This window comes from Luedemannella helvata, from assembly GCF_039528415.1.
GTDB lineage: Bacteria > Actinomycetota > Actinomycetes > Mycobacteriales > Micromonosporaceae > Luedemannella > Luedemannella helvata.
Map to the genome: position 1 here is coordinate 1 of NZ_BAAALS010000021.1, position 56,446 is coordinate 56,446.

General features: G+C 72.3%; 52 protein-coding genes, 1 tRNA gene and 1 pseudogene. 30 read left to right on the top strand and 24 right to left on the bottom strand.

The features are described 5' to 3' along the window. Nucleotides 1–262, top strand: a pseudogene (locus tag ABD191_RS20030) (IS110 family transposase); the annotation flags it as partial. 128 nt (nt 263–390) lie between these two features. Here the strand turns inward: ABD191_RS20030 and ABD191_RS20035 are convergent. Together ABD191_RS20035 and ABD191_RS20040 are read right to left on the bottom strand one after the other, a co-directional pair. Continuing rightward, the gene (locus ABD191_RS20035; protein ID WP_344084138.1) at nt 391–1,620 is read right to left on the bottom strand and encodes an APC family permease; all 1,230 of its coding nucleotides are present in this window, start codon (nt 1,618–1,620) and stop codon (nt 391–393) included. Continuing rightward, a complete protein-coding gene (locus ABD191_RS20040) occupies nt 1,617–3,998 on the bottom strand; it encodes a phosphoketolase family protein (RefSeq protein WP_344084141.1) in 2,382 nt (793 codons plus the stop codon). The genes ABD191_RS20035 and ABD191_RS20040 overlap by 4 nt, the downstream gene beginning before the upstream one ends. Before the next feature lie 187 nt (nt 3,999–4,185). Here ABD191_RS20040 and ABD191_RS20045 point away from each other — a divergent pair, with 187 nt between their 5' ends. Genes ABD191_RS20045 through ABD191_RS20055 form a run of 3 tightly spaced genes read left to right on the top strand, consistent with a single transcriptional unit; the run spans nt 4,186 to nt 5,356 of the window. Continuing rightward, nucleotides 4,186–4,632, top strand: a complete 447-nt coding sequence (locus ABD191_RS20045) for a phage holin family protein (protein ID WP_344084144.1) — start codon at nt 4,186–4,188, stop codon at nt 4,630–4,632. Beyond that, nucleotides 4,629–5,093 carry a DUF3618 domain-containing protein gene (locus tag ABD191_RS20050; RefSeq protein WP_344084147.1) on the top strand — a complete coding sequence of 155 codons (465 nt, stop codon included), beginning with the start codon at nt 4,629–4,631 and terminating at the stop codon, nt 5,091–5,093. Before ABD191_RS20045 ends, ABD191_RS20050 begins: the two co-directional genes overlap by 4 nt. After that, complete coding sequence (locus tag ABD191_RS20055; RefSeq protein ID WP_344084150.1) at nt 5,090–5,356, top strand: DUF4235 domain-containing protein; 267 nt, start codon at nt 5,090–5,092, stop codon at nt 5,354–5,356. Before ABD191_RS20050 ends, ABD191_RS20055 begins: the two co-directional genes overlap by 4 nt. A 50-nt stretch (nt 5,357–5,406) precedes the next feature. Here the strand turns inward: ABD191_RS20055 and ABD191_RS20060 are convergent, their stop codons facing one another. Both ABD191_RS20060 and ABD191_RS20065 read right to left on the bottom strand, forming a co-directional pair. Beyond that, entirely contained in the window at nt 5,407–6,051 is a 645-nt protein-coding gene (locus ABD191_RS20060) for a transcriptional regulator (protein WP_344084153.1), read from the bottom strand. Continuing rightward, a complete protein-coding gene (locus tag ABD191_RS20065) occupies nt 6,048–6,428 on the bottom strand; it encodes a DNA-binding protein (RefSeq protein WP_344084156.1) in 381 nt (126 codons plus the stop codon). The genes ABD191_RS20060 and ABD191_RS20065 overlap by 4 nt, the downstream gene beginning before the upstream one ends. A 46-nt stretch (nt 6,429–6,474) precedes the next feature. Between ABD191_RS20065 and ABD191_RS20070 the strand changes: the two genes are divergently transcribed. Together ABD191_RS20070 and ABD191_RS20075 are read left to right on the top strand one after the other, a co-directional pair. Further along, nucleotides 6,475–7,650 carry a PEP/pyruvate-binding domain-containing protein gene (locus ABD191_RS20070; protein WP_344084159.1) on the top strand — a complete coding sequence of 392 codons (1,176 nt, stop codon included), beginning with the start codon at nt 6,475–6,477 and terminating at the stop codon, nt 7,648–7,650. Between the two features lie 8 nt (nt 7,651–7,658). Further along, complete coding sequence (locus ABD191_RS20075; RefSeq protein ID WP_344084162.1) at nt 7,659–8,252, top strand: histidine phosphatase family protein; 594 nt, start codon at nt 7,659–7,661, stop codon at nt 8,250–8,252. Here ABD191_RS20075 and ABD191_RS20080 read toward each other — a convergent pair. The 4 genes from ABD191_RS20080 to ABD191_RS20095 form a co-directional block, all read right to left on the bottom strand. After that, nucleotides 8,249–9,517, bottom strand: coding sequence for a condensation domain-containing protein (locus ABD191_RS20080; protein ID WP_344084165.1), 1,269 nt, complete (start codon nt 9,515–9,517; stop codon nt 8,249–8,251). The two genes, ABD191_RS20075 and ABD191_RS20080, sit on opposite strands and share 4 nt — an antisense overlap. Before the next feature lie 187 nt (nt 9,518–9,704). Next, the gene (locus tag ABD191_RS20085; protein ID WP_344084388.1) at nt 9,705–10,676 is read right to left on the bottom strand and encodes a phosphotransferase; all 972 of its coding nucleotides are present in this window, start codon (nt 10,674–10,676) and stop codon (nt 9,705–9,707) included. A gap of 10 nt (nt 10,677–10,686) precedes the next feature. Continuing rightward, nucleotides 10,687–11,580 carry an SMP-30/gluconolactonase/LRE family protein gene (locus tag ABD191_RS20090; protein WP_344084168.1) on the bottom strand — a complete coding sequence of 298 codons (894 nt, stop codon included), beginning with the start codon at nt 11,578–11,580 and terminating at the stop codon, nt 10,687–10,689. Further along, nucleotides 11,580–13,310 (bottom strand): IlvD/Edd family dehydratase, encoded by a 1,731-nt coding sequence (locus ABD191_RS20095; protein WP_344084171.1) that lies wholly within the window; start codon nt 13,308–13,310, stop codon nt 11,580–11,582. Before ABD191_RS20095 ends, ABD191_RS20090 begins: the two co-directional genes overlap by 1 nt. A 105-nt stretch (nt 13,311–13,415) precedes the next feature. Between ABD191_RS20095 and ABD191_RS20100 the strand changes: the two genes are divergently transcribed. Next, nucleotides 13,416–14,273 (top strand): fumarylacetoacetate hydrolase family protein, encoded by an 858-nt coding sequence (locus tag ABD191_RS20100; RefSeq protein ID WP_344084174.1) that lies wholly within the window; start codon nt 13,416–13,418, stop codon nt 14,271–14,273. A gap of 29 nt (nt 14,274–14,302) precedes the next feature. Here the strand turns inward: ABD191_RS20100 and ABD191_RS20105 are convergent, their stop codons facing one another. Further along, nucleotides 14,303–14,608: a hypothetical protein gene (locus ABD191_RS20105; RefSeq protein WP_344084177.1), complete on the bottom strand. Its 306-nt coding sequence runs from the start codon at nt 14,606–14,608 to the stop codon at nt 14,303–14,305. A gap of 335 nt (nt 14,609–14,943) precedes the next feature. Here ABD191_RS20105 and ABD191_RS20110 point away from each other — a divergent pair, with 335 nt between their 5' ends. Then, nucleotides 14,944–15,702 carry a GntR family transcriptional regulator gene (locus tag ABD191_RS20110; RefSeq protein ID WP_344084180.1) on the top strand — a complete coding sequence of 253 codons (759 nt, stop codon included), beginning with the start codon at nt 14,944–14,946 and terminating at the stop codon, nt 15,700–15,702. 235 nt (nt 15,703–15,937) lie between these two features. Then, a complete protein-coding gene (locus ABD191_RS20115; RefSeq protein ID WP_344084183.1) occupies nt 15,938–16,402 on the top strand; it encodes a hypothetical protein in 465 nt (154 codons plus the stop codon). 24 nt (nt 16,403–16,426) lie between these two features. Here ABD191_RS20115 and ABD191_RS20120 read toward each other — a convergent pair whose 3' ends face one another. The 6 genes from ABD191_RS20120 to ABD191_RS20145 form a co-directional block, all read right to left on the bottom strand. Continuing rightward, nucleotides 16,427–18,955, bottom strand: coding sequence for a molybdopterin-dependent oxidoreductase (locus ABD191_RS20120; protein ID WP_344084186.1), 2,529 nt, complete (start codon nt 18,953–18,955; stop codon nt 16,427–16,429). Next, nucleotides 18,952–19,749 (bottom strand): FAD binding domain-containing protein, encoded by a 798-nt coding sequence (locus ABD191_RS20125; RefSeq protein WP_344084189.1) that lies wholly within the window; start codon nt 19,747–19,749, stop codon nt 18,952–18,954. The genes ABD191_RS20120 and ABD191_RS20125 overlap by 4 nt, the downstream gene beginning before the upstream one ends. A 125-nt stretch (nt 19,750–19,874) precedes the next feature. Next, nucleotides 19,875–20,303, bottom strand: coding sequence for an SRPBCC family protein (locus ABD191_RS20130; protein ID WP_344084192.1), 429 nt, complete (start codon nt 20,301–20,303; stop codon nt 19,875–19,877). Next, on the bottom strand, nt 20,300–20,635 hold the full coding sequence (locus ABD191_RS20135) for an ArsR/SmtB family transcription factor (protein WP_344084195.1): 336 nt from the start codon (nt 20,633–20,635) through the stop codon (nt 20,300–20,302). The genes ABD191_RS20130 and ABD191_RS20135 overlap by 4 nt, the downstream gene beginning before the upstream one ends. An 83-nt stretch (nt 20,636–20,718) precedes the next feature. Beyond that, nucleotides 20,719–21,390: a response regulator transcription factor gene (locus tag ABD191_RS20140; protein ID WP_344084197.1), complete on the bottom strand. Its 672-nt coding sequence runs from the start codon at nt 21,388–21,390 to the stop codon at nt 20,719–20,721. Further along, nucleotides 21,387–22,586 carry a sensor histidine kinase gene (locus ABD191_RS20145; RefSeq protein ID WP_344084200.1) on the bottom strand — a complete coding sequence of 400 codons (1,200 nt, stop codon included), beginning with the start codon at nt 22,584–22,586 and terminating at the stop codon, nt 21,387–21,389. Before ABD191_RS20145 ends, ABD191_RS20140 begins: the two co-directional genes overlap by 4 nt. A gap of 186 nt (nt 22,587–22,772) precedes the next feature. Here ABD191_RS20145 and ABD191_RS20150 point away from each other — a divergent pair, with 186 nt between their 5' ends. Then, nucleotides 22,773–23,150: a DUF6223 family protein gene (locus ABD191_RS20150; RefSeq protein WP_344084203.1), complete on the top strand. Its 378-nt coding sequence runs from the start codon at nt 22,773–22,775 to the stop codon at nt 23,148–23,150. A gap of 48 nt (nt 23,151–23,198) precedes the next feature. Here ABD191_RS20150 and ABD191_RS20155 read toward each other — a convergent pair whose 3' ends face one another. Genes ABD191_RS20155 through ABD191_RS20165 form a run of 3 tightly spaced genes read right to left on the bottom strand, consistent with a single transcriptional unit; the run spans nt 23,199 to nt 25,982 of the window. Then, entirely contained in the window at nt 23,199–24,035 is an 837-nt protein-coding gene (locus tag ABD191_RS20155) for a DUF1206 domain-containing protein (RefSeq protein WP_344084205.1), read from the bottom strand. A gap of 26 nt (nt 24,036–24,061) precedes the next feature. Beyond that, nucleotides 24,062–25,612, bottom strand: a complete 1,551-nt coding sequence (locus ABD191_RS20160) for a phospholipase D-like domain-containing protein (protein ID WP_344084207.1) — start codon at nt 25,610–25,612, stop codon at nt 24,062–24,064. A 28-nt stretch (nt 25,613–25,640) separates the two neighbouring features. Further along, nucleotides 25,641–25,982, bottom strand: a complete 342-nt coding sequence (locus ABD191_RS20165; RefSeq protein WP_344084210.1) for a DUF952 domain-containing protein — start codon at nt 25,980–25,982, stop codon at nt 25,641–25,643. A gap of 23 nt (nt 25,983–26,005) precedes the next feature. On the opposite strand from ABD191_RS20165, the gene ABD191_RS20170 reads away from it, so the two are divergent. Next, on the top strand, nt 26,006–26,407 hold the full coding sequence (locus tag ABD191_RS20170) for a DUF4240 domain-containing protein (protein ID WP_344084213.1): 402 nt from the start codon (nt 26,006–26,008) through the stop codon (nt 26,405–26,407). Here ABD191_RS20170 and ABD191_RS20175 read toward each other — a convergent pair. Together ABD191_RS20175 and ABD191_RS20180 are read right to left on the bottom strand one after the other, a co-directional pair. Next, on the bottom strand, nt 26,404–26,889 hold the full coding sequence (locus tag ABD191_RS20175; protein WP_344084215.1) for a GNAT family N-acetyltransferase: 486 nt from the start codon (nt 26,887–26,889) through the stop codon (nt 26,404–26,406). The genes ABD191_RS20170 and ABD191_RS20175 overlap by 4 nt on opposite strands. Before the next feature lie 9 nt (nt 26,890–26,898). Next, the gene (locus tag ABD191_RS20180) at nt 26,899–27,888 is read right to left on the bottom strand and encodes an NAD-dependent epimerase/dehydratase family protein (protein WP_344084219.1); all 990 of its coding nucleotides are present in this window, start codon (nt 27,886–27,888) and stop codon (nt 26,899–26,901) included. Nucleotides 27,889–28,013: 125 nt separating this feature from the next. On the opposite strand from ABD191_RS20180, the gene ABD191_RS20185 reads away from it, so the two are divergent. Together ABD191_RS20185 and ABD191_RS20190 are read left to right on the top strand one after the other, a co-directional pair. Further along, on the top strand, nt 28,014–30,044 hold the full coding sequence (locus ABD191_RS20185; protein WP_344084222.1) for a histidine kinase: 2,031 nt from the start codon (nt 28,014–28,016) through the stop codon (nt 30,042–30,044). Further along, a complete protein-coding gene (locus ABD191_RS20190; protein ID WP_344084224.1) occupies nt 30,044–30,679 on the top strand; it encodes a response regulator in 636 nt (211 codons plus the stop codon). Before ABD191_RS20185 ends, ABD191_RS20190 begins: the two co-directional genes overlap by 1 nt. Before the next feature lie 56 nt (nt 30,680–30,735). On the opposite strand, the gene ABD191_RS20195 is transcribed toward ABD191_RS20190, so the two are convergent. Continuing rightward, a complete protein-coding gene (locus ABD191_RS20195; RefSeq protein ID WP_344084227.1) occupies nt 30,736–31,428 on the bottom strand; it encodes a hypothetical protein in 693 nt (230 codons plus the stop codon). A 563-nt stretch (nt 31,429–31,991) separates the two neighbouring features. Between ABD191_RS20195 and ABD191_RS20200 the strand changes: the two genes are divergently transcribed. Further along, entirely contained in the window at nt 31,992–32,462 is a 471-nt protein-coding gene (locus ABD191_RS20200) for a DUF6174 domain-containing protein (protein ID WP_344084230.1), read from the top strand. A 200-nt stretch (nt 32,463–32,662) separates the two neighbouring features. After that, a complete protein-coding gene (locus ABD191_RS20205; protein ID WP_425560782.1) occupies nt 32,663–33,982 on the top strand; it encodes an MFS transporter in 1,320 nt (439 codons plus the stop codon). Here the strand turns inward: ABD191_RS20205 and ABD191_RS20210 are convergent. After that, nucleotides 33,955–34,947: a S1C family serine protease gene (locus ABD191_RS20210; RefSeq protein ID WP_344084236.1), complete on the bottom strand. Its 993-nt coding sequence runs from the start codon at nt 34,945–34,947 to the stop codon at nt 33,955–33,957. The two genes, ABD191_RS20205 and ABD191_RS20210, sit on opposite strands and share 28 nt — an antisense overlap. Nucleotides 34,948–34,950: 3 nt before the next feature. Continuing rightward, nucleotides 34,951–36,300 (bottom strand): FAD-binding oxidoreductase, encoded by a 1,350-nt coding sequence (locus ABD191_RS20215; protein WP_344084239.1) that lies wholly within the window; start codon nt 36,298–36,300, stop codon nt 34,951–34,953. A gap of 145 nt (nt 36,301–36,445) precedes the next feature. On the opposite strand from ABD191_RS20215, the gene pabB reads away from it, so the two are divergent. The 8 genes from pabB to ABD191_RS20255 all read left to right on the top strand — a co-directional run bounded on the left by pabB (nt 36,446) and on the right by ABD191_RS20255 (nt 47,048). Continuing rightward, entirely contained in the window at nt 36,446–38,494 is a 2,049-nt protein-coding gene (gene pabB / locus ABD191_RS20220) for an aminodeoxychorismate synthase component I (protein ID WP_344084242.1), read from the top strand. 25 nt (nt 38,495–38,519) lie between these two features. Continuing rightward, on the top strand, nt 38,520–38,939 hold the full coding sequence (locus ABD191_RS20225) for a PPOX class F420-dependent oxidoreductase (protein WP_344084245.1): 420 nt from the start codon (nt 38,520–38,522) through the stop codon (nt 38,937–38,939). Nucleotides 38,940–39,144: 205 nt separating this feature from the next. After that, the gene (kdpF, locus tag ABD191_RS20230; protein WP_344084248.1) at nt 39,145–39,234 is read left to right on the top strand and encodes a K(+)-transporting ATPase subunit F; all 90 of its coding nucleotides are present in this window, start codon (nt 39,145–39,147) and stop codon (nt 39,232–39,234) included. Beyond that, on the top strand, nt 39,234–40,865 hold the full coding sequence (gene kdpA, locus ABD191_RS20235) for a potassium-transporting ATPase subunit KdpA (RefSeq protein WP_344084251.1): 1,632 nt from the start codon (nt 39,234–39,236) through the stop codon (nt 40,863–40,865). Before kdpF ends, kdpA begins: the two co-directional genes overlap by 1 nt. 14 nt (nt 40,866–40,879) lie before the next feature. Then, nucleotides 40,880–42,952, top strand: a complete 2,073-nt coding sequence (gene kdpB, locus ABD191_RS20240; protein ID WP_344084254.1) for a potassium-transporting ATPase subunit KdpB — start codon at nt 40,880–40,882, stop codon at nt 42,950–42,952. After that, nucleotides 42,952–43,818: a potassium-transporting ATPase subunit C gene (locus tag ABD191_RS20245; RefSeq protein ID WP_344084257.1), complete on the top strand. Its 867-nt coding sequence runs from the start codon at nt 42,952–42,954 to the stop codon at nt 43,816–43,818. Before kdpB ends, ABD191_RS20245 begins: the two co-directional genes overlap by 1 nt. A 27-nt stretch (nt 43,819–43,845) precedes the next feature. Continuing rightward, nucleotides 43,846–46,377, top strand: a complete 2,532-nt coding sequence (locus ABD191_RS20250; protein WP_344084260.1) for a sensor histidine kinase — start codon at nt 43,846–43,848, stop codon at nt 46,375–46,377. Then, complete coding sequence (locus ABD191_RS20255; RefSeq protein WP_344084263.1) at nt 46,374–47,048, top strand: response regulator; 675 nt, start codon at nt 46,374–46,376, stop codon at nt 47,046–47,048. Before ABD191_RS20250 ends, ABD191_RS20255 begins: the two co-directional genes overlap by 4 nt. 26 nt (nt 47,049–47,074) lie before the next feature. On the opposite strand, the gene ABD191_RS20260 is transcribed toward ABD191_RS20255, so the two are convergent. Then, nucleotides 47,075–47,148: transfer RNA gene (locus ABD191_RS20260), tRNA-Leu, on the bottom strand. A gap of 87 nt (nt 47,149–47,235) precedes the next feature. Between ABD191_RS20260 and ABD191_RS20265 the strand changes: the two genes are divergently transcribed. The 7 genes from ABD191_RS20265 (at nt 47,236) to polA (ending at nt 56,305) form a co-directional block, all read left to right on the top strand. Beyond that, complete coding sequence (locus ABD191_RS20265; protein ID WP_344084266.1) at nt 47,236–47,841, top strand: ANTAR domain-containing response regulator; 606 nt, start codon at nt 47,236–47,238, stop codon at nt 47,839–47,841. A 399-nt stretch (nt 47,842–48,240) separates the two neighbouring features. Beyond that, a complete protein-coding gene (locus ABD191_RS20270; RefSeq protein ID WP_344084269.1) occupies nt 48,241–49,503 on the top strand; it encodes a branched-chain amino acid ABC transporter substrate-binding protein in 1,263 nt (420 codons plus the stop codon). A 103-nt stretch (nt 49,504–49,606) separates the two neighbouring features. Continuing rightward, on the top strand, nt 49,607–50,659 hold the full coding sequence (locus tag ABD191_RS20275; protein WP_344084272.1) for a branched-chain amino acid ABC transporter permease: 1,053 nt from the start codon (nt 49,607–49,609) through the stop codon (nt 50,657–50,659). 2 nt (nt 50,660–50,661) lie between these two features. Then, entirely contained in the window at nt 50,662–51,966 is a 1,305-nt protein-coding gene (locus ABD191_RS20280) for a branched-chain amino acid ABC transporter permease (RefSeq protein WP_344084275.1), read from the top strand. After that, nucleotides 51,963–52,790 carry an ABC transporter ATP-binding protein gene (locus ABD191_RS20285; RefSeq protein ID WP_344084278.1) on the top strand — a complete coding sequence of 276 codons (828 nt, stop codon included), beginning with the start codon at nt 51,963–51,965 and terminating at the stop codon, nt 52,788–52,790. Before ABD191_RS20280 ends, ABD191_RS20285 begins: the two co-directional genes overlap by 4 nt. Before the next feature lie 70 nt (nt 52,791–52,860). Continuing rightward, nucleotides 52,861–53,586 (top strand): ABC transporter ATP-binding protein, encoded by a 726-nt coding sequence (locus ABD191_RS20290; RefSeq protein ID WP_425560784.1) that lies wholly within the window; start codon nt 52,861–52,863, stop codon nt 53,584–53,586. A gap of 31 nt (nt 53,587–53,617) precedes the next feature. Beyond that, on the top strand, nt 53,618–56,305 hold the full coding sequence (gene polA, locus ABD191_RS20295) for a DNA polymerase I (RefSeq protein ID WP_344084281.1): 2,688 nt from the start codon (nt 53,618–53,620) through the stop codon (nt 56,303–56,305). The last annotated feature ends 141 nt before the right edge of the window (nt 56,306–56,446 follow it).

Below are 56,446 nucleotides of genomic sequence, written 5' to 3' on the forward strand. Positions count from 1 at the left end.
CGCGATCCGCACCAAAAACAGCTACCCCCACGCCCAGTACCGCCGCATCGCCGCCCGCCGCGGCCACGCCCGCGCCCGCACCGCCGTCGCCCACACCCTGCTCGTCACCACCTGGCATATCCTCACCACCAACACCCCCTACCACGACCCCGGCGGCGACTACTTCCTCAACCGCGACAACCCCGACCACCACCACCGCCGCGCCGTCGCCGCCCTCGAACGCCTCGGCTACCACGTCGACCTACAACCCCGAGCCGCCTGACCAGCACCACAGGTTCATTTTCGAGTCAACGTCGGCTAGGCCCGGCACGCGGTCCGGCGCGCGGTGCGGTCCGGCGCGTGGTGCGGTCCGGTGCGGCGCGCGGTGCGGCGGGCGGTGCGTCGGTCCGGCTAGCGGGGGCGGGCGAGCAGGCGGTAGGCGAGGCCGGCGGCAAGCACCGCGACGCCCGCGAGGACCGACGACAGGGGCAGGGTCGCGGCCAGGGCGACGCAGCCGACCGCGCCGATCACCTGGAGGAAGCGCGGGTACCGTCGGTCCGCGCCGCCCTGGGTGAATGCCGCCAGGTTGGCCACCAGGTAGTACAGGAGCACGCCGAACGACGAGAAGCCGATCGCCCCGCGCAGGTCGACCGCGATCACGAGGCCGGCCGCCGCGACCGCGACGGCCACCTCGGCCCGGTGCGGCACGTGGAAGCGCGGGTGCACGGCGCCGAGCCAGGCCGGCAGATCCCCGCCACGGGCCATGGCCAGCGAGGTTCGTCCGATGCCGGCGAGCAGCGCCAGCAGGGCGCCGAGCGCCGCGACGGCCGCCCCGACCCGGACCACCGGCGCGGCCCAGTCCCACCCGGCGGAGCGCACGGCGTCGGACAGCGGCGCGGTCGAGGCCGCCAGCCGCGCCGGACCGAGCGTCAGCAGCAGCGACACCCCGACGACCAGGTAGACGCCGAGCGCGATGCCCAACGCCAGCACGATGGCCCGGGGGATGGCACGTGCCGGGTCGCGTACCTCCTCGCCCATCGTGGCGATGCGCGCGTACCCGGCGAACGCGAAGAACAGCAGCCCGGCCGACTGGGCGACGCCGTACCAGCCGTGCGGGACATCGAAAGCCGTCGGCTGGGCGGCGCCGCCGGTGAGATTGGCGACCACGACGAGGGCGAGGACCGCCAGTACGATCGGGACCATGATCCGGGTCGCCCGCGCGGTCCGGGTCACACCCCGGTAGTTGACCGCCGCGAGCGCGAAGACCGCGACAACGGCCACCGGCGTACGCCACGCCGACGGCACCGCGTACGCCGCGAAGGTCAGCGCCATGGCGGCGCACGAGGCGGTCTTGCCGACCACGAACGCCCACCCGGCGAAGAAGCCCCACCACGGGCCGAGACGCTCCCGACCGTACACATAGGAGCCACCGGAGACCGGGTACGCGGCGGCGAGCTGGGCCGACGACGTGGCGTTGGCGTAGGCCACGATGCCGGCCAGGCACAGCCCGACCAGCAGGAGAGACCCGGCGGCCGAGGCGGCCGGCGCGAACGCGCCGAACACCCCGGCCCCGATCATCGAGCCGAGCCCGATGAGTACCGCGTCGGTTGTGCCCAGGCTTCGGGAAAGAGAACCCGTCACGCGGACACGATAGGCTGCCACACCCAGTTGGCCACCTCGGGCAGGTCCTCGCCGGTGCGGCGGGTGTACTCGCGGTGACGGGCCCGGATGTCGAGCATCTCCTGTCGTACGGTCGCCGCCTTACGGGCCAGGCCCGGCACCCGGTCGATCACGTCGATGACCAGGTGGTAGCGGTCCATGTCGTTCATCACCAGCATGTCGAACGGCGTGGTCGTGGTGCCCTCCTCCTTGTACCCACGCACGTGCCAGTGCGGGTGCCCGGTGCGGCGGTAGGTGAGCCGGTGGATCAGCATCGGGTACCCGTGGTAGGCGAAGATGACCGGCCGGTCGGTGGTGAACACCGCGTCGAACTCCGCGTTCGGCATCCCGTGCGGGTGCTCCTCGGTCGGCTGCAGCCGCATGAGGTCCACGACGTTGACGACCCGTACCTTCAGGTCCGGCAGGTACTGGCGCAGGAGCATCGTCGCGGCGAGCACCTCGATGGTCGGGATGTCGCCCGCGGCGGCCAGCACCACGTCCGGGTCGCCGTCGTCGTTGGACGCCCAGTCCCAGATGCCCAGGCCCCGGGTGCAGTGCAGCACGGCGGCCTCCATGTCCAGCCACGACGGGCCGGGCTGCTTGCCGGACACCACGACGTTGATGTAGTCGCGGCTGCGCAGGCAGTGGTCGGCCACGGACAGCAGCGTGTTCGCGTCCGGCGGCAGGTAGACCCGCACGACCTCGGGCTTCTTGTTCATCACGTGGTCGACGAAGCCGGGGTCCTGGTGTGAGAAGCCGTTGTGGTCCTGGCGCCACACGTGCGAGGTGAGCAGGTAGTTCAGCGACGGGATCGGCTTGCGCCACGACAGCTCCCGGGTCACCGCGAGCCACTTCGCGTGCTGGTTCACCATCGAGTCGACGATGTGGGTGAACGCCTCGTAGCAGGAGAACAGCCCGTGCCGGCCGGTCAGCAGATAGCCTTCCAACCAGCCCTGGCAGGTGTGCTCCGACAGGATCTCCATCACCCGCCCGCGCAGCCCGAGGTGCTGGTCGACGGGGTCGATGTCGGCCCGCCATACCTTGTCGGTGGCCTCCAGCACCGCCCCCAGCCGGTTGGACTCGGTCTCGTCCGGCCCGACGATCCGGAAGTTGCGGTACTCCTCGTTGGCGACCATCACGTCGCGCAGCCAGCCGCCGAGCACGCGGGTGGGCTCGGCCGTGCTCCCGCCGGGCACCGGCACCTTCACCGCGTAGTTGCGGAAGTCGGGCAGCTCTAGGTCGCGGGGGAACCGGCCGCCGTTGGCGTGCGGGTTGGCGCCCATCCTCAGGTCACCCTTGGGCAACCAGTCCACGACCTGCGGCGTGGGCACGCCGTCCGCGTCGAACAGTTCATCCGGCCGGTACGAGCGCATCCACTCCTCCAGGGCCGCGAGGTGGATGGCGTCGCCGCGAGCCGTGGACAGCGGCACCTGGTGCGCGCGCCACGTGCCCTCGACCGGCAGGCCGTCGACCTCCTTCGGGCCGGTCCAGCCCTTCGGGGTACGCAGGACGATCATGGGCCAGTGCGGGCGCTCCGTGACGCCCTCCTCGCGGGCCAGCCGCTGGATCTCGGCGATCTCGTCGAAGATGACGTCCAGGGTCGCGGCGAGCTGTTGGTGCACGATCTGCGGGTCGTCGCCCGCGACCAGGTACGGCTTGTACCCGTACCCGGTGAGCAGCGCGGACAGCTCGTCCTCGCTGATCCGCGCGAGCACCGTGGGATTTGCGATCTTGTACCCGTTGAGGTGGAGGATCGGCAGCACCGCCCCGTCCCCGACCGGGTCGAGGAACTTGTTCGAGTGCCAGGACGCGGCCAGCGGGCCGGTCTCCGCCTCGCCGTCGCCGATCACACACGCCACCACCAGGTCCGGGTTGTCCAGCGCCGCGCCGTAGGCGTGCGAGAGGGAGTACCCGAGTTCGCCGCCCTCGTGGATCGAGCCGGGCGTCTCCGGCGCCACGTGGCTCGGCACCCCGCCCGGGAACGAGAACTGCTTGAACAGGCGGGCCATGCCCACCTCGTCCTGGCTGATGTTCGGGTACACCTCGCTGTAGGTGCCCTCCAGCCACACGTTGGCGACCAGGCCCGGCCCGCCGTGGCCCGGACCCGTCACGTAGATCATGTCCTGGTCCCGCTGGGCGATGATCCGACTGAGGTGCGTGTAGAGCAGGTTGAGCCCCGGCGTGGTGCCCCAGTGGCCCAGCAGGCGGGGCTTCACGTCCTCCGGTTGGAGCGGCTCCCGCAGCAGCGGGTTGCCCATCAGGTAGATCTGACCGACCGACAGGTAGTTGGCCGCCCGCCAGTGCGCGTCGATGTGCTCAAGTTCCTCGGCGCCCAACGGCGTCCCTTCTACGACCTCCACCGAGGCCTCCCTTCCGCATCTCTGCGTTCATCCTGACGCTACGTCCGATTTTCGGGTCGAGTCGGAAGGCCCTTGAAATCCGGGTCATGCGCCCCCTACCCCCGCCAGCGACGTCCAACCCGGCGCTCCGGGCGCGTTTTGACCAATTCCTGCCGGGGCAAGAGCGGTGCGAGGGAGAGTGAGAGCCATGGCGATCGAGACACCCAGGCGGCCGAGCCCGCCGCCCGCCGCACCGCTGGACGCGGGGCGGTCGGAGCCGTCCGTGGCCGAGCTGATCAAGCGGGCCACCGAGGACCTTTCCCGGCTGATCCGTGACGAGCTGGCGCTGGCCAAGCTGGAACTGACGGCCAAGGGCAAGCAGGCCGGCATGGGCGCGGGCCTGCTCGGCGGAGGCGCGATGGTCGCGTTCTTCGGCGTGGGCGCCCTGGTGACGACGGCCATCCTGGGCCTGGCCACCGTGCTGGCGCCGTGGCTGTCGGCGCTGATCGTCGGCGTCGCGCTGCTGGTCGTCGCCGGCATCCTGGCCCTGGTCGGCAAGGCCCGGCTGCAACGGTCCGTGCCGCCGGTGCCGAAGGAGGCGATGGCCAGCGTGCAGGAGAGCATCGACCAGATCAAGGGGAGTGTGCGGCGATGACCACCGAGCAGCGCCCGCCCACCGCCGTGGCGGCGGCGGCCGAGCCCTTCCTGGCCGAGCGGGAGACCCCGGTCTCGCCGCCACCACCCGGCACGTCCATGTCGCCGGCGCCCACGCCGCCGCCCGCGGCCCCCGGCGAGCCGCCCGCCGCGCTGCGTCCCGCGCCCGGCGCGTCGCTGGGCCCGGCGCCCGTCGGTACCCCGGCACCGCCGGCCGACCCGGACGAGCTGCGCCGCGAGATCGCGGCGACCCGCTCGGACCTGGCGGACACGCTCGCGGCCCTGGTCGCCAAGGGTGACATGAAGGCCCGGGTGAGCGACGAGCTGACCCACCTGCGTGCGCGGGCCACCGACACGGTCAGGCGCAGTCGCACCCTCATCATCGCCGTGTCCGGCGCCCTGGCCGCCGCCGTGGCCGGAGTCGTGATCTGGCAACTGACCCGCGGAAAGGGCCGCCGATGAACGCTAAGAAGCTCGCCTACAAGCCCGTGGGCATGGTGCTCGGCATGGTCGCCGGCGCCGCCGCGGGCCTCATCTTCAAGCAGGTCTGGAAGGCTGTCGAGGGCGAGCAGGACGCCCCGAACGCGACCGACGAGGACCGCCGGTGGGGCGAGATCCTGCTGGCCGCCGCGTTGCAGGGCGCCATCTTCGCGGTGGTCAAGGCCGCCGTCGACCGGGCGGGTGCGACCAGCGTCCGCAAGGTCACCGGCGAGTGGCCCGCCTGACGTCGCAGGGCTGGTGAACCGGGCTGGTACCCCACGGGTGCCAGCCCGGTTCAGTGCGTCCGGTCTGGCGCCCGCCGGTCGAGGCCGAGGGTGGCGATGAGGTCCTCGTGCAGCTCGAACCACACACGGTGGCAGGAGTCGACGTCCGTACGGTCGACCCAACCGCGGTCGCCCGCGAGGACGCGTCGGCGCGCCGCGCTGAAGCGCGGGTGATATCCCCGCAGCCGCGCGAGAACGTCGCCCAGCCGCCGAGCGAGCGGGGCGAGGGCGACGTCGATGGCCGCCAGCTCGTCGAGGACCGCGCCGTCCCAGGCGGGATCGGCGTGGTCGTTGACGGCGAGGCGATCGGTGGCGGTCGGCCGCAGTTGCCAGTCGGTGCAGGCCCGCTGCAGGCGGGCGTTCAGCGGGAGGAACGCCGCGTAGACCTCGCGCACGCAATCGCGCGCGCCGGCCCGGATCAGTTCGGCGGCCAACTCGCGCTCGTTCTCCGCGCGGCCCGACCCGGTCAGTGACCAGCCCTGGATGTCCGCGAAGCCGCTGCGGGTCACCCAGCCGCGCGCCTCGGCGTCGAGCAGCGCCTCCGCCGTCTCGCCGGCGTCCAGCCCGAACCGCCGGGCGAGCGCCGGGGTGTCGGCGAACCCCGTGATGCGGACCGCGTGCAGCACCAGCAGGCCGAACTCGGACTCGTGGGTCATGAGCCGTCGCCCTGCCGCGCGGTCAGCCGGTTGTAGTGCTGCTGGCAGGCCTGCGGCGAGTTGAACCCCATGGCCTCGGCGATCTGCGGCCAGGTCAGCCCCGCGCTGCGGGCCGCGAACAGCAGGCCCGCCTCCAGGCCGTCGACCTCCGCGCGGGCGGCGGGCAGCAGGGTGAGCGCGCTCAGGAGGTCCGCGTCGGTCAGGTCGGCTGAGCGCCAGACCGCGAAGTGCGTCAGATCCACCGCCGACGGCGGGACGGGGGCGGGTCGCCAGGGCGGGCGGGCCTTGAACGCGCCTGCGTCGAGGGCGACCAGGCGCTCGGTGGCTTCCTGCTCGCGCCGCGCCTGGGCGCGGTCGGCATCGTCATTGCGGACCATGCCGCTGATCCTGGAGAATCAACAAAATGTTGTCAACATTCTGTTGGTGTCCGTGCGTCTCGTAGCCGCCAGCGCCGACACCTGCGGGGGCAAGGCGGGCTCCCTCGGCGCGCTGCTGCGCGCCGGCCTGCCCGTACCCGACGGGTTCGTCCTCCCGTTCTCCGCCTACCGCGCCGCCGTCGCCGACCTGGCGACGGACCGCCCGGACGCGGTCCGGCGCGCGCTCGAGACCCGGCCGCTGCCCCCCGGCGTCCTCGACGCGATCGGGCGCGGGCTGGAGACCCTCGGCGACGGGCCGGTCGCCGTACGGTCCTCGGCGGCGAACGAGGACACCGCCGCGACCTCCGCGGCCGGGCAGCACGACAGCGTCCTGGCCGTGCGCGGCCTCGCCGACGTCGCGCGGGCCGTCCGTACCTGCTGGGTGTCCCTGCATTCGTGGCGGGCCACCGGTTACCGCGACGACCATCCGCCGGCCATGGCCGTCCTGGTCCAGCGCCACGTCGACGCCGAGGTCTCCGGGGTCATGTTCACGCCGACCGGCCCGGCCGGCGTGACCGGGATCGAGGCCAGTTGGGGCCTCGGGCCCAGCGTCGTCGGCGGCACGGTCACCCCGGACGCCTACCGCGTCGCCGCCGACGGGTCGGTCACCCGCCGCATCGCGGACAAGCGGACGCGCCTGGACCGGCACGGCGGGCGGCTCGTCACCCGCGACGTGCCGCCCGGAGTCAGGTACCGGGCGTCCATCGACGACGCGACGGCCGCGCGGCTGGCGCGGCTCGGGCAGCGGGTCGTCGCCACCCTCGGCGGCGCGCAGGACATCGAGTGGGCGATCACGGGCGACCGTCTCTGGCTGCTCCAGGCGCGGCCGATCACCGCGCCGCTACCGGCACCGCGTGGCGCCTCGGCGGCCCCGCTCGCCGGGACGCCGGCCAGCAGCGGCACGGCGACCGGCCCCGCGCGCGTCGTGCGGGGTCCCGGCGACTTCGGCCGGGTCCGGCCGGGCGACATCCTCGTCTGCCCATACACCGATCCCGCCTGGACGCCCCTGCTGCGCGTCGTCGCGGGCGTCATCACCGAGGTCGGCGGCGTCCTCTCCCACGCGGCCATCGTCGCCCGCGAACGTGGCATCCCCGCCGTCCTCGGCGTCCCCGACGCGACCACCCGGCTCGACGACGGCGCCACCATCACCATCGACGGCGCCACCGGCGCCATCACGACCTGAGGGAACGCATGGGAACCCGGTACCTCTACATCGCCCGTCACGGCGCCGCGGACGCGTTCGGTCAACTCACCCCCGCCGGCCGGAGCCAGGCGGGCCTGCTCGGCGAACGACTTGCCGCCATGCCGCTGGACGCCATCTGGCACTCCCCGCTGCCCCGGGCCGCCGCCACCGCGGCCGAACTCGCCCGGCGCCTGCCCGCCGTGCCCGTGGCCGCGGCCCACGAGCTCATCGACCACGTTCCGTACGTGCCCGACGCGGCCGAACGACCGCCGGTGTGGGCAGGCTTCTTCGACGGCTTCGACGAGGCCGAAGCGGCCGAGGGCCACCAGCTGGCCCGCGCCCTGGTCGCCCGGTTCGCGAAGCCCGCCGACGCCACCACCCACGAAGTGCTGATCACCCACGCGTACCAGGTCGCCTGGCTGGTGTGCCACGCGCTCGACGCCCCGCCGGCCCGGTGGCTCGGCCTCAACAGCGCCAACACGGGCCTCACGGTCATCGAGTACCGCCACGGCCAGCCGGCCGCGATCGTCATGTTCAACGACCTGAGCCACCTGCCGGCCGACCTGCGCTGGACCGGGTTCCCCGACGGCGCCAGGCCCTAGACGGTCGCCGGCACCGCGGGGACATCACCCTCCTGTAGGTCCACGGCCGCCCCGACGAGGATCTCCTCGATTCCCTCCACTATCGCCCGCATGATCGCCGGGTCCACGTAGTCGGTGTCGGCGCGGACCGTCAGGCTCACCGCGTCGGGGGCGTCGTCGATGTGCAGGAAGAGGCGCCCGAACGGCTTGTCCTGCTTCGTGGTCCAGCGGAACTCCCCGCGCGGCGCCAGCCGGAGCCGCTCCGCCGTCGGGGCCGCCCCGTCCGGGAAGGTCGCCACCCGGCGGTCGTTCATGAAGCAGTCGATGTCGAGTTGCTCCCCCCGGTCCCTCGCGATGGTGGCGAACAGCTCGTCCATCGGCTCCGGGTGGTAGTAGGCCGCCTTGAAGGCGCGCATCGCGATGCGACTGGCGCGCATGGCCATCTCCTCGAAGCCCGCCCCCTCGACCGGGATGACGCACAGCCCGGCCTCATTGACGGGGCTGACGATGTCCGCGAGTCCGGGCCAGAACCGGTTGCTGACGACCGGCCGGATCACGATCGGATCCACTCCGCGCAGCCTGACCAGCATCATGGCGTACGCGGCCAGGGTCAGGTTGGACGCGGAGACGCCGAGGCGCTTCGCCAGCGCCTCCGTGGCCAGCAGCAGGGCGGGGGAGACGAGCTGTCCCTCCCAGTGCCGCGGGCTGTGCTTCTGCGCGGGTTCCGCGAAGCGGTACGACGGGACGCCGCGCAGCTGCTCCTCCCAGTACCGCAGCGAACTGGCGTGCCGCCGCTGTCCCGCCGGCGTCTGCTGCCACCGGGCGAGGTCCAACGGCTGGGTCGCCGTCACGGGCACGGTGGCCTCGCCGGTGACCGGGTCCATGTTGGCCAGGTCCGCCACCATGGCCAGGCCGCCGGCCGCGTCCGTGACCAGGTGGCACAGGATGCACACCACGTGCGTGGCCACCCCGTCGCGCCGGACCACCGCCATCCGGATCGGCCACTCGTTGGCGTAGTCGAAGGGGGCGTCCATGTAGCGCTGCGTGACCTCTTCGGCCACCGCCGCCGGGTCGGCGGCACCGGCGTCGTACACCTCCAGCGTGATCTCGCCGGTGGCGGACACCGACTGTCGTGGCCGGCCGTCCTCGCCGTGTACCAGGCGCATGCGCATGGACTGGTGCCGGGTCATGTGGAAACGCAGCTCGTTTACCATGTGTTGCACAGTCGTGCCCTCGGGCAGGGGAAGCCAGCCGCCGATGGGCAGCGACGTGTCCTGCTCCGTCATAGCGTTCCAAATGGCACGCTGTCCCCAGGTAAGCTCTTCAACCCCGGCACCCTCACCGGAGAACGCGACCACGATCTGTTCCGCGGGTTCCATCATGCGGACACGTTCGGTGATCATCACCGGCGTGTCAATCCACTGAGGACCTTCTAATTCGGCGTTCTTCGATGTGGCGCTGCCCTCCGGTGGCTCAGGTTCGGGTCAGTTGGCTCAGCGCGGACGGTCCCCACCCGGTCGGGTCGTCTCCCGGTGGCACCATCGCCATGGCCTGCCAGAGCAGCACGATGTCCAACCAGGTCACCTCGACCGGGGTCAGCGGGCACACGGCCTGGTAGCCGGCGAGGAACTCCGCGCGGACCTCGGCCGGCACCGGGCCCCAGTCGTGGTAGCGGGTGCCGAGCAGGATCGCCGCGCGGGCCAGCTCGACGAGCCGGTACTCGTGCTGTGCTTCCTCGAAGTCAAGGATCGCGGCGACCTCGTTGCCCGCAAACAGAACATTGGCCGCGCGGAAGTCGAAGTGGACAAGCTGTCGCCGCAGCCGGTCGGGCGGAGCCGCGTCGACCAGCCCGCGCAGCGCGTCGCGAGCCGCTGCCGGCAGATGCCCGGCGTGCGCGTCCAGCCAGCCGGCGATCCGCCGCGGCAACGGCTCGCACGCTGTGGGAAGGCGAGCGGCGTCCGGATATGCCGCCAGCGCGTCCTGCAGGCGGGCCAGCGCCACTCCGGCCGCCCGTACGTGAGCGGGCTCGGCGGTGTCGAGAAGATCGCCCTCGACCACGCGTTGCAGGCCCATCGAGACGCCGTCGACCTCGACCTGAAGGCGGCCGTCACGCGCGGGAACGGGCGCCGAGACCGGCAGCCCGCACTCGTCCAGCCAGCTGGTGAGCCGCGCCACCTCCGTCAGGCGGGAGAACCGCCAAGGCACGACCGACCACTTCGCGAGCAGCCGACCAGACCGCGTGCCGACCCACGCCAGCGCGTTGCCGCCACTCATCACGATCCGCTCGCACGAGTCGACCCGGACGCCCCACTGCTCGTGCAGCGTGTCCGCCACCCAACGGCCAGCCGCCCGAGCCTCGCTGAAACCGAACCGTTCCTCAAGCGATCGGCCGGCGTCGTCCGGCTCCCACAGCATCTCCAACGACGGCGTACGCGGTTCGTTCATGCGCAGCGGGTCACCAGCCATTGGTCCGCACCGGCGTGCCGGGGCGGCCGCGCCAGCCGGTACGCAGCATGAAGATGCCGCCCGCGGCGGGCGCGCGGGAGATGGCGTCCGCGGACATGTTCTCCGTCGAGGTGGAGATGAACAGCTGATCCAGCTCGGCGCCGCCGAAGCAGCACGACGTGACCAGATCGACCGGCAGATGGACGGTCGTCGTGAGGGCCCCGGTGGGGTCGAACCGGCAGACCCGCGCGCCGCGGAAGAACGCGACCCAGACACCGCCGGACGCGTCGACGGTGAGGCCGTCCGGAAAGCCCGGTTGGTCGTGGACGTCGACGAACGGGCGGCGGTTGCTCAGCGTGCCGGTGTCGACGGCGTAATCGAAGACGTCGACGCGGCGCAGCGGGCTGTCCACGTAGTAGCAGCGCGAGCCGTCCGGGCTCCAGTCGATGCCGTTGCTGATGGCGGTGCCGGTCACGGGGGTGGTCAGCGAGCCGTCGGTGTCGATGCGATAGAGGTTGCCGGCGCCCGGTCGCAGGTCGAAGGCCATACTGCCGGCGAAGTACCGCCCGCCGGGATCCACATTGGCGTCGTTCATCCGCAGGTCGGAGCGGTCGGCCAGCGGGGCGGCCAACCGGCGGACGATGCGACCGTCGCGGCACAGCGCGATGCCGTCATCGTCGGCGATGACCAGCGACCGCCCGTCGTCCGCCGGGTGGACGGCGCCGACCGTACCCGGTACCTCGAAGTAGTCGATCCGGCCGGTGGCCGGGGCGGCCTGCCAGATCCGGCCGGCGGGGATGTCGACGAAGAGCAGCGTCTGCCGGGCCGCGTCCCAGACCACACCCTCGCCGTGCTCCGGGCGTACGTGCAGCCACGGCGCGGTGAGCGTGATGTCGTCCGTCATCAGTGCGAGTCTCGGGGTACGGCGGCGCCGCGCCGGCCCACGAGGAAGTCGAAGTCGGCACCGGCGTCGGCCTGCAGGACGTGCTCGCGGTAGAGCCACCGGTACCCGGAGGTGTCCGCCGTGTGGCCCGCCGCGGACCACTGCGCGGCCCGTTCGGCGAGTTCGGCGTCGGTGAGGACGACGTCGAGGGTGCGGGCCGGTACGTCGAGGCGGATCCGGTCGCCGGTGCGCACCAGGGCCAGCGGTCCGCCGACGGCCGACTCGGGCGACACGTGCAGCACCACGGTGCCGAACCCGGTACCGCTCATGCGCCCGTCGCTGATGCGCACCATGTCCGTCACCCCCTGGCGGAGCAGCCGGGTGGGAATCGGCACGTTGGCGACCTCCGGCATGCCCGGGTACCCCTTCGGCCCGGCGCCGCGCACGATGATCACATCGGTGGCGGATATGTCGAGGTCATCGTCGTCGCAGACCGCGTGGTAGTCCTCGGGCGAGTCGAACACCACCGCCCGCCCCTCATGGACGAGCAGCTCGGGCGTCGCGGCCGACTGCTTGAGCACGGCGCCGTCCGGGCACAGGTTGCCCCGCAGGACGGCCGTGCCGCTGCCGGCCGGCTGCAGCGGCTCGGCCACCGTGCGGATCACCTCGTCGTTCCAGCATTCGGCCGTCGCCACGTTGGCGGCGACCGTGTCGCCGGTGACGGTCAGCGCGGCGTCGTCGAGCAGCCCGGCCTCGGACAGCCGCCGCAGTACCACCGGCAGCCCACCGGCGTAGCAGAAGTCCTCCATCAGGAAACGACCCGACGGCATCAGGTCGGCCAGCGTCGGGACCTCGCGGACCAGCCGGTCGAAGTCGTCCAGGCGCAGGTCCACGCCCACCCGGCCGGCGAGGGCGAGCAGGTGCACGACGGCGTTCGTCGAGCCGCCGATCGCCGCGTTGGCCCGGATCGCGTTGTGGAAGGCGCCGTGGGTGAGGATCGCACTGGGCCGCAGGTCCTCCTCGACGAGCGCGACAATGCGCTGGCCCGCCGCCTGGGCCGTCTCGTACCGGCGGGCGTCCACCGCCGGCCACGCCGCCGACCCGGGCAACTGCATGCCGAGTGCCTCGGCCACGCACGCCATCGTGGAGGCGGTACCCATGGTCATGCAGTGGCCGTTCGAGCGGGCCATGCCACCCTCCGCGATGGCGCACTCCGCCACGGACATCCGGCCGGCCTTCACCTCGGCCTCGAACCGCCACACATGGGTACCGGAGCCGACATCGGCGCCCCGGAACTTGCCGTTGAGCATCGGCCCCCCGGTGACCATGATGGTCGGCAGGTCCACGCTCGCCGCCGCCATCAGCAGGCCGGGGGTGGTCTTGTCGCAGCCGGACAGCAGCACGACGCCGTCGAGCGGGTTGGCGCGGATCAGCTCCTCGCCGACCAGCGCGATCAGGTTGCGGTAGAGCATCGCGGTCGGCCGCATCAGGGTCTCGCCGGTGGCCATGACCGGAAAGACGAGCGGGAAGCCGCCGGCCTGCCACACCCCCCGCTTGACGGCCTCGGCCACCCGGTCGAGGTGGGCATTGCACGGCGCGAGTTCCGACCAGGTGGAGGCGATGCCGATCACCGGCCGGCCGTCGAAGACCTCCGGGCCGTGACCCTGGTTGCGCATCCAGGACCGGTACAACATGCCGGAGCGGCCTTCGGCCCCGAACCAGTGTTGACTGCGCCGTACCGTCGCGTCCATGGCAAACCTCCCGGCCGAACCTCGCGCCGCCGGTACTGGGCGCCTGGGCCTCGACAGACTAAGGTCGGTTGCCATGCCGGGACCACACCCGACCGGGTCGAAGCGATGAACATTGTCAGGTACCAGCCGCTCGGCTCGACCGATGAGCTGGTGGGACTGCACGTCGACGGTCACGTGACCGAACTGGCCGGCGTCTCGTCGCTGGCCCAGCTGTGGCGGCTGCCGGTCGCGGAGCTGCGTGACCTGCTCGTACCGGACGGACTGGCGGTGCCGCTGGCCGACGTGCGGCTGCTCGCGCCGGTCGACGGGTCGACCGAGGTGTGGGCGTGCGGCGTCACGTACCAGGTGTCCCGCGAGGCCCGCATCGAGGAGAGCGAACAGGCCGCCGACGTCTACCAGCTCGTTTACGACGCGGACCGGCCGGAGCTGTTCTTCAAGTCGGTGGCGTGGCGGGTGAGCGGCACGCGGCAACCGATCGGCGTACGCGCCGATTCTGAGGTGGACGTGCCCGAGCCGGAACTGGCGCTGGTGGTCAACGCCTTCGGCGACATCGTCGGGTACACCGTCTGCAACGACGTGTCGTCCCGCACGATCGAGGGCGAGAACCCGCTGTACCTGCCCCAGGCCAAGATCTATTACGGCGCCTGTGCCCTGGGACCGTGGATCACCCCGGTGTGGGACGTGGCCGATCCGTACGACCTGAGCATCGACCTGGTCATCACCCGCGACGGGAGCACCGTCTGGGAGGGTCAGGCGAGCACCTCGTCGCTGCATCGACGGCTCGACGACCTGGTCGGTTACCTGATGCGCGGCGACGTGCACCCGGACGGCGTGGTCCTGTCCACCGGCACCTGCCTCGTGCCGCCCGCCCCGTTTTCCCTGCGGGACGGCGACACCGTGAGCATCACGATCGGGTCGATCGGCACCCTCACCAACCCCGTCCGCCGAGGCCTGCCCGGGTAGTCCGCCGCGTTCACGACGTCGTCCATCCGCTAGCCACCGTCGACCGTCTTTCTCCATCGTGGATGAAAGCGGCCGCTGTTGAGCATCTGGACGGTCGCCAAGACACGGGAGAGGATCGGTCCACGATTGGGATACGCGGTGCGCCCGGAGCCGATCTCAGGGCGTTCCTGGGTGACGACTTCCCAGACTTCGACCTCCGCGCCCAGGGCGTCAACGACGTTGCCGCACCGATCGCAGCGGTAGCGCCGTCCTTGGCGCCACAATCCACCGCGCATCGCTGCTGAGCATTCGCACACGAGCAGCCCGTCGAGGTAGAACGGCTCATCGGTGGCCACGGCGACTCGTTCCGTACTGAAGGCACATAGGGGATTGACGCAACGGCGTGTGTTCCCGCACTCGGGACACCAGGTGCGCGAAGCCCTGTAGGTCAGCATCCCGGCCACCCAACCGAGCAACGCAATCCCGGCGAGCGATGGCAAGTACCACATCGAATGCACCTCCTTTCGTGGCTCCGTCACGGCGTCCTTGGTTGCAGACCGGAGTCACACCGTGACGGAGCTTGTTCAAAGTTAGTGCACTAAGTTTGATCCACTCAAGGCCACGCGCCCAGAAAGTTGGTACACCAGCCTTGTCCGTGATCTGCTGAGAACGCAGACCGGAGGTTTGGAAGATGCCCGAGACGACTCCCGCATACTTGCGAATTGCTGCGCTCCTGCGGACGCAGATCACCAGTGGCGAACTGGCGCCGGGTGACCAGCTCCCCAGCGAGACGGAGCTGATGGCAGAGCACGGCGTCTCTCGCACCGTAGCCAAATGGGCGATCAGCGTCCTCAAGGGCGAAGGGCTCGTAGAGGGTCGCCGTGGCTCGGGAGTCTATGTGCGGACCATTCGCCGGATCGTCCGTGAGTCGCACGGCCGGAATGCGCGCAGCAAGGCCCCCGACGCCTCGACGTCGCCGTTCGCCAGGGACGCGCAAGCGGCCGGACACGCCGGAGGATGGGAACATCACAGCGCCCACGACACGGCCGACGCGGTTGTCGCGGCCAGGCTCGGAATCTCCCCCGGCGACGCCGTTATGCGATCCGCCTACCGGTTTATCGCCGACGGCTCGCCGATCCAGTTGTCAACGTCGTGGGAGCCGCTGTCCGTCACGGGCGGCACGCCCGTTGAGTGGCCGGAGGAAGGCGCCGCCGTCGGCGTCGTGGCACGCATGGACACCATCGGTGTACGCATCGACGAGACGATAGAACGGGTTACCGCTCGTGCGGCCACGTCGGAGGAAATCGAACGTCTCGGGCTGCCGGCACGTGGTGCGTACGTCCTCGTTATCGAGCGGACATACCTGGCCGCAGGAAACCCCGTTGAGACCGCCGACATCGTATTTCCCGGGGATCGATATGAGCTGGTGTACCGGGTGCCCGTCGATTAGATGCAAGCGCCGCGGCATGACCGCCGTGCGCGTGTTGGCCGCCACCGCCACCGAACTGCCGACGCCCGGGCTCTCGTGTTCGAGTACATGGCCAGCACCCAACGGGAGGCTTGGCCCCGCGCTCAACCGACCTGTAGTCCACACCCAGCCGGACCGAGCCGGGTGTGCGTGGCGCCCGGGTTCTTCGAGTCATTGGGAGATGGTCCGCTCACGTACGGTGAGGCAGAATCTTCGCGTGAGTCTCACTCTGGTTGAACTCAAACGCCCGGCAGGCGAGCGTCACTGGTTCCCCTTCACGGACGAGGAGGCGGGCCTCGGATTCACCCACCAATGGTGGTACAACAACCCGATCCATCCCGGCTTTCGGGGCGTCTTCCTGCGCGTCCTGGAGAACGATATCGAGGTCGCCCGGGTGGAGCTGGACAACGAGGTCAGAATCGATCATTACGCTGATGTCCCGTCGCTTGGCGCGACCGCACTTGAGATCCAGTTCATTGAGGTGCACAGCGACCACCGGCGTCGCGGTATCGGGCACGCCGTCATCGACCTCCTCCGCAACCGCTACCCAGGCCGCCGGCTCGTAGCCTTCTCGGAGGGCGTGGACGGCTTCTGGTCATCCCTCGGGTGGCGCCGGCACCTTCACGCCAACCCCGAGGATGCGCCGTACTTCCGACCCCTGTTCATCCAGCCACGCGCGTGACGCGCCACGCGCCACCAGGCGAACTCAGCGACCGTTGGCCCGGCGCAGCGCGAGCCAGACGCGGTCGCGCGTCAGCGGCAGTGACGTCATCCGTACCCCGGTCGCGTCGCGGACCGCGTTCGCCAGCGCCGGGGCCACCGGGTTGAACGGGCTTTCGCTCATCGACTTGGCGCCCATGGGACCGTGCGGGTCGTCGGTGGCCGCGAACACCACCTCGGTACGCGGGACGTCGGCGTACGCAGGCACGTGGTACTCGCGGAACGCGGCCGTCGTGACCCGCCCGGAGCCGTCCACGCGCACCTCTTCGAACATGGCCGTGCCGAGCGCCTGGGCGACCCCGCCCTCGACCTGTCCCCGGCACTGCGCGGGGTTCATGACCGTGCCGGCGTCGGCGGCGTGCACGCTGTCGAGGATCCGGATCTCGCCGGTGTCAGGGCAGACCGCCACGCAGAAGTACTGCGCGTTGAACGCGACGGACCGGGGCGACCCGGCCCAGTGCCCGTGCCCCACGAACGGCCCGCGTCCGGATTCCAGCCGGGACAACAGGTCCTCGCACGCGAGCAGCACGGCCCGCCCCGCGACCACGGTGCCGGTGGACCCGAACGCCCCGGTGTCGTGCCCCACGAGGTCGGTGTCGGACTGGCGTACGTCGATCAGCGACGGGGGCACGCCGAGGGCGGTCGCCGCGATCTGGACGTGCACGGTCGTGCTGCCGTTGCCGAACTCCGCCGTCCCAACGGACAGCTCGTAACGCCCGGAGTCGAGCAGCGCGACGCGCGCGTCCGCGAAGTGCCCGCCCGGCGGCCCGGTCGCGATCATCGACAGGGCCATGCCGCGCCCGACCGGCCACCCCTGCGGCGCGGTCACGGGCCGGGCGTACGCGTCCCGGATCACCGACAGGCACTGGTCCAGCCCGTAGCTGCCCACCAGCAGGTCCGCGTCGAGCACCTCGCCCGGCCGGATGAGGTTACGCTCGCGCAGCGACACCGGATCCATGCCCAGCCGCAGGGCCACCTCGTCCAGCGCCGATTCGACCGCGAAGATGACCTGCCCCAGCCCGTACCCCCGGAAGGCCCCTGACGGCACCGTGTTGGTGTGGACCGCGTACCCGTCGACGGCCACGTTGGGGCACCGGTAGACGGCGAGCGATTCGTGGCAGGCGTGCGCCAGCACGGCCGGGCCGTGGTTGCCGTACGCGCCGGTGTTCGACACGACCCGCAGCCGCAGCGCGGTGAGCGTGCCGTCCCGGTTGGCGCCGACGGCGACCCGCACCGCGAACGGGTGCCGCACGGTGGCGGCCGTGAACTGCTCCGTGCGGGTGTATTCGAGCTTCACCGGCCGGCCCAGCCGGAGCACGGCCAGGGCCACGATGTCCTCGGTGAGCATCTCCTGCTTGCCGCCGAACCCGCCGCCGACCCGCCCGGCGACCACCCGTACCCGGTCGAGCGGCAGGTCGAACAGGGCGCACAGCGCGCGCCGGGTGAGAAACGGCGTCTGCGTCGACGACCGGACGACCAGCCGCCCGTCGTCGTCGAGCCACCCGACCGCGCCGTGCGTCTCCAGCGCGGCGTGCTGCGCGCGGGGGGTGTGGAACGTCTCCTCATAGACGACATCGGCCGCCGCGAGCGCGGCCGCCGCGTCGCCGACGTGCCGGTGCAGTTCCCCGGCGACGTTGCGCCCGGCACCGGCGATCACCGGTGCGCCCGGCAGCATCGCCTCCTCGGGGTCGAACACGGCCGGCAACAGCTCGTAGCGCACGTCGAGCAGGCGGCAGCCCTCCTCGGCCGCCGCCTCGCTGTCCGCGACGACGGCCGCGACCCGCTGCCCGACGAAGCGCACCACGTCGTCGAGTACCCGGGTGTCGGCCGGATCCTCGGCCGGGTGCTCGTGGCGCGCGGTGGAGAACAGCGTCGTCGGCGCGTCCTCGTGCGTGAACACGGCGACGACTCCGGGCACCGCCAGCGCGGCCGCCGCGTCGATGCCGACGACGCGCGCGTGCGGGTGTGGCGAACGCAGGATCTTCATGTGCAGCAGGCCGGGCACGTCGACGTCGAACGTGTAGCGCGCCGCGCCCGTCACGATGTCCGGCCCGGCGGGCGCGCCCAGGTCCGAACCGACCGTGCCGTCAGCGGAAGCGCACGCCACGCCGCGCAGGGCGTCCGAGATCGCGCGGTAGCCCGTGCACCGGCACAGGTTCCCCTTCAACGCCCGGTCGGGCTCGATGGACCCGTCGAGCGCCGCGGCCGTCATGACGAACCCGGCCGTGCAGAACCCGCACTGGAACCCCTGCGCGTCGAGGAACCGGCGTTGCGTCGGATGCAACCCCTCGGCGTCCGCGAGCCCTTCGACCGTGGTGACCTCCCGGTCCGCCGCCCGCACGGCCGGATAGAGACAACTGTGTACGGGTACCCCGTCCACGTGTACGGTGCACGCGCCGCAGTCGCCCGCGTCGCACCCCTTCTTCACCCCGAAGTACCCGTGTTCGCGCAGGTAGGTGCGCAGGCACTGGCCCGGGCGGGCGGGCCCGTCGACGGGCTGGCCGTTCACCATCATGGCGACAGCTCCCGCCGGATCTCCTCGGCGAACAGCCGGGTGAGGTGCCGGCGCCATTCGGGCAGCCCGTGCACGTCGTCGACGTACCCGTCGTCGGGGAGGGCGGCCCGCAGGGTCGCGGCGTCCGGTACGGACGCGAACGCGAGCTGGACGGGCCGCACGGTCGACGCGGTGATCGTGAGGACGAAGGCGCCCGACTCGTCGCGGCGGCCGATGAGCAGCGCGGCGGAGCGGCCGTGGGTGTTCAGCGACCCCTGCCGGAACGCCGTGGTCGCCGTCAGCGCGGCCGCCGGGACAGTGATCGAGCGGAGCAGGTCGCCCGGCGCGAGGGCGGTCGTGCCCGCGCCGGTTACCAGGTCGACGACCGGCAGCCGGCGGGCGGTGCCGTCCGTGGCGAGGATGACGCATTCGCCGTCGAGCGCGGCCGTCAGCGAGATCATCGGACCGGCGGGCAGGGCGTTGCAGAGGTTCCCGCCGACGGTGGCCACGTTCCAGATCTTGAACGAGGCCAGGAAGGCATGGCAGCACTGCGCCACGAGTGGCCGCAGCGCGGTCCACCGGGTGGGCGGCTCGAACCCGAACAGCTCCGCGACCGTGCACGTCGCGGCGATCTCCAGGCCGCCGGGGGTGACCGTCAGCGACGGCCAGCCGAGGCTGGTGAGGTCCAGGAGGCGGGTGATGCCGGGCTGCGGCTCGGAGAACAGGTATGTCCCGCCGGCCAGCCAGGCGTCGCCGGGCCGCCACCGGTCCACCGCGTCCGCCCCGCGTACCTCGACCACCGTGTTCAGATCCACGACCACCTCCGCAGAGATGGAACCGCACCCGACGGATCCGCCGGGTTACACCCCGATTAAAGCCCCAGAACGGGCTGGGCGGAACGCGGAACGGCCCGCCGGTGGCGGGCCGTTTCCGGGCGTGGTCAGCGGGCGGCGACGAGGTCGTCGAGCTTGGTGAACGAGCTGCCCCAACCGGTGCGGGTCATCTCGGCCAGCTCCTCGGTGAACGGTCCCTGGCGCAGCACCAGGCGGGTCTTGCCGCCCTCGTCGTGGAACTCCAGGCGCAGGCGCATCTTCGTGCCGTCCGGGGCGACCGCGGCTCCGTCGAGCAACTCGTTGGGCACGACGTCGGTGAAGGTCGCCTCGATGGTGACGGTCTGCGACGGGTCGGCGTCGTTCACCATGGTGTAGCAGTGGCGACCGCCCGGGTGAGGCTCCACGACGACGCTGTCGCGGGGCACGGACCAGCCGACCGGGCCGAACCACTGGGCCAGCTGGTCGGGGTCGACGAAGGCGCGGTACACCAGCTCGCGCGGGGCGTCGAAGATCCGGTTGATGACGAGCTCGGTCATGACATGGGTCCTTCCTGGACGCGTTTGAGGTGGGCGTCGAGCCGGGTGAAGTTGACGTCCCAGAACTGTCGGTAGCGATCCATCCATTCAGTGGCCTCACGCAGCGGCGCCGCCTCCAGGCGGCTGGATCGCCACTGCGCGGACCGGCTGCGCGAGATGAGCCCGGCCTGTTCGAGCACCTTCAGGTGCCGGGAGATGGCGGGCAGGCTGATCGAGAACGGCTCGGCGAGTTCGGAGACCGTCGCCTCGCCCTCGGCCAGCCGGGTGAGGATCGCCCGCCTGGTCGGGTCGGCCAGCGCCGCGAAGATCGTGCTGAGCCGGTCCTCGGCCATCTGCTTAACCACCTTGTTAATTAACGGATAGGTTAAACATAGGTCCGGCCCGTCTGAGTGTCAACACTCTGATGGGGAGCGGGTCACCCCTGGGACGGGTCGACCAGGCCGGTCCGGTACGCCATGACGACCAGTTGGGCGCGGTCGCGCGCGCCCAGCTTGGTCATCGTTCGACTGACGTGGGTGCGCGCCGTGGCCGGACTCATGAACAGCTCGGCGCCGATCTCGCTGTTGCTCAGCCCTTGTCCGACCAGGGCCAGCACCTCGCGCTCGCGCTGGGTCAGCACCGCGAGCCGGTCCTGCCCGGACTGCGCCGCCGTCCGTCGCGCGGTGAACTGGCCGATGAGGCGCCGGGTGACCCGCGGGGCCAGCAGGGCCTCGCCGGCGGCGATCACCCGGATGGCGTGCAGCAGTTCCGCCGGCCCGGCGTCCTTGAGCAGGAAACCGCTGGCGCCCGCCTGGAGGGCGTCGAAGACGTACTCGTCGGTGTCGTACGTGGTGAGGATGAGGACCCGCACCCGCTCCAGTCCCCGTGTCGCGGCGATGTGGGCGGTGGCCTGGATCCCGTCCAGCTTCGGCATGCGGATGTCCATGAGGACGACGTCCGGGCGGGTGGCGCGGGCCTGCTCGACGGCCTCGGCGCCGTTGGTCGCCTCGCCCACGACCATGATGTCGTCCTCGAGGTCGAGCAGGACCTTGAACCCGGATCGCACCAGCCCTTCGTCGTCGGCCAGCAGCACCCTGATCGCGCTCACCGGGGCGGGCCTGTCGGTACGAGGGGCAGCCGTGCCGTGACCTCGAATCCCCCGGCGGGGGTCGGCGCGGCGTCGAGTTCGCCGCCCAGCAACTGACAGCGTTCCCGCATGCCGGCGATCCCGTGGCCGGGTCGGGCGGGCGGGCGCGCGTCCACCGGGACGGCGGCGCGGCGGCCCTCGTCCGTCACGCGGATCTCCAGGACGTCGACCCCGTGGTTGAGCGCCACGGTCACCCGGGTCGCGCCGGCGTGGCGGATGACGTTGGTGATCGCTTCCTGCACGATGCGGTAGGCGGCGCCGCCCACCGCGGTCGGCAGCGGCGACGCGGCAGAGGTCTGCTCGACCGTGACGTCGAGTCCGGCGTCGCGCGCCTTGGCGGCGAGCTCGTCGACCTGCTCAAGCCCGGGGTAGGGCACGCGTCCGTCGCGGTCGTCGCGGAGCACCCCGAGAACGGCGCGCATCTCGCGCAACGCCCGGGAGCTGGTCCGCTCGATGACCCGCAGCGCCTCGCGGGCCACGTCCGGCCGCTTGTCCAGCACGTGCGCGGTGACACCGGCCTGTACGTTGATGATCGCTATGGCGTGCGCGACCGTGTCGTGGACCTCGCGCGCGATCCGCAGCCGTTCGGCGTCGACCCGCGCCCGGGCCTCCTCGTCGCGGGTCCGTTCGGCCAGTTCGGCACGCCGCTGGGCGTCGGCTGCGATGACCTTCCGGGACCGTACGGACTCGCCCAGCGCCGCGCTCATCACGGCCGCGCCGATGCGGAAGAACACCCAGCCGATCGCGGCGCGCGGTTCGACGTCGGCGGCGGCGACCAGCCACCCGACGGCCAGGACCGCGGTACCGCCACCGGCGAGCGCCAGGGACCGGCGCCCGTCCCCGTACGCGGTGAGGGTGTAGAGGGCGACGAAGAGGCCGAGCCAGCCGTACCCGTCCGGGAACCCGGCAAGGTAGTACGCCAGGCTGGCCGCGGCGGTGGTGAGGAACACCGCCACCGGCCACAACCGGCGGACCGACACGACGAGGCCGCCCACCACCAGCAGGGCGAACCCGAGATAGCCGAGGGGTCGCTCCTCGGTGCCCCGCGAGGCGGCCAGGACCACCGTGCCCTGCACCTGGGCCACGGTGACGAAGGCGGCGAGCACCACGTCCTGCGCCAGAGCGGGCAGGCGCGACGGCATCGCGAGGCGGCTCACGTGGCGAGCTTACGGCGCCGGCCGCGCCCGGCCCTCCGCCCGCACGCGCGACCTCCTACGCCGGGCGGCGTAGCGCGGCGGCGGCCAGCTACGCGCAGGTGCGTAGCCGCGACCGCCCGCCGGCAGAGGCCCCGGCCGCCCCGCCGGCGCGACGATCGCGACGAGCCTCCTGAAAGGGGAACACCCATGAGTTCAGCGACAGCCCCGATGTCCATCGGGCACGCGCTCACCGCCGCGGCCGACGTCGGCGCCTACCAACTCACCTCCGGGCGACTCGTGTCCATCGTCGGCATGGTCGTCGCGGTGGCCGGCGTGGTCATCGGCGTGCTGGCCCTGGCCCGACCCGGTGGCCGACTCGGCACGGGCAGCGGGCGGCTCGGGGCCACGGTGGCCCTGACCGCCGGCCTGGTCGGCGTGGCACTCGGCGGATACGTGGTGGCCGCCGCCAAGGGCGGCCCCGGCACCGGCTACGGCATCGTCGGCGGTGTCATGGCACTCGTGGTCGGCCTGATCGCCCTGGGCCTCGGTGGCCTGGCCACGACCCGCGCACGCCGCGCCCACTGACGCGGGCAGGGCCCAGGCGTTCGCCTGGGCCCTGCCCGCCTCGTGGCTCTAGACCTTGCGGTAGCGGGACTGGAAGAAGCAGTACGCGCCGAACGCCGCGATGCCGGCCGCGACGAGACCCAGGAGCAGGCCGCCGTAGGGCTGCGCGGCCAGCGTGCGCAGGGCCGCGTCCAGGCCGCGGGACTTGTCCGGGTCGTGGGTCCAGGCCGCCTGCAGGAGCAGCACACCCACGATCCCGTACGCGACGCCCTTCGCCACGTACCCGGTCATGCCGGTGGCCGTCGCGGCCTTGCGGGCGGTCGCGGACATCTCGCCCTGCTTGAGGCGACGCTCGAATTTTCGGGCGATGCCATAGACGGCCAGCCCGATCCCCAGGCCGGCCACGCCCAGGCCGACGAGGCCGACCAGCCACGGGCCCCACGCATGTCCCATGACGCCGGCCGCCGCGCCCTCCTGCTTGCCGGCGCTCGATGACGGGTTGCCGAACGCGGCCCGCCCGGCGGAGACCGCCAGCACGGCGTAGACGACCGCGCGGGCGGCCGACCCGACGCGCTGCCAGACGCGGGCGGCTCCGGTCTCCTCGCGGTGCCCGATCACGGCGAGCAGGCCCTGCCACACGGCCATGGCGGCAAGGCCCACCATGGTGACCACGAGCAGGACGCGACCGGCCGTGTGCTCGGCGAGTTCGGCGAACGCGCCCGTCTGGTCGCCCTCCCGCGCCGGGTCGCCGGTCGCGATCTGCACGGCGAGCCAGGCGACGACGAGGTGGACCACCCCGTACCCGATGAATCCGATGCGGGTGAGCAGCTCAAGGCTTCGGCTGTTCGCGGCCTGGTGGGCCGTCGACTTCGCGGCGGTCTGGGCGGTCGTCATACCAGAAGCCATGCCCGCTCACCGGCGGGCGGCAAACGTCAGAACGCGTGCCGGCGGCGCAGGACGCCCGGGCGGCCGTCGGGGTCGCAGACCAGCCGGTAGAGCACCCGGGCCGGCAGCGACCGCCACCGGTCCACAGTGGGCGGACTGTAGGCGCGCAGCCGGCCGGGCGGGCGGGGCCCCCGACAACCGCCGGCGTACCAGTCGTCGAGCTGCTGCGCCGCCTTCGCGAAGGCGGTGAACGCCACCTGCGGGTCGCGCAGGTCGCCGTCGTCGCCGTCGTCGCGGCCCAGGTGCTCGCGCGCGGCCGCGAGGCGCAGGTCGAGCGGGAAGCCGCCCTCGTCGTAGACGGCGCAGGTCAGTTCGGTGTCCCACGTCCACGACCGCAGGTTGAAGTTGTCCGAGCCGACGGTCGCCCACGTGTCGTCGATGACGCACGCCTTGGCGTGCACGTAGATGGGCGTGCCGGCCTCGTTCTCCAGGCCGTACACGGCGACCCGGTCGCCGCCGGCCTCGCGCAGCAGGTCGAGCGCGTCCGTGCGGCCGAGGCACTGGGCGAGCGCGGTGAGCCGGCCGGGCTGGTCGGGGAAGCGCGGCACGACCGCGATGATCCGCAGGTGCGGGTTCTCGCGCAGGGCGCGCGCGAACGGGCGCACCACCTCGGCCGACCACAGGTACTGGTCCTCGATGTAGATGAGGTCGCGCGCCCTGCGCAGCGCCTTGATGTAGCCGCGCGCCACGCTGCGCTCACCGCTGGGCGCGAACGGGTACCCCCGCCGCCGGTACGGGTAGGTGCGCAGCAACTGCACGCTGTGCCCGCCGACGGGTTCGGGGTCGGGCAGCTGGGCGGGCATCCGCTCGCCGGCTGTGGCGCGGCCGGCCAGCAGGTCGCGCAGGAACCGCACCGGGTTGTGCGTCAGCGGGGTCGGGTCCGCCCACCGCTCCCGGAACGTCGCCTCCACGTCGCCGACGGCCGGACCCCGGACCTCCAGCTGGATGTCGTGCCACGGCGGGCGCGGCCCGTACGCCTCCGCCATCGGTGGCCGCTGCGGGTCGCCCCGGTGGGCGCGGCTGTCGTTGCGCCCGTGGCTGAGGTCGATGCCGCCCACGAAGGCCACGTCCCGCTCGGGCCGGCCGGGGTGGCGCACCACGAGCAGCTTCTGGTGGTGCGAACCGCCGGGCGGGATCCGCATGTCCAGCAGGACGTCGCCGCCCGCCGCCCGCAGCTCGTTCGCCAGTCGTCGGTTGGCCGCCGCGCTGAAGTGCAGGCGATCGGCGTGCGAGCGCCAGATCAGACCCTTGACGAGTACGCCGCGGCGCGCGGCGGCGGCGAGCACCCGGGCCACCTCGGTGTGCGGCCCGGCGAGCCGCTCGTCGGCATCGCCGCGCCAGTCGGTGAACATGATGAGGTCGCCCGCGCGGGTCTCCTCGACGACGCGCAGGACCTCGCGGAAGTACTCGTGCCCGTGGAAGAGCGCGCGCACGTGGTTGCCGACACTCCACGCGCGACCGTCACCGCGACGGTCATCGACGCAGGTGTGCGGGTTGTCCCGCTCAGCCCTGCTCAGAAACCAGTCCGCGATGCCCACAGGCAGCTGAATGCCCGCTGAGCGAAACTCACAAACTCATCGCGGTGGCGACGGCCTCCGCCGCGGGCAGGTTGTCCGGCAGCGGGATGACGGCGGTCACCGCCGACACGGGTAGCGGGGCGTAAAGGTGGGGGAAAAGGTCGCCGCCGCGGGAGGGCTCCCACCGCAGCGCGTCGCCGAGCGGGGTGGGGTCGACCACCAGCATGGTGAGGTCGGGCACCCCCGTGAAGTACCGCTGAGCAGTAACGACTACCTGCTCAGCGGTCGAGAAGTGGATATAGCCGTCTTGATGGTCGACGACCGATCCATCAAATTGGCCGGATTCGACCGCTTGTGCCCATTCAGGTGAAGTCAGCAGCTTGTAGATCACAGGGCAAACCGTATCGTGGCGGGGTGGACGAGGCATGGTTCTGGGACATCGTCGCTGGCGGCGGCCCCGCCCCGGACGAGCGGGCGGCCTTCGCGGCGCAGTGGCAACGGCATCTCGACCTGGCCAACACGCGACCGCTGCGCGACGCGGCGACCCTGCTGCTCGGCTGGCCCAACGACGCCGAGTTCCTCGACTTCCGCCGGTGGCTCATCATGCGGGGCCGCGCCACGTTCCTCGCCGCCCTCCGGGACCCGGACACCCTCGCCGACGCGGTCGTCACACCGTCCGGAGTGGACGCGGGCGGCCTGGAGGCCGGCTGGAGCGACGGCGAGCCGGCCGGGGAGTGGACCAACCTGGGCGACCGGCACTCGCTGCGTGCCGCGTTCCCCCGGCTGGCGGCCCGCTACGAGGGCGGCTGCCGCTAGAGTTCCCTCGCCATCGTGATGCTCTTCTCGGTGAAGCCCAGCGACGCGTAGAGCTTGCGCGCGACCGTGTTGTGGCCGTGCACGTGCAGGGCGACCCGGGTGGCGCCCAGCTCGCGCGCCTTGTCGTCGCACGCGGTCATGATGGCCCGACCGTAGCCGGCGCCCCGGTGCGGGGCGTCGACCTCGATGTCGTTGATGAAGGCCTCCGTCGTGCCGGCCGCCGGGCGGATCTCCAGCCACAGCAGGCCGACCCGCGCCCCGGTGGCCGGGTCCCGGGCGGTCCACAGGTGCTGGCCGGCGGTGGCGAGCCCGTCGGGCAGGATGCCCAGCACGTTCTCGCGGGACTTCGCCACGGACTCCCCGGCCGACCAGCGGCCCGAGGTCACGTTCTCCGCCGCGTACTCGATGATGAGTTTCTCCAGGTAAAGCGGGTACTCCTCGGCCGTCATGGGCACCAGGTCGACGCGTTTCGGGGCGGACACGGCGCCAGCCTAGCCGAGCAGCTCCGCGACCGCGGCCCGCTCCCGTTCGGGGCTCAGCCCCGCCTTGCGGGGCCGGTCGAGGCCCAGCTCCCGCTCCCACGCCAGGGTGTCGGCCAGCAGGTCCGTGCGCGGGCGGTGGGTCAGCCCGGCGGCGGCCGCCGCCGCGCCGCTGCGGGCCGCGTGGCCCGCGTAGCCGGGCGAGCCGATCCACATCGGTAGCGAATCCGGACCCGACCACTCGCCGATCCCGTGCTCCGACAGCCAGGCGGCGTCGGCCGTGACCACCGGCCCCTGGTGCCCGCCGACCTCCCGGCTCAGGGTCAGCCACTCGCCGAACGGCACCACCGGCCCGACCGCGTCGACGACGCCCGTCACCCGGCGCTGCGCGACATCGACCAGCCAGGCCGCCATGTCGCGCACGTCCGTCACCTCCGTGGCCCGGTCGGCCGCGTCGGGCGCGAGCAGCGCGGCGTCCGGGTCGCGGGCGGCGCGGGCCACCCAGTAGCCCGCCCGGTCGCTCCAGTCGCCCGGCCCGCCGATCAGGCCCGAGCGGGCGATCAACAGCCGGTCGCCGACCGCGTCCGCGCACGCGCGCTCGCAGGCCACCTTCGCCTGCCCGTACTCCTCGCTGTCCACGCGGTCGTTGGCCGTCGCGGGCAGCAGCTCGGCGGACTCGTCGGCGCCGATCGTGTCGTGGTCGGCGTAGGCGCTGACGGACGAGACGTAGACCCAGTGCGCCGTCCGCTCACCCAGGGCCGCGACGGCGCCGCGCACGAACGCCGGCTGCCACGACACGTCGAGGACGGCGTCCCAGTCGCGCCCGGCCACCGCCTCGTACGCGTCCGGCGCCGCGCGGTCGGCCGCGACCAGCGTGGCGCCGGAGGCGGACGGGCCGCTCTCACCCCGCGCGAGGCAGGTCACGCGGTGCCCGCGTGCCACCGCCTCGGCCGCAGCCTGCCGTCCCAGCCATGCCGTACCGCCCAGCACCAGAAGATCCATGGAGTGAGTCTGGCACCGCGCCCGCCGGGACGCCGCCCCGCTTCGCTGACGGCAGAGTCATCCCGGCCGGGCTGGGACAACGTCCCGGGCCGGCCGGGACACCGACCCTCTAGGGTGGGTCGATCATGGTCCCTGAGCACACCCGACGGCGGCGCGCCGTCCGGGCGGCGGCCTGGCCACTGGCCTGGGTGACGCTCGCCCTCACCGTGGCCGGCCTGGTGCTGGCCGTGATCAACGGCGCCCCGGTGTGGTCTGTGAGCCACCTGCTGTTCGTCGCCGCGTGCGCGGTCGCGGGCGCCCTCATCCTCGCCCAACGCCCCCACAACCCCGTGGGCGCGCTGCTGGCCACGGGCGCGTTCGCGTTCGCGGCCATGGAGGCGTGCGGGCAGTACGCGATCCACGGCGGGCCGCTCGCGCGCGCCGCCGCGTGGCCGCAGACGTGGCTGTGGGTGCCCGCCAACCTCGCCATCTGCCTCGTGCCGCTGTACTTCCCGACCGGGGCGCTGCCCGGGCGCCGGTGGCGACCGGTCGTGCTGGCCGTCGCCGGCTTCGGCGTCGCCGCCGCCGCCGTGCAGGCCCTCGCCCCAGGCCCGAACGCCCAGGTCGGGCCGCCGCCCGGGCAGCCCAACCCGCTCGGCGTGGCCGCGCTCGCCGACGTGGCGGCGGTGACCAACCTGGCCGTCGGGCTCGTGGGCGGCGGCGTGTTCGTCGCCGCGAGCGCCGCACTGGTGCGGCGTGCGCGGCGCGGCCCGGCCGCCGAGCGGCTCCAGCTCAAATGGCTCGGGTACGGGTGCTTCCTCGCCGCCCTCGTGGTGTGCGCCCGGCTGGTGGCGGGCCTGACCGACAACCGGCCCGGTGCCCCGTGGCCCGCGCCCGACACCCCCTGGGAGCTGGCCGGCGCCGCCGCCGTCAGCCTGCTGCCCGTCGCCGTGTGCGTGGCCGTCCTGCGGCACGGCCTGTTCGACATCGACCTGCTCATCAACCGCACCGCCGTGTACGCGACGGCGACCGGGCTCATCGCGGCCGCGTACGTCGGGGTGGTCAGCTACCTGGGGGCCCTGCTCGGGGAGGCCGGCAGCCTGCCGGTCGCCGCGCTGGCCGCGGTCGTCGTCGCGATCGGGTTCGCGCCCGTGCGCTCGGCGGTGCAGCGCCTCGTCAACCGGCTCATGTACGGCGAGCGGGGCGACCCGTACGAGGTGCTCACGCGGCTGGGGCGCACGCTGGCGGCCGCGCGGGCGCCGGGCGAGCTGCTGGCCGCCGTGGCGGACACGCTGGCCGAGACGCTGCGCCTGCGCTACGTGCGGGTGGAGACCGCCGACGGTGACGCGTACGCCCACGGTGTTGCCGTTGGCGAACCCTGGCGGGTCGCCCTGACCAGCCAGGGGGAGACCGTCGGGTCGCTCGCGGTGTGGCCGGCGCCGCAGCGCCAGCGCGACGAGCGGCTGCTCGCCGACCTGGCGCCGCAGCTCGGCGCGGCCGTGCACGCCGTGGCGTCGGCGGCGCGCACCGCGCGACTGGCCGAGCAGGTGCAGCAGTCGCGGGAGCGGCTCGTCGTGGCCCGCGAGGAGGAGCGGCGGCGGCTGCGCCGCGACCTGCACGACGGCCTCGGCCCGACGCTGGCGGCGTTGAGCATGCGCGCGGAGGTCGTCGGCGACCTGGTGGCCGACCCGGCCGCGCGCCGGCTCGTCGAGGAGATCATCGCGGATTCGGGGGCGGCGGTGGCCGACCTGCGCCGCCTCATCGACGGCCTGCGCCCGCCTGCCCTGGACACGTTGGGCCTGGTGGACGCGCTACGGTCACACGTCATGAGCTGGCCCGACGGCGCCCCCCGACCCACCGTCCACGCGACCGGCGAGCTGTCCGGACTGCCTGCGGCAACCGAGGTGGCGGCCTACCGCATCGCCGTCGAGGCGCTCGCCAACGCCCGCCGCCACGCCGGCGCGGCGACGATCGGGCTGCGCATGGCCCATGTGGACGGCTGGCTGACCGTCGAGGTCCGCGACGACGGTACGGGGTTGCCGGGCGAGCCTCGCGGCGTCGTCGGCATCGGGTCGATGCGCGAACGTGCCGCCGAGCTGGGCGGGACGTGCTCGATCGCGTCGACGCCCGGCCGGGGCACGACCGTGACCGCTCGGCTGCCGACCGGGGAGGTGTGATGGACCCGATCCGGGTGTTGCTCGTCGACGACCATCCGGCGTTCCGTGCGGGACTGCGGGCGCTGCTCGCCGCCACGGACGACGTGTCCGTCGTGGCGGAGGCCGCCTCGGGGGAGGAGGCCCTGGCTGTCCTGCCGACCGTGCAGCCCGACGTGGTGCTCATCGACCTCGCCATGCCGGGCATGGGCGGCATCGCGGCGACCGAGCGCATCGTGGAGGCCGGCCCGCACGTGCGGGTCCTCGTGCTGTCCATGGCCGACGACGACGACTCCGTGTTCGCGGCGATGCGCGCCGGCGCGCGGGGGTACGTGGTGAAGGGTGCCCGGCGCGCGGACCTGGTGCGCGCCATCAAGGCGGTCGCGGCGGGGGAGGCCATCTTCGGCGCGGCGATCGCGGTGCGGCTTATGGGCTACTTCGCCGGCCTCGACCGCCGCCAGCCGGCCCTGCCGCAGCTGACGGAGCGCGAGCGGGAGATCCTGTCGCTGGTCGCCAAGCACCTGACGAACCCGCAGATCGCCCAGCGGTACGGGCTGAGCGAGAAGACCGTCCGCAACCACGTCTCGAAGATCTTCGCCAAGCTGCGGGTGGCCGACCGGGCGCAGGCCATCATCGTGGCCCGCGAGGCGGGCCTGTGACCGCGACCGCCCAGCGGCCCGCTCGCGGGACGCGAGCGGGCCGGATCGTGGCCTGATCAGGCGACGGGCGCGGGCGCCCGCTCGGCCACCGGCTGCGGTGCGGCCGGGGACATCGGCGTCCACTCGTGCGGGCGCATCCGCAGGATGCGCACGCCCAGGGGGGCGAGGGCGGCGAAGATGAGCGTGCCGCCGAGCGAGTGCACGGCCACGGACGCCTCCGGCAGGGCGAACGGCAGCGCGAGGCCGGCCACCACGAGTACGGGCACCCACCAGCCGATCATCCGACGGACCGCCAGGCCGATGATGAGCATGAGCAGTCCGATGTGGACCAGGAAGCCCGGCAGGAGGAACCCGTACACCATCGCGGGGTAGCTGAACGCCTGGTCCATGACCGCGACCGCCTGCCCGTCCGGGACCAGGTGCGCGAGCGCCAGATCGTAGAAGTCGCCGACCAGCAGCGACGCGCCGCTGACCGCGCCGATCAGGCCCAGCGCGACCGCGATGTCGGCGAAGACGGGCCGCCGGGCGCGCAGCAGGTGGCCCAGCGCGAGCACCACCGGCACGATCGCCATGACGCTCCAGTGCAGGGCCAGGCCGCTGACCTGGACCCGCGTCGCCTCGGCGCGGAACAGCTCGGGCGTGTGCTCGGACCCGCCGGGGCCCGTGATGAACCCGACGAAGTGCAGCACGGGCCACGCGATCAGGCTGGCGCCGGCGACCCAGCGCCGCAGCCGGTAGGGATCGTTCATGTCGACTCCAAGGTGTCGTGAATGGGAGGTCTCCACCACACCCGTTCGCTGTCCCACCGCGCGTCGGCGGATGTCCCGGCCGGCCCGGGATTGTCTTGGGACAACTCCCAGCTTCTTCCAGGGCCCAGCTCAGGGACGCGACATACGGTCGAACGCATGGGCCGCACCGCGGAGGGAGCGATGCGCGGGCACGATCTGCACGACAGGGGGGTTGCAGTTCGACATGTCCACGCTGATGGGACGTCGGCGACTGCTCGGCATCTTCGCCGGAGTGGGCGTGGCGGCCCTGGGGGGGGCTGCTCCTCCGACGGCGGCGGTGGGCCGGCGGCGGCCGTCGCGGGGGGTGCGACGGCCGCCGCACACTGCGCGCCCATTCCCGACAAGCTGGCCACGGACATGGTGTTCCGGGACAGCTGGCAGCGGCAGGTGGGCACGATGTCCGGCTCGGTCACCGGCGGCCTGACAGCCCTTCTGAGCGTCCCCGTCTGAGGGCGGAACCGCCACGATCCCCGCCGCGTCGGAGGTACGTGGCCGCGTCCGGCGGCCGTGGCAGGGGGAGGACCATGCGACGAGGACGACGCGGCAGGGGGGTGGCCGCGCTGGCCGGGATGGTGCTGGTCGCGGTCGCCGGCTGCGGTTCGGGCGGTACGCCGACGGAGGAGATCGAGTCCGCGGCCGCGTGGGCCGAGCCGGCCCGGTACGCGTTCACGCTCGAGTCCACGTGCGGCGAGCGCTGGCTCATCGGCACGTTCCGGGTGACCGTGGACAACGGCGCGGTGGCGGCGGTGGAGGGCCTCGACGAGCCCGCGCGCCGGGCCGTCGAGGGACGTGACCTGACGTTCCTGCGGGAGGTCGTCCCGACACTGTCCGGCATGGTGGACGAGGCGGCCAGGGCGCGCTCGGCCGGCGCCGAGACGGTCGAGGTGACCGTCGACCGGAACACCGGCCACGTCACGAGGATCAATATCGATCCCGCGAGGAACAGCGTCGACGACGAGTCCTGCTACGCGGTGACGGACTACGAGGTCCGCTGAGCGAGCGGGGTGCGGGCACCGGCTTGACGCGACCGGTCGGGCCATGTGTTCGTCGGACTCGCGATGCAGCCTCTGTTCCACAGAACGTCCACAAAACGTCCGTGCGGCCACGAGGACATCACCGCCGCTACCCCGGACGAGGGCGGCTTCCGGGAGGCGCGCCGGTGTCCGGGTGTGGTGCGTAACACTCGGTCGCGTCTATGGTCCTTACGGAGGGCAGTGCGAAGAATGGTCCGGTGAGCCCCCGGACCTTCCTCATCGACACCCGGCCGCTGCGCCACGCCGCCTTCCGGCGTACGTGGATCGGCAACGGGGTGTCCGGCGTGGGCTTCCAGCTCACGGCCGTGGCGGTGCCGGTCGAGATGTACGAGATCACGAAGTCGTCCGTGTGGGTGGGCCTCATCGGCATCGCCGGGCTCGTACCGCTGCTGGTTTTCGCCCTGCTCGGGGGTGCCATCGCGGACGCGGTCGACCGCCGCAAGCTCCTGCTGGCCAGCTCGGCGGTCACCTGGGTGGTCACCCTCGCCCTGCTCGTGCAGGCGGTCGCCGGGTGGAACAGCCCGGTGCTGCTGCTGTGTCTGGTCGCCGTGCAGGCCGTCGGGTTCGCCCTGACCAACCCGGTCCGCCAGGCCATCATCCCGCGGCTCGTGCCGGCCGAGGATGTGCCGGCGGCGCAGACGATCAGCTTCACGACCAGCAACGCCGCCATGGTCCTGGGGCCCCTGATCGCCGGTGTGGTGATCCAGCTCGCCGGCTTCGCGGCGGCGTACGCGATCGACGCGGCCCTGTTCGCCGTGTCCGTGTGGGCGTCGCTGAGGCTGCCCCCGCTGCCGCCGGAACGCGCGAGCGCCGGCCCGGCGTCGATGGGCGTCCGGGCGGTGGCCGACGGCCTGCGGTACCTCGCGACCACGCCGATCATCGCGCTGTCGTTCGCCGTGGATCTCATCGCCATGATCTTCGCGATGCCCCGGGCGCTGTTCCCGGAGATGGCCGACGAGCGGTTCGGTGGGCCGGGCGCCGTCGGCTGGCTGTACTCGGCCATCGCGCTCGGCGCGGTCGCCGGTGGCCTGGTGTCCGGCTGGATCGGCCGGGTGCGCCGGCAGGGCGTCGCGCTCGTCGGCGCGGTCGTGGTGTGGGGCCTGGCCGTCGCGGCGGCCGGCGTGGCGCACCAGCTGTGGCTCGCGGTCGCGTTGCTCGCCGTGGCCGGTGCCGGCGACCTGGTCAGCGGCGTGTACCGGCAGACCATCATGTCCCTCTACGCCCCCGACGAGATGCGGGGCAGGCTGCAGGGCGTCTTCACGGCCGTCGTCGCCGGCGGTCCCCGGCTGGGTGACCTGCGGGCCGGCATCACGGCGTCGCTCGTCGGGCCGACGCTGGCCTGGGCGGGTGGTGGCGTGGCCGCCGCCGTTCTCGTCATCGTGCTGGCGGTGGCGTTCCCGGTGCTGCGCCGCTACGACGGGCGGCCGCCGGCTGCCGCGCGGGACGAGACGGCTCAGCCGAGTACGACCGCCGTCGTGTGACGCTGTCCGGCGCGCTGGTACTCCACGGTCACGCGGTCGCCGGCGCGGTGGGTGACCGTGATCCTGAGCAGGTCGTCCGTTGTCGTCGCCGCGGCGCTGTCGACCGCGGTGACGAGGTCGCCGATCTCCAGCCCGGCCCGCCGCGCCGGGCCCTGCGGGTCGAGCGTCCGGATCACGAGCCCGGCCGCGACCGGTACGGCCGACAGGCCCAGCGTCGCGGGGGTGAACTGACCGGTCGCGATGATCTCGTCGGCCACCCGGCGGGCGAAGTCGCCCGGAATGGCGAAGCCCAGGCCGGCGCTCCCCGCACCGCCCGGGGGCACCGCGCCGGCCGTGTTGACCCCCACCAGCCGGCCGTCGCAGTCGACCAGCGGCCCGCCGGAGTTGCCGGGGTTGATCGCCGCGTCGGTCTGGATCGCCTCGGCCAGCACGGCGGCGCGCCCGCTCGTGGCCGGCACTGACACGTCGCGGCCGAGCGCGCTGACGATCCCGGCGGTCACCGTCCCGGTCAGGCCCAGCGGGGACCCGAGCGCGACCACCGGCTGGCCCACCCGCAGGGCCGCCGAGCTGCCCTCCGCGATCGGGGACACGGCGCGGCCGGCCGGCAGCCGCAGCACGGCCAGGTCGACGAGGTCGGCGTGGCCCACGATGGTGGCCGGCTGCTGCTCGCCGTCGTCGAGCAGCACCGTGACCGAGCCGCGGCCCACTGCCGACGCGATGACGTGCGCGTTCGTGAGGACGTACCCATCACCATGGATGATCGCTCCGCTGCCGGTGCCGGCGGCCGTGGCGCCCGCGGCCGAGACGGTGACCACGGACGGCAGGACCCGCTGGGCGACCGTCACGGCGTCGCAGCCGCCGGCGGCGGACTCGTCACCGGTGCGCCCGGCCAGCCAGCCGACCGCGCCGACGACCACGGCCACGGCGACGCCTGCCGCGATGAGGAGTCCGGTCCGCCCGCGCATCGGTCAGGCGGGCGCGATGTTGTGGTTGAGCCGGAACACGTTGTCCGGGTCGTAGCGGCGCTTCACCTCGGCCAGCCTGGCCAGGTTGTCCGGGCCGAGCCCGGAGCTCACCCGGTCTGCGCCCTCGCCGCCGATGAAGTTGAGGTACACGTCGCCGGTCGCCCACGGCCGGACGGCGGCGCGCACGTCGCGTACCCACTGCCGCCCCCGGTCGTCGTCGGCCGGGTCGTCCCACAGCCCGAACGGGTGCACCACCCAGGCGGCCCGCCGCCACGGCAGCGGCTGGTCGGCGCCGACCCGGGCGACCGCGCCGCCCTGCGGGAAGAGCACGTGCTGCGACGGCGACGGCACGATCATGCCGGCCGCCTGGGCGCAGAAGGCGTCGACGGCCTCGTCGGGGAACTCGTCGAGGTGCTCGGCCGACCAGTAGTTCCGGTAGCCGGGCGGGTCGTCGAACATGCACTGCAGGTCGCCGTACGGCATCTCGGCGATCATCGTGCCGGCCGGCCGCAACGCGAGCAGGGGCGCGACGGCCGCGCGTGCGGTCGCCTCGTCGCCCGCGTAGGTCAGAAGGACCACGCACGTCAGCCGCCCCACCAGCTCGGGCGGCACGAACGGCTCCGGCGGCCCGGTGAGGAAGACGAACCCGCCGCCCAGCTCGTCGGGCGCGGTGGCCAGCAGGTCCCGGTACGCCCGCCCCACCTCGGGCCCGGCCTCCGGCGGCCAGAGCAGCAACCCGGCCGTGAACCGCGGCAGCGGGTGCAGCCGCAACGTCAGCGAGGTGGCGATGCCGAAATTGCCGCCGCCGCCGTGCAGAGCCCAGAACAGCTCCGGGTGCTCCCGCTCGGAGGCGGTGAGTGTCGTCCCGTCGGCGGTGACCAGGTCGACGGAGACCAGGTTGTCGCAGGCCAGGCCGAACAGCCGATCGAGCCAGCCGGTGCCCCCGCCGAGCGTGAACCCGCCGACGCCGGTCGACGACACGCGCCCGCCGGTCGTGGCCAACCCGCTCGGCTGGGTGGCGCGGTCGAGGTCGCTCATGGTCGCCCCGCCGCCGATCGTCACCGTGCGGGCGTCGGGGTCCACGCTGACGCCGTTCATCCGGCGCAGGTCGATGACGAGCCCGTCGTCGACGAGCGCCATGCCCGCGACGCTGTGCCCGCCGCCCCGCACGGCGATCGGCAGCCCGTTGCGCCGCCCGTACCGCACGGCGGCGACGACGTCGGCCACGGATGCGCACTGGGCGATGACCGCCGGCCGCCGGTCGATCATGGCGTTGAAGACCTGGCGTCCCTCGTCGTACCCGGCGTCACCCGGCGCGAGCACCGCACCGGCCAGGAGCCCTATTTCTGACATTAAGGAAGTATATGGAGTTTTTGCCCCGCGGGGCTGCCGGAACTCGACGACACTGTTCGATTGATCGACAGGTGTGACGGGTCGCTCACTACCGGCGGCCGGCCCGGCCGGCCACACTGGGTGGCTGGACCGAACCGGGAGAATCGTGCGGACCCTGCTCGTAGACAACTACGACTCGTTCACCTACAACCTCTTCCACTACCTGGCCGAGGTGAACGGCGAGGAGCCCGAGGTCGTCGTGAACGACGATCCCCGCTGGCAACCGGCGCACCTCGCGGACTTCGACAACGTCGTACTCTCGCCCGGCCCCGGCCATCCGGAGAAGAGCGCCGATTTCGGCCTGTGCCGGCAGATCCTGGCGGATGGCGACCTGCCCGTGCTCGGCGTCTGCCTGGGCCACCAGGGCATCGCCGCCGTCGCCGGCGCGCGCGTGGGGCGGGTCAGCCCCTGGCACGGCCGCGTCTGCGCGATCCGCCACGACGGGTCCGAGCTGTTCGCCGGCCTCCCGTCGCCGTTCGACGCGGTCCGTTACCACTCCCTGGCCGTGGCCGACCTGCCGCCAGCCCTCGCCGCCACGGCATGGGCCCCGGACGGCACGATCATGGCGCTGCGCCACCGGACCAGGCCCCGCTGGGGTGTGCAGTTCCACCCCGAGTCGATCGGCTCCGCGTACGGCAGGCGACTGCTGGCGAACTTCCGCGACCTGACCCCGCACCGCGACCGGCCGCGCCGGGCCGGCCCCACCCGACCGGAGGCGACCCGTTCGGCGGCGATCCGGGTGCGCCATGCCGTGGTCAGCCGCGCGCTGCCCACGGCGTGGTCGGACGAGGCCGCCTTCGCCGCGCTGTTCGCCGCTGGCGATCACGCGTACTGGCTGGACAGCAGCCGCGCGGACGGCGACCTGGGCCGATTTTCGATCATGGGTAACGCCGACGGTCCGCGGGCCCGGGTGGCCACAGCGGACGTCGCCACGGGCACCGTGACCGTCCGGTCGGCGGCCGGCACGCGGACGGTCGACGGACCGTTCCTGGGTTGGCTCGATGAGGATCTCGCCGTCAACCGGGTCGAGGATCCGGGGCTGCCCTGCCCGTTCGCGCTCGGCTGGGTGGGCTACCTGGGGTACGAGCTGAAGGCCGAGTGCGGCGGCGAGCCCGCGCACCGCTCGGACCTGCCGGACGCGGCCATGGTGTTCGCCGACCGGGCCCTCGTCCTCGATCACGCGACCGCCACGACATACCTGTTGGCGTTCGGCGGCGACGAGGCGTGGCTCGACGAGGCGGCGGCGCGGCTGGTCGGGGTGGTCGAGCCTGACCCGCCGTCCGCTGCGCGGCCGTTCGGCGAGCTGCGTGCCCGGCACGATGTCGAGGCCTATCACGCGCTCATCGAGGCGTGCCAGCGGGAGATCGCGGCGGGGGAGAGCTACGAGGTCTGCCTCACCAACATGATCGAGGCGGACGGCGACCTGGACCCGTGGGAGGGGTACCGGCTGCTGCGCCGGATCAGCCCGGCCCCGTTCGGCGCGCTGCTGCGCTTCGGCGAGCTGAGCGTGCTGAGCACCTCGCCGGAGCGGTTCCTGCGGGTCAGCGCCGCCGGGGTGGCCGAGTCGCGGCCCATCAAGGGCACCCGCCGGCGCGGCGCCACGCCCGACGAGGACGCGGCGCTGGTCGCCGACCTCGACGGCAGCGCCAAGGACCACGCCGAGAACCTGATGATCGTCGACCTGGTCCGCAACGACCTGGGCCGCTGCGCGCGGGTCGGCTCGGTCGACGCGAGCGACGTGTTCCGCGTCGAGACGTACGCGATGGCCCACCAGTTGGTCAGCACGGTCACCGCGCGCCTGCGCGCGGACGCGGGCGCGGTGTCCTGCGTGCGCGCCGCGTTCCCGCCCGGCTCGATGACGGGCGCGCCGAAGGTACGCACCATGCGGATCATCGACGGCCTGGAGGCCGGCCCGCGCGGCGTCTACTCCGGCGCGATCGGCTACTTCTCGCTGACCGGCGCGGCCGACCTGAGCGTGGTGATCCGGACCGCCGTCGTGACGCCCGGCCGGGTCCGCTACGGGGTGGGCGGGGCGATCATCGCGCTGTCCGACCCGGCCGAGGAGATCGCCGAGACGGCCGTCAAGGCGGCGCCGGTCGAGGCGCTTACGGGGTCCCGGGTGCCACTTCGTCCCCGCGCGGCGTCGCTGCGCTGACCTGGTACGCGGGCACACTGACCCCATGGCGAAAGCGATGACTGACGCGCAGTGGCGCGCGTTCGTGTCCGTGGGCACCCGTACCGGCAAGGTCGCCACGGCGGGCCCGCCGCACGTCGTGCCCGTCTGGTTCGTGCTCGACGGCGACGACGCGGTGTTCACGACCGGCAGGGAGACCGTGAAGGGCCGCCGGCTGGCCCGCGACAGCCGGGCCGCCCTGTGCGTCGATGACGAGCGACCGCCGTTCGCGTTCGTCCTGTTGCGGGGACCGGTCACCCTCAGCGAGGACCTCGACGACATGTTGTACTGGGCGACCCGGATCGGCGTGCGGTACATGGGCGAGGAGGCCGGCGTCGCCTTCGGCGCCCGCAACGCCGTGCCCGGCGAGATGCTCGTGCGCCTGCGGGCCGAGCACGTCACGGCGTTCGCCGACCTCACGGACTGATCCGTGGCCGCTCGGCGGCGTCAAGAAATCATCAACGGCCATAGGGATTCCATAAAAGGCCCTGTGGGGGCCGCCCGCGCCGGGCTTGACTGCTCACGTGTCACTCGATCACGTGGAGGTTTCCGGTGGCTGACCTGGTCTTCGTCGCGCTGACGGTCGCGGTCTTCGCGCTCGTCGGCCTCGTGCTGCGGGCGGTGGAGCGCCTGTGAGCGCCGAGAACATCGCCGGTCTGGTCGTGGCGGCCGCGCTGGCCGTCCTGCTGGTGGCCGCTCTGCTCTTCCCGGAGCGGTTCTGATGCTGTCCGTCCTCTCGTTGATCATCGCGGTGGCGCTCGCGTACCGCTTCTTCGGCGACTACCTGTACCGCGCCCTGCACCCCGTACGGCACTCGCGGGTCGAGCGGGTCCTCTACCGACTCGTCGGGGTGGACCCGGACGCCGAGCAGTCGTGGGGCCGCTACGCCCGCGCGCTGCTCGCCTTCTCGGCCGTGTCCCTGCTGTTCCTCTACCTCTTCCAGCGGGTGCAGGACCGGCTGTGGCTCAGCCTCGGCTTCGCCGCGGTGGCACCAGACCAGGCCTGGAACACCGCGGTCAGCTTCGTGACGAACACGAACTGGCAGTCGTACTCCGGCGAGACCACGATGGGCCACCTCGTGCAGATGGCCGGGCTCGCGGTGCAGAACTTCGCCTCCGCTGCGGTCGGCGTCGCCGTGGCGCTCGCGCTGGTGCGCGGCTTCGCCCGCTCGCGCACCGACCAGCTCGGCAACTTCTGGGTCGACCTCGTACGCGTGAGCCTGCGGGTGCTGCTGCCGGTGGCCGCCGTCGGCGCGCTCGTCCTGGTGGCCGGCGGGGTGGTGCAGAACCTGTCGGCCGGCACGGACGCCACGACCGTGGCCGGTGCCGCGCAGCACCTCACGGGCGGGCCGGTGGCCAGCCAGGAGGTCATCAAGGTGCTGGGCACCAACGGCGGCGGCTTCTACAACGTCAACTCGGCGCACCCCTTCGAGAACCCGACCGGCTGGACCAACTGGGTGCAGTTGTTCCTGATCCTGCTCATTCCGGCCAGCCTGCCGCGCGTGTTCGGCCGCATGGTGGGCGACCGGCGCCAGGGCCTGGCCATCGCGTCGATCATGGCGATCCTCGCGGTCGCGAGCGTCGTGGCGGTGACCGCGTTCCAGGCGGCCCACGGCGGCACGGTGCCGCAGGCCGTCGGCGCGGCGACCGAGGGGACGGAGACCCGCTTCGGCGTCGTCCAGTCGGCCGTCTTCGCGGCCGTCACGACGCTGACGTCGACCGGGGCGGTGAACTCGTTCCACGACTCGTACACGGCGCTGGGCGGCATGGTGCCGCTGGTCAACATGATGCTGGGCGAGGTCGCGCCCGGCGGCACCGGTTCCGGCCTGTACGGGATGCTGATCCTGGCCGTGATCACGGTGTTCGTGGCCGGCCTCATGGTGGGCCGCACGCCGGAGTACCTCGGCAAGAAGATCGGCCCGCGTGAGATCAAGTTCGCGTCGCTATACCTGCTCGTCACGCCCGCGCTCGTGCTGACCGGTACCGCGGTCGCGATGTCCGTGGGCCGGTCGTCGATGCTCAACGGCGGCCCGCACGGCCTGACCGAGGTGCTCTACGCCGTCACGTCCGCCGCCAACAACAACGGCTCGGCCTTCGCGGGGCTGTCCGCCAACACGACCTTCTACAACACCGTCCTGGGACTGTGCATGGCGCTCGGCCGGTTCCTGCCGATCGTGTTCGTGCTCGGGCTCGCGGGCGCGCTGGCCCGCCAGCAGCCCGTACCCGCCTCGGCCGGCACACTGCGCACGTACCAACCGCTCTTCGTCGGTCTGGTCGTCGGCGTGACCCTCATCGTCGTGGCGCTCACCTTCCTGCCCGCCCTCGCGCTGGGCCCTCTCGCGGAGGGCCTGTGATGACAAGGACTCCCATGGGACCGCTCGTGTGGGCCGCGCTGCCCGACGCCCTGCGCAAGTTCAACCCCGCCACCCTGTGGCGCAACCCCGTCATGTTCATCGTCGCGGTCGGTTCGCTCTTCACCACGGTGCTCGCCGTCGCGCGGCCGAGCCTGTTCGCCTGGCTCATCACCGGCTGGCTGTGGCTGACCGTCCTGTTCGCCAACCTGGCCGAGGCGGTCGCCGAGGGCCGGGGCAAAGCCCAGGCGGCCAGCCTGCGCCAGGCCAGGCGCGACACCGTGGCCCGGCGGCTGGTCGACTGGGCGCCCGGCGCCGCCGCGCCGGTCGAGCAGCAGGTCGGCGCGGCCGACCTGCGGCCCGGCGACATCGTCGTGGTCGAGGCCGGCCAGACCATCCCCGGCGACGGGGACGTGGTCGAGGGCATCGCGAGCGTCGACGAGTCGGCCATCACGGGCGAGTCGGCGCCGGTGATCCGCGAGTCCGGCGGTGACCGCAGCGCCGTCACCGGCGGCACGCGGGTGCTCTCCGACCGCATCGTCGTGCGGATCACACAGCGGCCCGGCGAGAGCTTCGTGGACCGCATGATCGCCCTGGTGGAGGGCGCCAACCGGCAGAAGACGCCGAACGAGATCGCGCTCAACATCCTGCTCGCCACGCTGACGCTGGTGTTCCTGCTGGCCGTCGCGACGCTGCAACCCCTGGCGATCTACAGCAAGGCTGTCGCGGGGTTCGCGCCGGACAGCCTCGCGCTGACCGCCGACGGGGTCACCGGCATCGTGCTCGTCTCGCTGCTCGTGTGCCTCATCCCGACGACGATCGGGGCGCTGCTGTCGGCGATCGGCATCGCCGGCATGGACCGGCTCGTGCGGCGCAACGTGCTCGCCATGAGCGGCCGGGCCGTCGAGGCGGCCGGCGACGTGACCACCCTGCTGCTCGACAAGACCGGCACGATCACCCTGGGCAACCGGCAGGCCAGCGACCTGGCGCCCGTCGACGGCGTCGACGTGGCCGAACTCGCCGACGCGGCCCAGCTGTCGAGCCTGGCCGACGAGACGCCGGAGGGCCGGTCCATCGTCGTGTACGCCAAGCAGCGCCACGGGCTGCGCGAGCGCGACCCGGGCGAGCTGTCGGCGGCCACCTGGGTGCCGTTCACCGCGCAGACCCGCATGTCCGGAGTGGACGTCGGCGACCGGCAGATCCGCAAGGGCGCGGCCACCGCGGTCATGGCGTGGGTACGCGCCCACGGCGGTCACCCCACCGCCCAGGTGGGCGAGCTGGTCGACGGCATCTCCGGCTCCGGGGGCACCCCGCTGGTCGTCGCCGAACGCGTCGGCGACGGGCCCGCCCGCGCGCTGGGCGTCGTGCACCTCAAGGACGTCGTCAAGCACGGCATGCGCGAGCGCTTCGACGAGATGCGCCGGATGGGCATCCGAACGGTGATGATCACCGGCGACAACCCGGTGACCGCGCGGGCGATCGCGGCGGAGGCCGGCGTGGACGACTTCCTCGCCGAGGCCACGCCCGAGGACAAACTCGCCCTCATCCGGCGGGAGCAGGCGGGCGGCAACCTCGTCGCGATGACGGGCGACGGCACGAACGACGCCCCCGCGCTGGCCCAGGCCGACGTCGGCGTCGCCATGAACACCGGCACGTCGGCGGCCAAGGAGGCCGGCAACATGGTCGACCTGGACTCCGACCCCACGAAGCTCATCGAGATCGTGGCGATCGGCAAGCAGTTGCTGATCACCCGTGGCGCGCTGACCACGTTCTCCATCGCCAACGACATCGCGAAGTACTTCGCGATCATCCCGGCGATGTTCGTGGTCGTCTACCCGGGCCTGGAGACGCTCAACATCATGCGGCTGGCGAGCCCGACCTCGGCGATCCTGGCCGCGGTCATCTTCAACGCCCTCGTCATCGTCGCGCTGATCCCGCTCGCGTTGCGCGGGGTCCGCTACCGGCCGGGCGGGGCGGCCGTGCTGCTGCGCCGCAACCTGCTCGTCTTCGGCGTGGGCGGGGTCATCGCCCCGTTCGTCGGCATCAAGCTCATCGACCTCATCATCTCGTCCATCCCGGGGATCTCCTGATGCGCGTACCGTCCTGGCTCGGCCCACACCTCGCGGCGCTGCGCGCGCTGCTCGTCCTCACCGCACTGCTCGGCATCGCGTACCCGCTGGCCGTCACCGGGGCCGCCCGGCTGCCGGGCCTGGCAGAGCGCGCCGACGGATCGCTCATCACGGTCGACGGCACGATCGTGGGCAGCCGCCTCATCGGACAGCTGTTCACGGACGGCACCGGAAAACCCCTTTCCGGGTACGTGCAGCCGCGCCCGTCCGCGGCCGGCTCCGGCTACGACCCCACCGCGACCTCGGCCAGCAACCTCGGTCCCGAGGACATCGTCGACGACCCGGCCGGCGGCCGGCTGAGCCTGCTGACCCAGGTCTGCGCCCGCAGCCGCGCGATCGGCGAACGGGAGGGAGTGGACGGCCGGCGCCCGTACTGCACGGCCGGCGGGGTCGGTGCCGTGCTGGCGGTGTTCCACCGCGGCGGCGCGGCCGGGCCGGTCACCCGCGCGGTCAGCCTCAACGAGCCGTGCCCGGCGACGCCGTTCCTGGCGGCCTACGCGGGCGTGGCGGTCGAGTGCGCGACGCCCGGCGCGGACTACGCCGCCGCGGTCGTCACGCCCGTACGGGGCGACGCGCCCGCCCACCCGGCCGTACCGGCCGACGCGGTGACCGCCAGCGGCAGCGGGCTGGACCCGCACATCAGCGTCGCGTACGCCACCCTGCAGGCGCCCCGCGTGGCGCGCGAACGCGGCGTCGACGTGGCGGTCGTGCGGGACCTCATTGCCGCGCACACGGCCCGACCGGCGCTCGGCTTCCTCGGCGAGCCCGGGGTCAATGTCCTCGAACTCAATGTCGACCTCGACCGGCGCCACCCGGCCCGGGGCTAGATTGGGTACGGAAAGGGGGCCCTCGCCATGGCACGCGGCCAGCTGCGCGTCTACCTGGGTGCCGCACCGGGCGTCGGCAAGACGTACCGGATGCTGGAGGAGGGCCGCCGCCGCGCGCGGCGCGGCACGGACGTGGTCGTCGGTCTCGTGGAGACCCACGACCGGCCGAACACGGCGGCGCTGCTGGCCGGGCTCGAGATCGTGCCGCGCCGGGAGCTGACCCACCGGGGCGTGGTGTTCACCGAGCTGGACCTCGACGCCGTCCTGGCCCGCCGGCCCGAGGTGGCCCTCGTCGACGAGCTGGCGCACACCAACGTGCCCGGCACCCGCCACACCAAGCGGTGGCAGGACATCGAGGCGCTGCTCGACGCGGGCATCACCGTGCTCACCACGGTCAACATCCAGCACCTGGAATCGCTCAACGACGTGGTCCACCAGATCACGGGCGTACCGCAGCGGGAGACCGTACCGGACGAGGTGGTGCGCCGGGCCGAGCAGATCGAGCTGGTCGACATGACGCCGGAGGCCCTGCGCCGCCGGATGGCGCACGGCAACGTCTACCGGCCCGAGCGGGTCGATGCCGCTCTGGGCAACTACTTCCGGGTCGGCAACCTGACCGCGCTGCGCGAGCTGGCCCTGCTGTGGCTGGCCGACCGGGTGGACGACGAGCTCGACCGGTACCGGGCCGACCACGGCATCGACGCGACCTGGGAGGCACGCGAACGGGTGGTGGTGGCGCTGACCGGCGGACCGGAGGGCGACACGCTCGTGCGCCGGGCCGCGCGCGTCGCCGCCCGGACCAAGGGCGCCGACCTGCTCGCCGTCCATGTCGCCCGCAACGACGGGCTGGCCGGCGCGGACTCCGCGCTGCTGGCCCGCCAGCGGGTACTCGTGGAGAGCCTGGGCGGCACCTACCACCAGGTGGTCGGCGCGGACGTGCCGACCGCGTTGCTCGACTTCGCGCGCGGGGTCAACGCCACCCAGCTCGTCCTCGGCGCGAGCCGGCGCGGCCGGTTCGCGCAGGTGTTCTCGCGCGGCGTCGGCGTCACGACGGCCGCCGCGTCCGGCTCCATCGACGTGCACCTCGTCACGCACGAGCGGGCGAACCGGGGCCGCCGGTCGGCCGCGACCGGCCGCGGCCTGTCGGCGCGGCGGCGGCTTTCCGGCTTCGCGGTCGCCGCGCTGGGCCTGCCGCTGCTGACCGTGGTGCTGGACCGGTTGCGTGCCGACGTCTCGCTGCCCAGCACCATGCTGCTGTTCCTGTCGCTCGTCGTGGCGGTGGCCCTGGTCGGTGGGCTGGCTCCCGCCCTGGTCGCGGCCGTGGGCGGCTTCCTACTGATCAACTACTTCTTCACGCCGCCGCTGGCCGGGTTCACGATCGCCGAGCGGGAGAACGTGCTCGCGCTCGTGGTCTTCCTCGTCGTCGCCGCCGCGGTGGCCACCGTGGTCGACCTGGCGGCGCGGCGCACCCGGGAGGCGGCCCGCGCGCACGCTGAGGCGCAGACGCTCGCCATCGTCGCCGGCAGCGTGCTGCGCGGGCAACAGCCGCTGCCCGCGCTGCTGGAGCGGCTGCGCGAGACGTTCGGCCTGGCGGGGGTGAGCCTGCTGGAACTGCGCCCCGGCCAGCCGCTGACGCCGGACGTGCGCCGGGACCCGACCGCGTGGGCCGTCGCGGCGAGCGTGGGGGACGCCTGCGCCGCGCCGGCCGAGGGCCAGACGGACGTACCCGTGGATGACGGCCTGGCGCTGGTCCTGCGGGGTGAGCCACTCGCGGCGGCCGACCGGCGCATCGTCGAGGCGTTCGCCGCGCAGGCCGCGATCGCGCTGCGCCAGCAGCGCCTGGCCGAGCAGGCCGCCGCGGCGGGCGAGCTGGCCGACGCCGACCGGCTGCGCGCCGCGCTGCTGTCGGCCGTGAGCCACGACCTGCGCACCCCGCTCGCCTCGGCGAAGGCGGCCGTGGGCAGCCTGCGCAGTCCGGACGTGGAGTTCCCGGCCGAGGACCGGGAGGAGCTGCTGGCCACCGCCGAGGAGTCGATCGACAAGCTGACCCGGCTCGTGGAGAACCTGCTCGACATGAGCCGGCTGCAGGCCGGCGCGCTCGGCGTGCACCCGCAGGCCCTCAGCGTCGCCGAGGCCGTGCCGCGGGCGGTCGACGATCTGGGCGACGCGGCGGGCGACGTGCGCCTGGCCGTCCCCGACGACCTGCCGGAGGTGTACGCCGATCCCGCGCTGCTGGAGCGCATCCTGGTGAACGTGCTCGCCAACGCGCTGCGCTACAGCCCGCCCGACCGCCCCCCGCTGATCATGGCCAGTGTCCACGATGGGCGCATGCAGGTGCGCGTCGTCGATCACGGGCCGGGCATCCCGCCGGCCGACCGCGACCGGGTGTTCCTGCCGTTCCAGCGGCTCGGGGACCGGGACAACGCCACCGGCATCGGGCTGGGCCTCGCGCTGTCGCGGGGCCTCGCGCAGGCCATGGGCGGCAACCTGGAGCCGGACAGCACGCCCGGCGGCGGGCTCACCATGATCCTCAGCCTGCCGACGGTGGCGGCGCCGTGACCCGGGTGCTCGTGGTCGACGACGAGCCGCAGATCCTGCGGGCCCTGCGGATCACCCTGCGCGCCCACAGGTACGAGGTGATCGGCGCGGCCGACGGGGCCGCCGCGCTGGCCGCCGCCGCGTCCGGCCACCCGGAGTTGGTGGTCCTCGACCTGGGCCTGCCCGACATGGACGGCGTCGAGGTGATCCGGCGGCTTCGCGCGTGGAGCACCGTGCCGATCCTCGTGCTGTCGGGGCGCGCGAGCGGCCCGGAGAAGGTGGACGCGCTCGACGCGGGGGCGGACGACTACGTGACCAAGCCGTTCGGCATCGACGAGCTGCTGGCCCGGATGCGGGCGGTCGTCCGCCGCCACGGGACGCCGCAGCCGCCCGGCACGTACCGCATCGGGCAGTACGAGGTGGATCTCGCGGCCCGGGTCGCTCGGCACGGCGCGGCGACCCAGCACCTGACCCGCACGGAGTGGCGCCTGCTGGAGGTGCTGACCCGCAGCGCCGGCGCCCTCGTCGGGCACCGCGAGCTGCTGGAGGCGGTGTGGGGCCCGACGTACCTCAACGAGACGCAGTACCTGCGCCAGTACGTCGCCCAGCTGCGGCGCAAGCTGGAGGACGACCCGGCGCGGCCACGCCACCTGCTCACGGAGCCGGGCATGGGATACCGCTTCCAGCCGTGACGATGTCCGAAAAGCTGAGGCGATTGTGTCCCCGGTGGGATTTGAACCCACACTGTCGGAGGTTTGAGCTCCGTTCCTCTGCCGGTTGGGATACGGGGACGAGGGCTGCAATAGCGTAACCGTTAGTCTAGGCGCACCGGCATCAACCCGAGGCCGACGACATGATCTTGATGCTCTGGGGGTACGTGTGACCGAGGTGCAGAGCCGTCGGGTGCTCATCGCCGAGGACGAGGCGCTGATCCGGCTGGACCTCCGCGAGATGCTCGTCGAGGAGGGCTACGACGTCGTCGGCGAGGCTGGCGACGGTGAGACCGCGGTGAAGCTGGCCGAGGATCTCCGCCCCGACCTCGTGATCCTCGATATCAAAATGCCGATCATGGATGGCCTCGCGGCCGCCGAGAAGATCGCCGGCCCCCGGCTTGCCGCTGTCGTCATCCTGACCGCGTTCAGCCAGCGCGACCTCGTCGAGCGCGCCCGCAGCGCCGGCGCGATGGCGTACCTGGTGAAGCCCTTCCAGAAGACCGACCTGGTCCCGGCCATCGAGGTGGCGCTGTCCCGCTTCGCCGAGGTGGCCGCGCTGGAGGCCGAGGTCGCCTCGCTCACCGACCGGCTGGAGACCCGCAAGGCCGTCGAGCGCGCCAAGAGCAAGCTCATGATCGCGTACGCGATGAACGAGCCCGAGGCGTTCAAGTGGATCCAGCGCACGGCGATGGACCACCGGATGACCATGCGCGAGGTCGCCGATCGCATCCTCGCGGAGGATCTGCCCGGCTCGGGGTCCCAGAGCCAGTGATCATCGCGCCCGGGCCGCGTTAGCCCGGAGATTATGCGGCTGTGGCCGGGGTGTCGCGTCACCCCGGCCACAGCTGTGTCACGGCTTGGTTGATATTGCCTTCCGGCCGGTCGCAATGCTTGACACCCAATGTGACGCAGCTTACGTTCGGCCGCACGACGCGGCAGCGTAATGCTTGCCCGCGGCTCGCCGGCAGGACCGACCCGGACAGGAGGACCGCGATCGTCGTGGTCATCACGTGCCCACCCACGCCACGAGATCACCAAGTGGCCGGGCGGAAACGCTGCGGAAACCTCCCAGTTGAAGGATCAGTTCCCGTCGGCCTGGCGCGGCACGCGACCAGCGGGTCGGAGTCACCACCCCCGGCCAGCCGGCGTAAGACGAGTGAGAGGGATGTGGATGAACAGGCGGTTGAAGGCCGTAGCGGCGCTCGGTGCTATCGCCCTCGTGGCGGCAGGCTGCGCCAGCGAGAACGAGACGGGCGGTGACTCGGGGGGCAAGACCCTGATCATCGGCGTCGACCTGCCCTTCCAGGGCGCTTCCGCGGACACGTCCGAGGCGACGTACAACGCGATGCAGCTGTACTTGGACCAGATTGGCGGCAAGGCCGGCAACTACACGGTCAAGCTGCAGAAATACGACGACTCGACCGCCGCAAAGGGTGGCTGGGACGACGCGACCTGCTCGAAGAACGCGACCGACCACGTGAACAACGCTGACGAGGTCGCGGTCATGGGCACCTACAACTCGGGTTGCGCGAAGCTCCAGGTGGGCACGCTCAACCAGGCCCCCGACGGCCCGCTGCTCATGGTGTCGCACGCGAACACCAACCCGGGCCTGACGAAGGCGTGGGAGCCGGGCGAGCCGGAGAAGTTCTTCCCGTCGGGCACCCGCAGCTACGCCCGCGTCATCACCACTGACGACTACCAGGGCGCGGCCGCGGCGCAGTTCGCCTCCAAGGACCTCCAGGTCAAGAAGTGCTTCGTCCTCAACGACAACCAGACGTACGGTCAGGGTGTCGCGAAGGCGTTCGCCGACGAGGCCGCCAAGCAGGGCATCCAGGTGCTCGCCAACGAAGCGTGGGACGCGAAGGCCACGAACTACACCGCCCTCATGCAGAAGATCAAGTCGGCCGGCGCCGACTGCGTCTACCTGGGCGGCATCTACGACAACAACGGTGGCCAGCTCGTCAAGGACAAGGTGGCCGTCCTCGGTGACAACAAGGGCGCCGTCAAGCTGATCGGCCCCGACGGCTTCACCGGCTACGAGGACTTCCAGAAGCTCCCGGCGGGCGAGGGCACCTACCTCACCTTCGCGGGCCTCGACGCCTCGCAGCTGAAGTCGGCCGGTGGCAAGGGCTCCAAGCTGCTCGCGGACTACGCCGCCAAGTACGGCAAGGAGCCGGCCAGCTCGTACGTCCTCTACGGCGTGCAGGCCCTGCAGGTCATCCTGGCCGCGATCGAGAAGTCGGACGGCACCCGCAAGGGCGTCAACTCGCAGGTCTTCTCGGGCGCCGGCATCAGCATCTCCGCCGCCGACGCGGTGCTGGGCAAGGATCTGAAGATCGACCCGGCGACCGGTGACATCAACGTGCGCGACCTCTCGGTCCTGCAGATGACCTCCGGTGCCGAGAAGTTCGTCAAGCCCTGGCCGCTTCCCTGACAAACAGTCACCACGCCGACGGTGCGGCACCCCTTCCCGGGGTGCCGCACCGGCGGCGCCTGACCCGGCACTACCCCTGGCCGGCGGAACGTAGGAGCACCCCGTGACAACATCCGTGGCCGCGAACCCGCGCCCACGTCTGGGACAACAGATCCGGACGTACGCGTACTGGGCAGCGGCGATCGCCATCATCGTCCCGACGGTTATCTGGCTCGGCTGGGAGATCGCGACCGAGCCCGTCCTGTTCTTCTCGTCGGCGGTCGCCGGACTCAGTAATGGCGCCCTGTACGCGCTCATCGCGCTCGGCTACACCCTCGTCTACGGCATCATCGAGCTGATCAACTTCGCCCACGGCGACCTGTTCATGCTCGGCACACTGTTCAGCGGGCTGGTGCTCGTCACGATCCTCGGCCAGACCGTCACCGGCGTGAGCCTGGTCGGCTGGCTGTCCTTCATTCTCGCGTTGGTCGCCGTCGCCGCGTTCTGCGCCAGCATCAACGTGACGATCGAGTTCTTCGCGTACCGGCGGCTGCGCCGCGCGCCCAAGCTGGCGCCGCTCATCACCGCCGTCGGCATCAGCTTCATCCTGCAGTGGGTCGGCCTGAAGTGGAACGGCTCGATGCAGAAGACGGGGTGGCCGAGCCTGCTCCCGCAGGGCGCGCTCAACATCGCCGGCGTCGAGATCCGCTACACCTTCTTCGTGGTGCTGGCGGTGACCATCCCGGTGCTGCTCCTGCTCACCTGGGTGGTCACGAAGACCCGCGCGGGCAAGGCGATGCGCGCCACCGCGCAGGACCAGGACGCGGCCCGCCTCATGGGCATCAACGTCAACCGCACGATCTCGTTCACCTTCGCGGTCGGCGGCGCGCTCGCGGGCGTCGCCGGCGTCATGTACCAGCAGACGATCGGTACGACCCGGTACGACCTGGGCTTCCAGCTCGGCCTCGTGGCCTTCACCGCCGCGGTGCTGGGCGGCATCGGCAACCTGCCGGGCGCCGTGCTCGGCGGCGTGCTCATCGGCCTGATCCAGGGCATCAACGACGGCGTCGGGCTCGGCCAGAAGTACTCGGCGACCGTGGTCTTCACCATCCTCATCCTGGTGATGGTGTTCCGGCCCGCCGGCCTGCTGGGTAGCTCCGTCGGGGAGAAGGTGTAGGCGTGAGCAGCGAAACCATGTCCGTCGTACCACCGACCCGCCGGCGCTTCGCGCTGCCCCACTCGGCCCGGTGGCCGCTGGGCTTCGCCATCGCCGCGCTGGCCCTGTTCGCGCTCTACTACTTCGTCTACTACGGTCCGGTCGACCCGGACTTCAAGGCGTGGGTCCAGCGCTGGCTGTCCATCGCCTCGATGAACGAGTCGCTCGTATGGATCATGTGCGCGCTCGGCCTCAACATCGTCGTCGGCTACGCCGGCCTGCTCGACCTGGGCTTCGTCGCCTTCTGGGCGATCGGCGGGTACACGGTCGGCTGGCTGATGTCGGCGTTCTTCCAGCAGGTCGACATCAACATCCTGGGCACGGCCCCCGCCGGACAGCGCGGCATCCATATCAACTTCTGGATAGTCCTGGTCATCGCGGGGGCGTTATGCGCGCTCATGGGCGTGTTCATCGGTGCGCCCACCCTGCGGCTGCGCAGCGACTACCTGGCCCTCGTCACGCTGGGCTTCGGTGAGATCATCCCGCAGCTCTTCTACAACGGCGACAACTTCTTGCAGACCGGCTTCAACCTGACGAACGGGACCAAGGGCATCCTGCCGGTGGACCCGGTGGAGGCCGCGGCCTTCGACAAGAGCGGCGTCGGCTTCCGCAACCTCGGCGTCTTCGATCACCTCTCCAAGTACGTGATCTTCGTCTTCCTGGTCGTGATCATCGTGTTCGTGTCGCTGCGGCTGCGCGAGGGCCGGCTCGGCCGGGCCTGGCTGGCCATCCGCGAGGACGAACTGGCCGCCAGCGCCATGGGCGTACCGCTGATGCGCACCAAGCTGTCGGCCTACGCCGTCGGCGCCATCGCGGGCGGGTTCGGCGGCGCGGCGTTCGCCATCCACATCAACGGCGTGCTGCCCGACCGCTTCAAGTTCGACATCTCGATCATCCTGCTCGCGATGGTCGTACTCGGCGGCATGGGCAACGTCTGGGGCGTCATCCTCGGCGCGTTCGCCATCTCGTGGGTGAACTCGACGGGCCTGCCGCAGGCCGGCAACGCGTTCAACGAGTCCTTCGGGACCAATATCGACTTCCCGAGCTTCAACTTCCTGCTGTTCGGTGCTGTGCTGGTGCTGATGATGCTGTTCCGGCGCGAAGGCATCCTGCCTGAAGCGCGCACCCGGCTGGTGCTGCGCGAGCCGGGCCGCACCGAGGCGGAGTCGCTGGGCGCCGACATGGAAGCGCAGGCACCGGAGTTGGAGGCACTGCCCGACGTCGAGGTGGCGGGCGAGGCAACGACGGACGAAGGGAAGCGGTCATGACCGCGGCGGTGGAACCCACCGGACCGGTGGTGCCGGACGCGCCGGCGGCGGCGCTGCACGCCGAGGGCATCAAGGTGCAATTCGGCGGCCTGATCGCCGTCAACGGGGTCAACTTCACCGTGCCCAACGGTGGCATCGTCAGCCTCATCGGTCCCAACGGCGCGGGCAAGACCACGTTCTTCAACGCGCTCACGGGCCTGTACAAGGTGGCCGCCGGGTACGTCCTGCTGGGCGGGCGTGACATCACGGGGCTGCCGCCGCACCGGGTCGCCGACCTGGGGCTCGCGCGCACGTTCCAGAACATCCGGCTGTTCGGCCTCATGACCGCCGAGGAGAACGTCAAGGTGGCCATGCACAGCCACCTGAAGTCCGGGGTCTTCGGCACCGTCCTGCGTACCCCGCGGCAGCGCCGCGAGGAGAAGGAGGCGCACGAGACCGCCCTGGAGCTGCTCGACTTCGTCGGCATCGGCAAGACCGCCGGCGAGTACGCCCGCAACCTCTCCTACGGCGACCAGCGTCGCCTGGAGGTCGCCCGGGCACTGGCGCTCAGGCCGAAGGTGCTGCTCCTGGACGAGCCGACGGCCGGCATGAACCCGCGCGAGTCCGCGCAGTTCACTGAGTTCGTCCACCGGGTGCGCGACGAGAAGGGCCTGTCGCTGCTGCTCATCGAGCACGACATGAGCGTGGTCATGCGCGTGTCCGAGCACATCACGGTGCTCGACCGGGGCGAGAAGATCGCCGAGGGCTCGCCCGAGCAGATCCGGACCAACGACAGGGTCATCGAGGCGTACCTGGGCACCGCGGGCAAGGAGAGTGGGGCATGACCGAGCGGAGCGAGGGCATCATCAAGCTCGGGGTCGGTCACGGCGACGCCGGGCGAAGCGAGGTGGCGGCATGACGGGCGCGACAGGGCCGATGCTGACGCTGAATGACATCCACGTCTACTACGGCAACATCGCCGCGGTGAAGGGCGTGACGATCGACGTCAACGAGGGCGAGATCGTCACACTGATCGGCTCCAACGGCGCCGGCAAGTCCACCACCCTGCGGACCATCTCGGGCCTGCTCAAGCCGCGCAAGGGCAATGTCACGTTCCTGGGCAGGCGCATCGACGGGATCAACGCCCACGACATCGTGGGGCTGGGCATCGCCCAGTCGCCGGAGGGCCGGCGCATCTTCCCGAAGATGACCGTGTCGGAGAACCTCGACCTCGGCGCCTTCCTGCGCAAGGACAAGGCGGAGATCGCGGCCGACAAGGAGCGGATGCTCGAACTGTTCCCGCGGCTGCGGGAGCGCATCGCGCAGAAGGCCGGCACGATGTCCGGCGGCGAGCAGCAGATGCTGGCCGTCGCCCGGGCGCTCATGGCCCGGCCGAAGCTGCTCCTGCTCGACGAGCCGTCGATGGGCCTGGCGCCCGTACTCGTGGATCTGATCTTCGACACGATCAAGCGGATCCGGGAGCAGGGCACCACCGTGCTGCTCGTGGAGCAGAACGCGCTGGCGGCACTGGGCATCGCCGACCGGGCCTACGTGCTGGAGTCCGGCACGCTCAAGCTGGCCGGGTCGGCCGCCGAACTCCGCCAGGATGACGACATCGTCAAGGCGTACCTGGGCGGCTAGTTTCGTCGGACGTGAGGGCTAGGGTAGGCCCGTGACGGAAAAGCCGAGACTCCTGCTGGTCGACGGACACTCGCTGGCCTACCGCGCCTTCTTCGCGCTGCCCGTGGAGAACTTCTCCACCTCCACGGGCCAGCCGACGAACGCGGTCTACGGCTTCACGTCCATGCTCATCAACGCGCTCCGCGACGAGAAGCCCACCCACATCGCCGTGGCCTTCGACGTGTCGCGCCGCTCGTTCCGCACGGAGACCTACCCGGAATACAAGGCCAACCGGTCCGAGACGCCCTCGGACTTCAAGGGCCAGGTCAGCCTCGTGCAGGAGGTGCTCGCCGCGCTTCGCATCCCGGTGATCGAAAAAGAGGGGTACGAGGCGGACGACGTGATCGCCACGCTGGCCCGGCAGGGCTGCGAGGCGGGCATGCAGGTGCTCATCAGCACCGGTGACCGCGACACGTTCCAGCTCGTCACGGACGACTGCACGGTTATCTACCCCAAGCGCGGCGTGTCCGAGGTGGTCCGGATGGACCCGGCGGCCGTGACCGCGCGCTACGGGGTGCCCCCCAAGCACTACCGGGCCATCGCCGCACTGGTCGGTGAGTCCAGCGACAACCTGCCCGGCGTGCCGGGTGTGGGGGAGAAGACCGCCGCGAAGTGGATCAACCAGTTCGGTGACTTCGAGGGCCTGGTGGCCGGCGTCGACCAGATCAAGGGCAAGGCCGGCGAGAACGTTCGCGCCCACCTGGCCGGGGTGCTGCGCAACTACGAGCTCAACCGGCTCGTCGACGACCTTGAGCTGCCGGTCGGCCCCACCGACCTGGCCTGGCACGGGTGGGACCGCGAGGCGGTCCACCAGGTCTTCGACACGCTCCAGTTCCGGATCCTGCGCGACCGCCTCTACCAGTACCTGGACGCGGTCGAGCCGGAGGCGGAGGCGGGCTTCGACCTTGACGGTGTCGTGCTGGACGCCGGGACGGTCGCCGGCTGGCTGGCCACCCACGCGCCCGTCGGTGTCGCCGTGGGCGTCTCGGTCGCCGGCACGTTCGGCCGGGGCACGGGGTCGCTGACCGGCGTCGCCGTGGCGACGGCGGACGGGCCGGCGGGCTGGTTCGACCCGGCGGCCCTCGACGAGGCCGACGAGGCGGCCGTCGCCGCGTGGCTGGCCGACCCGACCCGGCCCAAGGTCCTGCACGACAGCAAGCCGGCCCTGCTCGCGATGGCCGCACACGGCTGGCACCTGCGGGGCGTCGCGACCGACACCGCGCTGGCCGCCTACCTGGCCCGCCCGGACCAGCGCTCCTACGACCTGGTCGACCTCGCGCTGCGCTACCTGCAGCGGGAGCTGCGGGTGGAGGAGACCGACCACGCCCAGCCGACCCTGGACGGGCTGGGCCTCGACAGCGATGCCGCCGAACGGCAGCTCATGCTGCGCGCCCGCGCCACCCTCGACCTGGCCGACGCCCTGCGTGCCGAGCTGGACCGCGACGGCGGCTCCTCGGCCCGGCTGCTCGCCGAGGTGGAGCAGCCGCTCGTCGACGTGCTCGCGGCAATGGAGGCCGCCGGCATCGGCGCCGACACCCACTACCTGTCGGACCTGGAGGCCACCTTCGCGGCGGAGGTGAAGGCGGCTGCCCAGGCGGCGTACGCGGTGGTGGGCCGCGAGTTCAACCTCGGCTCGCCCAAGCAGTTGCAGGAGATCCTCTTCGGCGAGCTGGACCTGCCCAAGACCAAGAAGATCAAAACGGGGTACACGACGGACGCCGAGGCGCTGCAGGGCCTGTTCGCGCAGACCGGCCACCCCCTGCTGGAGCACCTGCTGCGCCACCGCGACGTGGCCAAGCTCAAGTCGACCGTGGACGGCCTGCTCAAGTCGGTCAGCCCCGACGGGCGCATCCACACGACCTTCTACCAGACGGTCGCGGCCACCGGCCGCCTGTCGAGCACCGACCCCAACCTGCAGAACGTGCCGATCCGCACCGAGGAGGGCCGCCGCATCCGGCGCGCCTTCATCGTGGGCGAGGGCTTCGAGAGCCTCATGACGGCCGACTACAGCCAGATCGAGATGCGCATCATGGCGCACCTGTCGGCCGACGAGAAGCTCATCGAGGCGTTCCGCACGGGTGCCGACTTCCACGCGGTGACCGCGTCGGCCGTGTTCGGCGTGCCCATCGAGGAGGTCGTCCCCGAGCAGCGCCGCCGCATCAAGGCCATGAACTACGGCCTGGCCTACGGCCTGAGCGTGTACGGCCTGTCCCAGCAGCTCGGCATCCCCACCGAAGAGGCGCGCACCCTCATGGAGGGATACTTCTCCCGCTTCGGCGGCGTGCGCGACTACCTGCAGTCGGTCGTCGCCAGGGCGCGCCTGGACGGTTACACGGAGACGGTCCTCGGCCGCCGCCGCTACCTGCCCGACCTCACCTCCGACAACCGCCAGCGGCGCGAGATGGCCGAGCGGATGGCGCTCAACGCCCCCATCCAGGGCAGCGCCGCCGACATCATCAAGGTCGCCATGCTCCGCGTCGACGAGGCCATCCGCGAAGCCAAGCTCCGCTCCCGCATGCTCCTGCAGGTGCACGACGAGCTCGTCTTCGAAGTGGCCCCCGGCGAACGCGACACCCTCGAAGCGCTCGTCCGCGAGCAGATGGGCGGAGCATACCCCCTGGACGTACCCCTCGAGGTCTCCCTCGGTCTGGGCCGCGACTGGGACGCCGCCGACCACTGACACGTCCCGGCGGCCCCCGTCCCGGACACCATCAACGGCGAGGTGCGCCCCTCTGCGCCAAGGTGCGCACCCGGGCTGCTTCACCACCCCGACATAGCCACCGAAGCGCGCACTTCGCCGCCGCGCGCCCCGCGCCCTCGC

What these genes read in the sequence shown, in the direction of transcription:
- ABD191_RS20045 (WP_344084144.1), top strand. Translation starts at nt 4,186, where the DNA reads ATGGCGATCGAGACACCCAGGCGGCCGAGCCCGCCGCCCGCCGCACCG.
- ABD191_RS20050 (WP_344084147.1), top strand. Translation starts at nt 4,629, where the DNA reads ATGACCACCGAGCAGCGCCCGCCCACCGCCGTGGCGGCGGCGGCCGAG.
- ABD191_RS20055 (WP_344084150.1), top strand. Translation starts at nt 5,090, where the DNA reads ATGAACGCTAAGAAGCTCGCCTACAAGCCCGTGGGCATGGTGCTCGGC.
- ABD191_RS20060 (WP_344084153.1), bottom strand. Translation starts at nt 6,051, where the DNA reads ATGACCCACGAGTCCGAGTTCGGCCTGCTGGTGCTGCACGCGGTCCGC.
- ABD191_RS20065 (WP_344084156.1), bottom strand. Translation starts at nt 6,428, where the DNA reads ATGGTCCGCAATGACGATGCCGACCGCGCCCAGGCGCGGCGCGAGCAG.
- ABD191_RS20075 (WP_344084162.1), top strand. Translation starts at nt 7,659, where the DNA reads ATGGGAACCCGGTACCTCTACATCGCCCGTCACGGCGCCGCGGACGCG.
- ABD191_RS20080 (WP_344084165.1), bottom strand. Translation starts at nt 9,517, where the DNA reads ATGACGGAGCAGGACACGTCGCTGCCCATCGGCGGCTGGCTTCCCCTG.
- ABD191_RS20085 (WP_344084388.1), bottom strand. Translation starts at nt 10,676, where the DNA reads ATGAACGAACCGCGTACGCCGTCGTTGGAGATGCTGTGGGAGCCGGAC.
- ABD191_RS20090 (WP_344084168.1), bottom strand. Translation starts at nt 11,580, where the DNA reads ATGACGGACGACATCACGCTCACCGCGCCGTGGCTGCACGTACGCCCG.
- ABD191_RS20095 (WP_344084171.1), bottom strand. Translation starts at nt 13,310, where the DNA reads ATGGACGCGACGGTACGGCGCAGTCAACACTGGTTCGGGGCCGAAGGC.
- ABD191_RS20100 (WP_344084174.1), top strand. Translation starts at nt 13,416, where the DNA reads ATGAACATTGTCAGGTACCAGCCGCTCGGCTCGACCGATGAGCTGGTG.
- ABD191_RS20110 (WP_344084180.1), top strand. Translation starts at nt 14,944, where the DNA reads ATGCCCGAGACGACTCCCGCATACTTGCGAATTGCTGCGCTCCTGCGG.
- ABD191_RS20120 (WP_344084186.1), bottom strand. Translation starts at nt 18,955, where the DNA reads ATGATGGTGAACGGCCAGCCCGTCGACGGGCCCGCCCGCCCGGGCCAG.
- ABD191_RS20130 (WP_344084192.1), bottom strand. Translation starts at nt 20,303, where the DNA reads ATGACCGAGCTCGTCATCAACCGGATCTTCGACGCCCCGCGCGAGCTG.
- ABD191_RS20135 (WP_344084195.1), bottom strand. Translation starts at nt 20,635, where the DNA reads ATGGCCGAGGACCGGCTCAGCACGATCTTCGCGGCGCTGGCCGACCCG.
- ABD191_RS20150 (WP_344084203.1), top strand. Translation starts at nt 22,773, where the DNA reads ATGAGTTCAGCGACAGCCCCGATGTCCATCGGGCACGCGCTCACCGCC.
- ABD191_RS20155 (WP_344084205.1), bottom strand. Translation starts at nt 24,035, where the DNA reads ATGGCTTCTGGTATGACGACCGCCCAGACCGCCGCGAAGTCGACGGCC.
- ABD191_RS20180 (WP_344084219.1), bottom strand. Translation starts at nt 27,888, where the DNA reads ATGGATCTTCTGGTGCTGGGCGGTACGGCATGGCTGGGACGGCAGGCT.
- ABD191_RS20185 (WP_344084222.1), top strand. Translation starts at nt 28,014, where the DNA reads ATGGTCCCTGAGCACACCCGACGGCGGCGCGCCGTCCGGGCGGCGGCC.
- ABD191_RS20190 (WP_344084224.1), top strand. Translation starts at nt 30,044, where the DNA reads ATGGACCCGATCCGGGTGTTGCTCGTCGACGACCATCCGGCGTTCCGT.
- ABD191_RS20195 (WP_344084227.1), bottom strand. Translation starts at nt 31,428, where the DNA reads ATGAACGATCCCTACCGGCTGCGGCGCTGGGTCGCCGGCGCCAGCCTG.
- ABD191_RS20200 (WP_344084230.1), top strand. Translation starts at nt 31,992, where the DNA reads ATGCGACGAGGACGACGCGGCAGGGGGGTGGCCGCGCTGGCCGGGATG.
- ABD191_RS20205 (WP_425560782.1), top strand. Translation starts at nt 32,663, where the DNA reads ATGGTCCTTACGGAGGGCAGTGCGAAGAATGGTCCGGTGAGCCCCCGG.
- ABD191_RS20210 (WP_344084236.1), bottom strand. Translation starts at nt 34,947, where the DNA reads ATGCGCGGGCGGACCGGACTCCTCATCGCGGCAGGCGTCGCCGTGGCC.
- ABD191_RS20215 (WP_344084239.1), bottom strand. Translation starts at nt 36,300, where the DNA reads ATGTCAGAAATAGGGCTCCTGGCCGGTGCGGTGCTCGCGCCGGGTGAC.
- ABD191_RS20225 (WP_344084245.1), top strand. Translation starts at nt 38,520, where the DNA reads ATGGCGAAAGCGATGACTGACGCGCAGTGGCGCGCGTTCGTGTCCGTG.
- kdpA (WP_344084251.1), top strand. Translation starts at nt 39,234, where the DNA reads ATGCTGTCCGTCCTCTCGTTGATCATCGCGGTGGCGCTCGCGTACCGC.
- kdpB (WP_344084254.1), top strand. Translation starts at nt 40,880, where the DNA reads ATGGGACCGCTCGTGTGGGCCGCGCTGCCCGACGCCCTGCGCAAGTTC.
- ABD191_RS20245 (WP_344084257.1), top strand. Translation starts at nt 42,952, where the DNA reads ATGCGCGTACCGTCCTGGCTCGGCCCACACCTCGCGGCGCTGCGCGCG.
- ABD191_RS20250 (WP_344084260.1), top strand. Translation starts at nt 43,846, where the DNA reads ATGGCACGCGGCCAGCTGCGCGTCTACCTGGGTGCCGCACCGGGCGTC.
- ABD191_RS20270 (WP_344084269.1), top strand. Translation starts at nt 48,241, where the DNA reads ATGAACAGGCGGTTGAAGGCCGTAGCGGCGCTCGGTGCTATCGCCCTC.
- ABD191_RS20285 (WP_344084278.1), top strand. Translation starts at nt 51,963, where the DNA reads ATGACCGCGGCGGTGGAACCCACCGGACCGGTGGTGCCGGACGCGCCG.
- ABD191_RS20290 (WP_425560784.1), top strand. Translation starts at nt 52,861, where the DNA reads ATGACGGGCGCGACAGGGCCGATGCTGACGCTGAATGACATCCACGTC.